This is a genomic window from Verrucomicrobiota bacterium, from assembly GCA_037139415.1.
Lineage (GTDB): Bacteria > Verrucomicrobiota > Verrucomicrobiia > Limisphaerales > Fontisphaeraceae > JBAXGN01.
This window is the reverse complement of sequence record JBAXGN010000012.1, coordinates 1-57,671: the sequence shown is the minus strand read 5'-3', so window position 1 is coordinate 57,671 and position 57,671 is coordinate 1. Positions and strand designations below refer to the sequence as shown.

General features: G+C 57.4%; 50 protein-coding genes (1 of these 50 running past the window's edge). 23 read left to right on the top strand and 27 right to left on the bottom strand.

Annotated features, from left to right (window positions below):
• The 5 genes from WCO56_03715 to WCO56_03695 all read right to left on the bottom strand — a co-directional run.
• Window positions 1–96, bottom strand: the 5' end (the start) of a protein-coding gene (locus tag WCO56_03715) for a tetratricopeptide repeat protein (protein MEI7728647.1). It extends 1,353 nt beyond the left edge of the window; only the first 96 of its 1,449 coding nucleotides appear in the window; it begins with the start codon at window positions 94–96; its stop codon lies beyond the left edge, outside the window.
• Window positions 93–1,817 carry an exosortase U gene (gene xrtU / locus WCO56_03710; protein MEI7728646.1) on the bottom strand — a complete coding sequence of 575 codons (1,725 nt, stop codon included), beginning with the start codon at window positions 1,815–1,817 and terminating at the stop codon, window positions 93–95. The genes WCO56_03715 and xrtU overlap by 4 nt, the downstream gene beginning before the upstream one ends.
• A 201-nt stretch (window positions 1,818–2,018) precedes the next feature.
• Window positions 2,019–2,372 (bottom strand): prepilin-type N-terminal cleavage/methylation domain-containing protein, encoded by a 354-nt coding sequence (locus WCO56_03705; protein ID MEI7728645.1) that lies wholly within the window; start codon window positions 2,370–2,372, stop codon window positions 2,019–2,021.
• Window positions 2,373–2,450: 78 nt separating this feature from the next.
• Window positions 2,451–2,801 (bottom strand): type II secretion system protein, encoded by a 351-nt coding sequence (locus tag WCO56_03700; GenBank protein ID MEI7728644.1) that lies wholly within the window; start codon window positions 2,799–2,801, stop codon window positions 2,451–2,453.
• 267 nt (window positions 2,802–3,068) lie between these two features.
• Window positions 3,069–3,839: an ATP-binding protein gene (locus WCO56_03695; GenBank protein ID MEI7728643.1), complete on the bottom strand. Its 771-nt coding sequence runs from the start codon at window positions 3,837–3,839 to the stop codon at window positions 3,069–3,071.
• A 647-nt stretch (window positions 3,840–4,486) separates the two neighbouring features.
• On the opposite strand from WCO56_03695, the gene WCO56_03690 reads away from it, so the two are divergent.
• Complete coding sequence (locus WCO56_03690; GenBank protein MEI7728642.1) at window positions 4,487–5,839, top strand: hypothetical protein; 1,353 nt, start codon at window positions 4,487–4,489, stop codon at window positions 5,837–5,839.
• A 129-nt stretch (window positions 5,840–5,968) separates the two neighbouring features.
• Here WCO56_03690 and pheS read toward each other — a convergent pair whose 3' ends face one another.
• The 7 genes from pheS to WCO56_03655 all read right to left on the bottom strand — a co-directional run bounded on the left by pheS (window position 5,969) and on the right by WCO56_03655 (window position 12,061).
• A complete protein-coding gene (gene pheS, locus WCO56_03685; protein MEI7728641.1) occupies window positions 5,969–6,973 on the bottom strand; it encodes a phenylalanine--tRNA ligase subunit alpha in 1,005 nt (334 codons plus the stop codon).
• A gap of 115 nt (window positions 6,974–7,088) precedes the next feature.
• A complete protein-coding gene (rplT, locus tag WCO56_03680) occupies window positions 7,089–7,460 on the bottom strand; it encodes a 50S ribosomal protein L20 (GenBank protein MEI7728640.1) in 372 nt (123 codons plus the stop codon).
• A 44-nt stretch (window positions 7,461–7,504) separates the two neighbouring features.
• Complete coding sequence (gene rpmI, locus WCO56_03675; protein MEI7728639.1) at window positions 7,505–7,720, bottom strand: 50S ribosomal protein L35; 216 nt, start codon at window positions 7,718–7,720, stop codon at window positions 7,505–7,507.
• Window positions 7,721–7,868: 148 nt separating this feature from the next.
• Window positions 7,869–8,999 (bottom strand): Xaa-Pro peptidase family protein, encoded by a 1,131-nt coding sequence (locus WCO56_03670; GenBank protein MEI7728638.1) that lies wholly within the window; start codon window positions 8,997–8,999, stop codon window positions 7,869–7,871.
• 89 nt (window positions 9,000–9,088) lie between these two features.
• Window positions 9,089–10,117 (bottom strand): glycosyltransferase, encoded by a 1,029-nt coding sequence (locus WCO56_03665; protein MEI7728637.1) that lies wholly within the window; start codon window positions 10,115–10,117, stop codon window positions 9,089–9,091.
• Between the two features lie 39 nt (window positions 10,118–10,156).
• On the bottom strand, window positions 10,157–11,221 hold the full coding sequence (gene argC, locus WCO56_03660) for an N-acetyl-gamma-glutamyl-phosphate reductase (protein MEI7728636.1): 1,065 nt from the start codon (window positions 11,219–11,221) through the stop codon (window positions 10,157–10,159).
• Between the two features lie 78 nt (window positions 11,222–11,299).
• Window positions 11,300–12,061, bottom strand: coding sequence for an RluA family pseudouridine synthase (locus tag WCO56_03655; protein ID MEI7728635.1), 762 nt, complete (start codon window positions 12,059–12,061; stop codon window positions 11,300–11,302).
• Window positions 12,062–12,130: 69 nt separating this feature from the next.
• On the opposite strand from WCO56_03655, the gene WCO56_03650 reads away from it, so the two are divergent.
• The 18 genes from WCO56_03650 (at window position 12,131) to WCO56_03565 (ending at window position 33,060) form a co-directional block, all read left to right on the top strand.
• Window positions 12,131–12,778 (top strand): DUF6580 family putative transport protein, encoded by a 648-nt coding sequence (locus WCO56_03650; protein MEI7728634.1) that lies wholly within the window; start codon window positions 12,131–12,133, stop codon window positions 12,776–12,778.
• 152 nt (window positions 12,779–12,930) lie between these two features.
• Window positions 12,931–13,749 carry a tRNA pseudouridine(38-40) synthase TruA gene (truA, locus tag WCO56_03645; GenBank protein MEI7728633.1) on the top strand — a complete coding sequence of 273 codons (819 nt, stop codon included), beginning with the start codon at window positions 12,931–12,933 and terminating at the stop codon, window positions 13,747–13,749.
• 4 nt (window positions 13,750–13,753) lie between these two features.
• Window positions 13,754–14,218: a tRNA (cytidine(34)-2'-O)-methyltransferase gene (locus WCO56_03640; protein ID MEI7728632.1), complete on the top strand. Its 465-nt coding sequence runs from the start codon at window positions 13,754–13,756 to the stop codon at window positions 14,216–14,218.
• 55 nt (window positions 14,219–14,273) lie between these two features.
• Window positions 14,274–14,804, top strand: coding sequence for a Rieske 2Fe-2S domain-containing protein (locus WCO56_03635; GenBank protein MEI7728631.1), 531 nt, complete (start codon window positions 14,274–14,276; stop codon window positions 14,802–14,804).
• Window positions 14,805–14,823: 19 nt separating this feature from the next.
• Complete coding sequence (locus tag WCO56_03630; GenBank protein MEI7728630.1) at window positions 14,824–15,708, top strand: sugar phosphate isomerase/epimerase; 885 nt, start codon at window positions 14,824–14,826, stop codon at window positions 15,706–15,708.
• Between the two features lie 28 nt (window positions 15,709–15,736).
• Complete coding sequence (locus WCO56_03625) at window positions 15,737–17,215, top strand: Wadjet anti-phage system protein JetA family protein (protein ID MEI7728629.1); 1,479 nt, start codon at window positions 15,737–15,739, stop codon at window positions 17,213–17,215.
• Window positions 17,212–17,880 carry a DUF4194 domain-containing protein gene (locus tag WCO56_03620; protein ID MEI7728628.1) on the top strand — a complete coding sequence of 223 codons (669 nt, stop codon included), beginning with the start codon at window positions 17,212–17,214 and terminating at the stop codon, window positions 17,878–17,880. The genes WCO56_03625 and WCO56_03620 overlap by 4 nt, the downstream gene beginning before the upstream one ends.
• Complete coding sequence (locus WCO56_03615) at window positions 17,877–21,218, top strand: SbcC/MukB-like Walker B domain-containing protein (GenBank protein ID MEI7728627.1); 3,342 nt, start codon at window positions 17,877–17,879, stop codon at window positions 21,216–21,218. The genes WCO56_03620 and WCO56_03615 overlap by 4 nt, the downstream gene beginning before the upstream one ends.
• 21 nt (window positions 21,219–21,239) lie before the next feature.
• Window positions 21,240–22,475, top strand: a complete 1,236-nt coding sequence (locus WCO56_03610) for a Wadjet anti-phage system protein JetD domain-containing protein (protein ID MEI7728626.1) — start codon at window positions 21,240–21,242, stop codon at window positions 22,473–22,475.
• Window positions 22,472–24,733 (top strand): FAD-dependent oxidoreductase, encoded by a 2,262-nt coding sequence (locus WCO56_03605; GenBank protein MEI7728625.1) that lies wholly within the window; start codon window positions 22,472–22,474, stop codon window positions 24,731–24,733. The genes WCO56_03610 and WCO56_03605 overlap by 4 nt, the downstream gene beginning before the upstream one ends.
• Window positions 24,734–24,787: 54 nt before the next feature.
• A complete protein-coding gene (gene xseB, locus WCO56_03600; GenBank protein MEI7728624.1) occupies window positions 24,788–25,072 on the top strand; it encodes an exodeoxyribonuclease VII small subunit in 285 nt (94 codons plus the stop codon).
• A 24-nt stretch (window positions 25,073–25,096) separates the two neighbouring features.
• A complete protein-coding gene (dxs, locus tag WCO56_03595) occupies window positions 25,097–27,085 on the top strand; it encodes a 1-deoxy-D-xylulose-5-phosphate synthase (protein MEI7728623.1) in 1,989 nt (662 codons plus the stop codon).
• A 40-nt stretch (window positions 27,086–27,125) separates the two neighbouring features.
• Window positions 27,126–28,478: an NADP-dependent isocitrate dehydrogenase gene (gene icd, locus WCO56_03590; protein MEI7728622.1), complete on the top strand. Its 1,353-nt coding sequence runs from the start codon at window positions 27,126–27,128 to the stop codon at window positions 28,476–28,478.
• Between the two features lie 469 nt (window positions 28,479–28,947).
• Entirely contained in the window at window positions 28,948–29,358 is a 411-nt protein-coding gene (locus WCO56_03585; GenBank protein MEI7728621.1) for a hypothetical protein, read from the top strand.
• A 419-nt stretch (window positions 29,359–29,777) separates the two neighbouring features.
• Window positions 29,778–30,245 carry a hypothetical protein gene (locus tag WCO56_03580; protein MEI7728620.1) on the top strand — a complete coding sequence of 156 codons (468 nt, stop codon included), beginning with the start codon at window positions 29,778–29,780 and terminating at the stop codon, window positions 30,243–30,245.
• A gap of 249 nt (window positions 30,246–30,494) precedes the next feature.
• On the top strand, window positions 30,495–31,550 hold the full coding sequence (locus WCO56_03575; protein MEI7728619.1) for a virulence RhuM family protein: 1,056 nt from the start codon (window positions 30,495–30,497) through the stop codon (window positions 31,548–31,550).
• Between the two features lie 190 nt (window positions 31,551–31,740).
• Window positions 31,741–32,787 (top strand): Fic family protein, encoded by a 1,047-nt coding sequence (locus WCO56_03570; GenBank protein ID MEI7728618.1) that lies wholly within the window; start codon window positions 31,741–31,743, stop codon window positions 32,785–32,787.
• 81 nt (window positions 32,788–32,868) lie between these two features.
• Window positions 32,869–33,060 (top strand): hypothetical protein, encoded by a 192-nt coding sequence (locus WCO56_03565; GenBank protein MEI7728617.1) that lies wholly within the window; start codon window positions 32,869–32,871, stop codon window positions 33,058–33,060.
• Between the two features lie 156 nt (window positions 33,061–33,216).
• Here WCO56_03565 and WCO56_03560 read toward each other — a convergent pair whose 3' ends face one another.
• The 11 genes from WCO56_03560 to WCO56_03510 form a co-directional block, all read right to left on the bottom strand.
• Window positions 33,217–34,956 carry a hypothetical protein gene (locus tag WCO56_03560; protein ID MEI7728616.1) on the bottom strand — a complete coding sequence of 580 codons (1,740 nt, stop codon included), beginning with the start codon at window positions 34,954–34,956 and terminating at the stop codon, window positions 33,217–33,219.
• 494 nt (window positions 34,957–35,450) lie between these two features.
• Window positions 35,451–39,257 (bottom strand): SUMF1/EgtB/PvdO family nonheme iron enzyme, encoded by a 3,807-nt coding sequence (locus WCO56_03555; GenBank protein ID MEI7728615.1) that lies wholly within the window; start codon window positions 39,255–39,257, stop codon window positions 35,451–35,453.
• A 251-nt stretch (window positions 39,258–39,508) separates the two neighbouring features.
• Window positions 39,509–40,279: a type II secretion system protein gene (locus WCO56_03550; protein ID MEI7728614.1), complete on the bottom strand. Its 771-nt coding sequence runs from the start codon at window positions 40,277–40,279 to the stop codon at window positions 39,509–39,511.
• A 127-nt stretch (window positions 40,280–40,406) separates the two neighbouring features.
• A complete protein-coding gene (locus tag WCO56_03545) occupies window positions 40,407–41,753 on the bottom strand; it encodes a Gfo/Idh/MocA family oxidoreductase (protein MEI7728613.1) in 1,347 nt (448 codons plus the stop codon).
• Window positions 41,754–41,794: 41 nt separating this feature from the next.
• On the bottom strand, window positions 41,795–42,535 hold the full coding sequence (locus WCO56_03540) for a type II secretion system protein (GenBank protein MEI7728612.1): 741 nt from the start codon (window positions 42,533–42,535) through the stop codon (window positions 41,795–41,797).
• Window positions 42,536–42,597: 62 nt separating this feature from the next.
• The gene (gene dapF, locus WCO56_03535) at window positions 42,598–43,407 is read right to left on the bottom strand and encodes a diaminopimelate epimerase (GenBank protein MEI7728611.1); all 810 of its coding nucleotides are present in this window, start codon (window positions 43,405–43,407) and stop codon (window positions 42,598–42,600) included.
• A gap of 86 nt (window positions 43,408–43,493) precedes the next feature.
• Complete coding sequence (locus tag WCO56_03530) at window positions 43,494–44,894, bottom strand: ATP-binding protein (protein ID MEI7728610.1); 1,401 nt, start codon at window positions 44,892–44,894, stop codon at window positions 43,494–43,496.
• On the bottom strand, window positions 44,875–45,549 hold the full coding sequence (locus tag WCO56_03525; GenBank protein ID MEI7728609.1) for a response regulator transcription factor: 675 nt from the start codon (window positions 45,547–45,549) through the stop codon (window positions 44,875–44,877). The genes WCO56_03530 and WCO56_03525 overlap by 20 nt, the downstream gene beginning before the upstream one ends.
• 213 nt (window positions 45,550–45,762) lie before the next feature.
• The gene (gene ribD, locus WCO56_03520; protein MEI7728608.1) at window positions 45,763–46,902 is read right to left on the bottom strand and encodes a bifunctional diaminohydroxyphosphoribosylaminopyrimidine deaminase/5-amino-6-(5-phosphoribosylamino)uracil reductase RibD; all 1,140 of its coding nucleotides are present in this window, start codon (window positions 46,900–46,902) and stop codon (window positions 45,763–45,765) included.
• Between the two features lie 57 nt (window positions 46,903–46,959).
• On the bottom strand, window positions 46,960–48,183 hold the full coding sequence (locus tag WCO56_03515) for a hypothetical protein (protein ID MEI7728607.1): 1,224 nt from the start codon (window positions 48,181–48,183) through the stop codon (window positions 46,960–46,962).
• A gap of 54 nt (window positions 48,184–48,237) precedes the next feature.
• Entirely contained in the window at window positions 48,238–49,158 is a 921-nt protein-coding gene (locus WCO56_03510) for a hypothetical protein (protein MEI7728606.1), read from the bottom strand.
• Between the two features lie 159 nt (window positions 49,159–49,317).
• On the opposite strand from WCO56_03510, the gene WCO56_03505 reads away from it, so the two are divergent.
• Window positions 49,318–50,973 carry a sulfatase gene (locus tag WCO56_03505; protein ID MEI7728605.1) on the top strand — a complete coding sequence of 552 codons (1,656 nt, stop codon included), beginning with the start codon at window positions 49,318–49,320 and terminating at the stop codon, window positions 50,971–50,973.
• A gap of 15 nt (window positions 50,974–50,988) precedes the next feature.
• Here the strand turns inward: WCO56_03505 and WCO56_03500 are convergent, their stop codons facing one another.
• The 3 genes from WCO56_03500 to WCO56_03490 all read right to left on the bottom strand — a co-directional run bounded on the left by WCO56_03500 (window position 50,989) and on the right by WCO56_03490 (window position 53,244).
• Window positions 50,989–51,243: a hypothetical protein gene (locus WCO56_03500; GenBank protein ID MEI7728604.1), complete on the bottom strand. Its 255-nt coding sequence runs from the start codon at window positions 51,241–51,243 to the stop codon at window positions 50,989–50,991.
• Window positions 51,244–51,509: 266 nt separating this feature from the next.
• Entirely contained in the window at window positions 51,510–52,394 is an 885-nt protein-coding gene (locus WCO56_03495) for a HEAT repeat domain-containing protein (GenBank protein MEI7728603.1), read from the bottom strand.
• 418 nt (window positions 52,395–52,812) lie between these two features.
• Window positions 52,813–53,244 (bottom strand): hypothetical protein, encoded by a 432-nt coding sequence (locus WCO56_03490; protein ID MEI7728602.1) that lies wholly within the window; start codon window positions 53,242–53,244, stop codon window positions 52,813–52,815.
• A 138-nt stretch (window positions 53,245–53,382) separates the two neighbouring features.
• Between WCO56_03490 and nrdR the strand changes: the two genes are divergently transcribed.
• Genes nrdR through WCO56_03475 form a run of 3 tightly spaced genes read left to right on the top strand, consistent with a single transcriptional unit; the run spans window position 53,383 to window position 54,773 of the window.
• Window positions 53,383–53,868: a transcriptional regulator NrdR gene (gene nrdR / locus WCO56_03485; protein MEI7728601.1), complete on the top strand. Its 486-nt coding sequence runs from the start codon at window positions 53,383–53,385 to the stop codon at window positions 53,866–53,868.
• A complete protein-coding gene (locus WCO56_03480) occupies window positions 53,834–54,388 on the top strand; it encodes a hypothetical protein (protein MEI7728600.1) in 555 nt (184 codons plus the stop codon). Before nrdR ends, WCO56_03480 begins: the two co-directional genes overlap by 35 nt.
• 40 nt (window positions 54,389–54,428) lie before the next feature.
• Complete coding sequence (locus WCO56_03475; GenBank protein ID MEI7728599.1) at window positions 54,429–54,773, top strand: histidine triad nucleotide-binding protein; 345 nt, start codon at window positions 54,429–54,431, stop codon at window positions 54,771–54,773.
• 12 nt (window positions 54,774–54,785) lie between these two features.
• Here the strand turns inward: WCO56_03475 and WCO56_03470 are convergent, their stop codons facing one another.
• A complete protein-coding gene (locus WCO56_03470; GenBank protein MEI7728598.1) occupies window positions 54,786–57,329 on the bottom strand; it encodes a hypothetical protein in 2,544 nt (847 codons plus the stop codon).
• Window positions 57,330–57,671 lie beyond the last annotated feature (342 nt).

The window sequence follows — 57,671 nt, the reverse complement described above, 5'->3', positions numbered from 1 at the left end:
CATCGCTGGAAATAGTTGCAACCAAAAACCCACCCGCCAGGTTCGGCACCAAGCCGTTAGCCGTTCCATGAACTCATCGGTGAAAAATAGAATCATGGGCGGCGCGCGGTGGATGGTTCGGGGAGCACGCTGGACTTGGCCGCCGGTGGCCGCCTCAACTGAGTCAGCACTTGCTGAAGCAGGAGTTGTCGCGTTCCCAAAAAGAGCTTGAGCGCCTGCGCCTTCTCGGAGGGACTAAGCGTATGATAGTTGATGCATAAAAGTTGCACCTGATACGTCATCGCTTGGGCATGTCCGCTCAACGAGATTCCCAACCTGGTCAGCAAGCGTTGGGTCAGATCAGGGGGATGCCAGTGGCCATCCTCGGAAAAGGCTCCATAGAGCAAAAAGGCGCTGGTAACCGGCTTTTTGGTCATATCGAATTCGATGATCGTTTTTTCAGCGGACGTTCCTTCGGTTCGATATACCGGTTCGCTAAGTTCCCATCCGCGGCCCGCATAACAAACGCCCAAATCATGAAAACCCGGGTAGGGATAACTCAATGCCACCACACATACCATCCGATCTTTGTAAAAAGTCCACAACTTGGAGTTCATCGCCGCGATTTCCATCAAGCCCGGACGCGACTGTGTCTCCGGGTCATCGGTTAATTGTTTCCAACCAGCAAGGGTTACCGGCAACACCAAAGGCGCATCCGGTTTCAGACTGGGGCCAAATACCGCCAGCGGGGTGGCGTAGCGTGGCCACGCGTCCGTCACCAACAAAGCAAATTGAATCAGCCCTACTCCCGCATAAACCAGCATCATTCTGAAAAACCATCGCTCCGAAAACGCGTGAATGGCGGCTTGTGACAACTGGTGAGATATTTGGTGCATGTTGAATTGCGATTCCCAGGCGTCCATGGCTTTCTCCGTCTCCTGGCGCGTGTCGCGCTGCCCGCAAAGCAATAGGCGGTCCACACTAAGAATCGCGGCCAGGTAAAACCCAAACATAAGCAGCCCGAGAATTTCATGCGCCCATCCTGAAAGCAAATTCACATCGCAACGCAGCGTCAAATACGCACCCAAACTGATCCGAAAAACATTACCCAACACCACCAGGCTCATTGCCGTTATCACCACGAGGGCGATATGCACGGGATGCCGTTTCTTCCACAAACCATGGAATAACGCCATGGCCATGACCGTGAAAATCGAAGTGATGCCACTGCACGCTTCCTCGACCAACATGCTGAATCCAGGAATTTCAATAACCGTGCCCGAAACATAGTGCGACACCTGCATGGTATCCAGCAGGCAACTGCTGAAGCGGATCGCCACACCCCGCAACCAAAGTGCAAATTCCCGATCCAAGTTGAGCGGTGGGTGAATCAAGATGGCCAGCAGCAACAAAGGCGGCATGAGTTTCCTCAGCAAAGCACCACCACCCACCATGATCAGGATCGCGGCGCTTGTGACCAAGGCCGCTATGTATCCAAGCCAGGGCGACCACCAAACCGTCCCCACCACCAATAGCAACAATGCACCGGCAAAAAATGTTTTCGCCATGCCGGGTGAAGTTGGCTGCAGCGCCGGCTTATCCTCCATTTCAATCAATTGGCGGCGTGCCAATAGCAACGCACCAGCGATGGCAGCGGGAAAAAACTGATAATGGCTGCGATTCCACAAGTCACGGCCATAGGTCATCAATGCTGGCCCAAAAGCCAGCAATAAAAGCAGCCCGTTCAGCAGTACCCAACGGTACTGGTGCGCCCCCCCCTCACCAGTTGGCCCATCTTCATCCCCGTTTGCGACCACACTTTTTGGTAAAACAGCCATCAACAGGAACTTATCAGATATTTCTCCAAAGAAAACAACGAAAATGCGTATCTCTTTGCCTCACTCTGTAAATAATGAAGCCGGTGCCTCATCAGAACGCACCGGTCATGATCGCTGCCAAATAAAAAAGTCTGGTTGCTATGAACCAGACAAAACAACGACTATCAAAGCTATTTATGATCTACCCAGCCAATGCCATGGTCAGGGAGTCAAAGTATGTCCAATTTCTGTACACGTCGAAGGCACCCCTACAGCGTTAAACTGGTACGTCCCTCCTGCCGGACAACTAGGCCACTTCCGCAAATAGAGCGTAGCGCCAATCAGATCACTTTCAGTCGGCACGTCCGCCGAGCTTTTCCCATTTTCCATTCCCCACATCTGTTTCGCGGCATCCATTTGTTTCAAGTTATTCCCGCACGCACGGGTTTGCGCGCTAACACGCGCATGCATAAAGGACGGCAAGGCGGTCGTCACCAGCACGCCGATAATGGCCACGACGATCATTATCTCAATCAAAGTGAACGCTTGACTGGACCAATAACGCTTAGCGATCATAAGTCATCGCGGTTGAACTGGAAAAGGCTTGGAGGGAGGAGGAAGCCCCCCCTCCAAGCTTTGAAGTCAACCCTACAATTACAGGGTATGATCGCTGGTTGCGGCACTGCAGGTCGGCTTGGTCCCGACGGCATTGAACGAATACGTGCCGGCACCCGGGCAGGACGGTGCCTGTTTGATATACGTGGTGGCCCCGATCAGATCGCTGTCCACAGGGGTGTCGGACGAGGTTTTCTTGTTTTCGAGCGCCCACTGTTCCTTGGCACCATCAATCTGCCGCAAGTTGTTGATGCAGGCATTCTTCTGGGCCGTGGTGCGGGCTTTCACGAAGTTCGGAATGGCGATGGCGGCCAATAAGCCGATGATCGCCACAACGATCATGATTTCTACCAATGTGAAGGCGCTCTGGCGCGAGGTTTGCAGTTTCATGTGCTTTGTTCTTTCTATGTTTTTTGTTTTACCGTACACGGCGTGAACAAGGCATACAGTCCAATTATTAGTACAATCTTCGTTCACTGATTACCGTATGCCAACCGTTATGATTAACCTACCATAATTGCTGTAAAACGCAACGGATCAATGAGACTATTTCATTCAGCCGCAGTGTAATGCTGCCCAACCGGTTTAATCACAGGTTCCAATGTAGCATGTTATATGCCATACTGGAAAAAAAGTGAGTGCCAGTTAACCCATGTTTTAACTTGGCATGGGAATATGGATCGTAATTTGCGTACCTTGACCCAAAATGGATTGAATCCAGAATCTGCCGCCCAACCGTTTGGTAACCCAATATGCCTTGGTCAGTCCAAAACCGCCACCTTTGGTCGGGATGTCCCTGACATTTGAAGCACGATAGCCAAAATCCACCACTTTATCCAATTCTGTTTCGGGTATTCCGCGTCCATTGTCACTCACGACCAAGCGCAATGCTGGATCATCCTGAATCAAATGAACCTGAATTGTACCACCTGGCGGAGTGTACTTGCGGGCATTCGCCAGCAGATCACGGGTTACGTCCTGCATAATCGGAGGCAAGGTGATGCGGGAACCATGTGTGCTGCGAATTTCCAAAGCCACCCGATAATCCCCAGCCAGTTTATTCTCACTTTCAAGAACAACGCGATAACGTCCTTTGGCATTACGCTGCATGGCATCCAGAAATTCCACTAGGCTCCGTCGAACCTCCTCAATGGTTGGCGATTCCCATATCTCCGCAGCCTGCTTTCGATGTTCAAATTCAGCCACGCGACACCAAATCACGCGAATCAAGGAAGTAATATTGGCTAGGGATGCGACCATGTCCGGATGTTTGTCCATCCCCAGGTAGCGAGCTTCCAACCTGGCCAATTCAGTCTTGAACTCGAATTCAAGCCGTTCAATTTCTGTGGTGAGTTTCCCCTGTGAATTGGGATCCTCCAATCCACAGGCAATTTGTTTCAAATGCCCTTTGGTCAGCGGCAAGGCCATCGGTTCCTTTACCAGCGCCGAAATGAAATCCAATTCCGCGTAAAAAACATTCAGCAAATTCAGAAAGCTATGCGTATCAAGCCACGCCAACTGATTGATGTTCAACGACAATGGTTTTGTTATTTCGATTTCCATTTAGCAACGCGAGCATACTATCCCGCCCGCAGTTGAAAAGCAGAATAATCAGTCCATTGCAAGGTTGAAGGTGGATAAATACCGGTCGCTCACACACTTGCTTCACCTGCGCCAAAAAACAAAAAAAGGCTTGAAAGTCACTACGGCCCATAGAATATTACCGGCGTGAAGAGTGTTAAGCAGGTGGAGCCGCCCGGTGCCAATTGGCGATGGGTGTCGGCAAGGGCCTGTTTACCATCAGTTTGACCGAGAGTTGATGCGCCAGTGAACGAAAAAATACTCACCACCCCAAGCGTTACAGAGCAAACCAGACGACCCAAGTTTGGTGTGGTGATGCCGTTGGCCAACGAGGAAAGGACCATCCGCGACTTGCTCCAGCGCGTGTTGGTTCATTTCTTGTTACAATTTGCTCCTCGTTCACTTCCTTTTTTCAGGCTTTGGTTTTGTGTTGGTCGGCATTATGTGCCTTTTCCGCTGCGTTATGCGACGTCGCGAGACCAAATCTGTTTAGTATGAGACATCATCCATTATTAATCTCACTTTCCAAAAGCTTTGCCTGGCAAAGGATGCTGGTGGTGTTTCTGGTGGTATTAGCGGGTTTGGTGGTAATTCGCTGGCACAAGGTCATGCCCGTGGCCCTTGACTATAGGCACTTGGACCTGCCTTTTCCGGCGGCGATTGATAGCGAGTCATACCTTGCCATGGCCTCGGGAAGAATTGCCGAGGTTGCTTCACCGTTTTCCAAACGTTTGCTCTATCCTTTGCTGGCAAAGGGTCTGGCTGACGCAGCTCACATTGAGTTGCCGACCGCGTTTCTCATCTTAAGCATCCTTTCACTCGCAGTGCTTTCGTATTGTCTGGCGAACTGCTTGGAAATCACGGTCGGGCATCCACTGTTGGCAATCCCACTCCTGATCACGCCGTTTTCGATGGAGGGGCTTGAAATGGGCTATATCCCGGACCTGTTTCACGTCGCTTTAATTTCGCTCTTTTTCCTTTTGCTCCTGAAAGAACGGATTGGTTGGAGTCTCATAGTGCTCCTCATCGCCTTCCTGGCGCGCGAAAACACACTGGTGCTGTGCCTCTTAGGAGCAGGCGTTGGATATTTGCGTCGCCATAAACTCTTATTCTGGGGCTGCTTGGGCGTGTTGTTCCTTGGGGTAGTGAGTACTTCACTGTTTGCGAAGCTGGGGCAGCCGAATATCCATAAAATCCCCGATTTTCTCTATCTGGCCGCCAAAGTGCCTTATAACTTCCTAGGTAATGTTTTGGGCATTGTGGTCTGGTCGGATGTGCGCACGGATGTTGGCGAGCCGATCATAAAGTGGCTCCTGCCAACTTATCTGAGAATCGGGGCTGACAAGGAAGTTGGAGTTCTTCTGCGATGGCAAATGCCTTTGAATACGTTTGTTCTCCTGTTAACATTGTTCGGTATCGGTCCGCTCCTGCTGATTCGATTTTTGCGACGCTGGCGGGAGTTGTTCGTTGAACTGCCACTTGCGATTCAATTGGCATTTCTATATGGACTGGTATCCTGGCTTCTGGGGCCAGTCTTGGGAAATTGGGTCGAACGACTCATTGGCTACGGTTGGCCAGTATTCTGGATTGCCCTGCCGTATCTCATTTGCAGGGCTGGCTGGAAGCTGAGCCGAAGCGATGTGATCATGCTCTTGGGTTGTCACGTTCTGCTTTGCTGGTTACCACAGCTGACTGGCCATACCAGGTGGGCACCCAACTTCTTTCTTTTGCTCCTCATTATCCCATACTATCTTACGCTTTCCCGGCTGGCTATGGCCGTTCCAAAACCGCGACCTCAGAATAATCCCGTTAGTGATGAGGCAAGGCTGGAACCACATGGAAGGTAGCGGGCATTTTCCAGTCCCGGCTTGCCACGTTATCACCGCGTTTCTGTCGCGGAAGGAGGCGGATCAAACGATTCTTGCCAAATTCGCCTCTGTGCCTGACGGTTTACCAACGTTGGCGAAAAATACGAGCTAGAACTGCCGTAGAAAACGGGTGTCGTTTTCGTAAAAGAGACGGATGTCGTTGATGCCGTAACGAATCATGGCAATGCGTTCGATGCCGAAGCCAAACGCCCAGCCGGTCCACTGTTCCGGATCGTAACCCACATTGGTGAACACCTGTGGATGCACCATACCACAGCCGGCAATCTCCAGCCATTCCTTGCCCATCTTTTTGACTAGCGCGCTGCTAAAATCAATCTCGAAACTCGGCTCGGTATAGCTGAAATAATGCGGACGGAATCGAATCTTCACATCCTGCCCTAACAGTTCCTTGAAGACAAATTCCACCGTCCCTTTGAGATCCCCCACCGTGACGTTTTTATCCACATACAAGCCTTCAATCTGATGGAACGTTGGATTGTGCGTGGCATCCGCGTTGTCCCGCCGATACACGCGTCCGGGCACCACAATGCGAATCGGCGGCGGCATTTTCTCCATCACGCGAATCTGGACCGAGGAAGTGTGCGTGCGCAACAAAGGGCGATTTGCCGCCTCCAGGTAGAAGGTGTCCTGTGAATCGCGGGCCGGGTGATCCGCCGGGGTGTTCAGCGCGTCAAAGCAATGATACTCGCCCTCAACCTCCGGCCCATCAGCAACGACAAAGCCGATTTTGCGAAAGCTTTTGACAATATCCTCGGTGACCTGGGTCAGCGGATGCAAACGTCCAAAAGCGCGACGGCGCCCCGGCAGGGTGAAATCCGTCGGTTCCTTGGGCAGGGCGGCCTTTAATTCAAGTTCACTGCGACGCGCGGCCAGCGCAGCTTCCAATTCCGTCTTGGCCAGATTGACAGCTTTTCCGGCGGCAGGCTTTTCCTCCTTGGGCAACGCGCCCAGAAGTTTCATTAGTGCCGTGAACTTTCCGCCACCGCCCAGATAGGCGCCTTTGATTTGTTCGAGCAGCGCAAGGTCAGTGGCGTTTGCGAATTCCGCCATGGCCGCCTGTTTAACCGGTTCAATTTGATCCAGAAAACTCATAGGGGGGCAAGTGTCCATTTACGATTCAAGCTTGGCAATCCCAAACACCACGTTTTAAACCAAAAAAACGGGCGTCCATTGCTGGCCGCCCGTTGGCAATAAAATGAAGACTGTCCTAGGCCTTGACGCCCTTGGTCTTGAGCGCATTCTGAGCGATCTTAACCAGTTCGCCAAACGCCCCGGCATCCGTGGCGGCAAGGTCGGAAATGATCTTGCGGTCCAGCGCCACCTTGGCGGCCTTCAGCCCCTCGATGAAACGGCTATAGGTGATGCCAGCGGCACGGGCAGCCGCATTGATGCGGGCCTGCCAGAGATAACGGAATTCGCGTTTTTTACGGCGGCGATCCCGATACGCGTACTGGCGGCCATGATCCACGGCATCTGAGGCGTAACGATACAGTTTGGAGCGGCGCATCCGGAAGCCTTTGGCGGCCTTAATCATCCGGATACGGCGTTTACGAGAGGCGGGTGCGTTGGTAACTCGCATGGTGTGTTATTCTCGGTTAAGTAAAATGAAGTATGACAGTGAGCCTAGCCTCGGTGACTAAACGGCAGCGCCTTCAGGATACGTTGAGTATCCGTCGAGTCCACCACCGCTCGCTTGCCTAAATTCCGGCGACGGCCTGGGCCTTTGGTCTGCAGTAAGTGACGACGTCCGGCACGCGTACGCAGCACTTTACCCGTGGCCGTTATTTTAAAACGCTTGGCCACTGACTTATTCGTTTTGATTCCTTTCGGACGACGCATATAATAATACAGTTTCTCTTAAAAGAGCGCGAAATATAGGGTGATAACCGGATTGAATCAAGCGGTATTTGAACTTTTTTTTGATACCCTGGCCGTCCGAGGCCCTGAAACGGTCACCGTCCCCCCGCGCCATGCGCCCTAATCCGCCTCAAATTTCCAATACTTTTTCAAATTTCGTCAGGTTTTTTGGGCCGTTGCCCGTGACCAAAGCAACATCCTCCAACCGGACACCGCCCAGTTCCGGATAATAAAGCCCCGGTTCGACTGTGACCACATGGCCGGGCCGCAAAACATCTCGGCTCTGCACGCCAATCCGCGGGGCTTCGTGTATTTCCAATCCCACCCCATGCCCGGTGGCGTGAAAAAATCCATGCATCATGCCATTTTTTCGCCCGGTCTTGTAACCCTGGTTGTCAAAAAAGGACACCACCGCCTCGTGTGCCGTCGCGCAGACCGTTTTATTGCGCAAGTGTTTGAAGGCGAGTTCTTGGGCGGCCGCCACTGATTGGTACATACCCCGGATTCTCTCACTGGCCCGCCCCTTGACCACCGTGCGGGTGATATCTCCAAAGTAACCGGTTTTCTGCGAGCGCGGAAACACATCCACCACGATCGGTTCGTGGGCGCGGAGTGTTCCATGCCCCTCCTCATGCGGATCGCACCCCTGACGCCCGCCCGCCACAATTGTGTGACAGGGCGTACCGCCCGCCTGAAACACGGCAGTATGAATGATGGCGCGCAGCCGCTCCGCAGTCAGGGGCGCATGGCGATACATCAATTGACGGTTGCGCCCAATCTTGCTATTGCGCAACGCCTGCATCGCCTCGGCCAACCCCACTTCCGCCATGACCAGGGCGGCGCTGATTTTCTTCACCTCATCGGCCCGTTTAAACGCGCGCTCGGGGAAACACAGTCCATCCTTGATTTTCACCTTCACCCCAAGCCGCCGCAACTCGCGTGCCAACCCAAATGGGAAGCTCTCGGGCACAAACACCTTCTTGATGCGGCGCTCCCGCATAACCATGCAAATGACCTGGGCCAGGCTGGGGCGTCCGTCCCCATTACGCAACGCTGCCTGCTGATAGCGGCTGAGTGATAACACGCGGTTCTGGCGCGATTCTTTCCGCGCGCGCTCAATTTCTAGGTCGTTCATCACCACGTACCCCTGATCCTTCAGACGCATGTAAATAAACGGGTCCGGCACGAACATGTCCACCGCGTAGAGCATGTTCGCATCGCGTTCGCTATCGGCCACCATTAATAAATTTTCCCGTTTCATGCCAATGGGTTGGTTAATCCAAAACCCAAACCGCCCGAGTGTCAAACCAAGAAAGAAAATCTTTTTCGCCCCATTAGCGTTCCTGCCAACTACGCCGCCATCAAAAAATCCCGGCCTTCCACAAAACCGCGCGCGCACAACTGTGCGCGAATCAATTCCCGCGCGCCACGTTTGGCGACATAGCCGGCCACAAACGCCGTTTCCCGCGCGGGAATGTCCGGCGGCAACACCGTCACGCGACCTTGAAATCTTCGCCCCGCCTTCCTGGGGTCAATATCAATATATCCGCTAATCCGCATCCCGTGTCCCGTCAGTTGTTCCGCCCGCACCCGCGTGGGACGCCCCGCCCCCCAAATCCACAGATCCCGCCCGGATAGCAAACGCTGGACTTCCCGGGCCAGGTAATGGGCTTTAAGCGCGTAAAACGCCTCGTAACCATAACGCGCATCCGTGCGTGAAAGCCGCTGTGCGCCATCCTGCCAAGTCAGCAGTATTTCCGGCACCTTGGCCATACCCACCCCCGCCTCCAGCCAGCGGAGCCACAACTCGTAATCCTCGGGGAAATCTCCTGCGGCATAACCGCCGTGCTGCGCGAGCAGGTCGCGACGAAACATGACCGAAGGATGCGCCAGCGGGGATTCCACAAAGCGGTTCAGGCGAATCGCCGCCGGAGTACAAACCGTGTTGAGCCAATCCACATGCAACGCGTATCCCTCGTTCGCCGCCCGTTCCCCACCATACGCCACCAGGCAACTCACCAGGCCGATCTCGGCATGGGCCTGGAGAAAGGCCGCCTGCGTTTGCAACCGGTTCGGATGCGAGACATCGTCCGCATCCATGCGCGCGATGAATGTTCCGCGCGCTTCGCTCATGCCGCGCTGCAGCGCCGCGACAATGCCCCCATGCGCCTGTGGCAGGACCCGAATCCGCGAATCGCAGCGCGCCAAGCCCATGGCAATTCCCAGGGTGCCATCTACGGAACCATCCTCCACCACCAACAACTCCCAGTCCGCCAGCGTCTGCCGCTGGATGCTGGCGACGGCGGCCGGCAGCGTCCCCGCCGCATTGAACACGGGCAACACCACCGATACCAACGGCATGGTAGTGACACCTGACATTCTCATCCGGAACCTGTCGCCGCCGGTTCCAGTTTCACGCTACAGCAGCCCCGCCGTTTCGGGGAAGCCACACAGGATATTCAGGCATTGCACCGCCTGTCCGCTCGCGCCTTTCACCAGATTATCCTCGGCGCTGAACAGTAGGAGCCGCCCGGTGCGCGGATCGAGCCGCCACGCGATTTCGATCACATTGGTGCCCACGACATTCTTGGTGTCCGGCAGCGCCTTGCCTTCGAGCAGGCGCACAAACGGCTCCTGGGCATAGGCTGCCTGATAGCTGGCCGCCACCTGTTCACCAAGCGTTTTAAGCTCGCTGGCCGTGCCACCGGCCACTGGAGTGGCGCAGATGGTGGTGCAAATCCCGCGGTTCACCGGGATCAAGTGGGGGGTGAATTGCAGCACGACCTTGCGGTTCGCCGCCAACGACAGTTCCTGCTCAATCTCCGAGAGATGCCGGTGCTTGGGCACGCCATACGCCCGCACACTTTCGTTGCACTCGCAGAAAAGATAATCCAATTCCGCCTTGCGTCCCGCGCCGCTGACGCCGCTCAATGAATTCGCAATGAGACTGCCCGGATCAATCAACTTCGCGCGCAACAGCGGGATCAGCGGCAGCAGAATGCTCGTGGGATAACACCCGGCGCACGCCACCAGCATCGCGCCGTGAATCGCCTCGCGATACACCTCCGGCAACCCGTAAACCGCCTTGTCGAGCAAGTCGGGAGCGGGATGTTCATGCGCGTAAAACTCCTGGTACACGGCGGCGCTGCGCAGGCGGAAGTCAGCGCTGAGATCAATCACCTGGCATCCCGCCTGCAATAAAGGCACCGCGAACTCCGCCGCCACTCCGTGCGGCAGCGCCAGGAACACCACCTCCGCCTGTTTGGCCAATAGCGCCGCGTTAGGTTCGGTAAACCGCAACGCCCGCGCCTTGGGATGACTCGCATATTTGGGAAACACCTGCGCCAGCGTCTGCCCGGCATATTGCCGCGACGTCACGGCGGTAAGTTCTGCCTGCGGATGCGACAGCAACAGATGAACCAGTTCCTCGCCGGAATAACCGGAGGCGCCGACAATAGCAACTTTAACGGATGTACGTTTCATAAATGCACGTGGGGATGTTTTAAAGGCCGCGACGGCGAACTGCAACGTCCGAATGCATCGTTTTATTGGCCGGACGGCCTATTCCCCTGCCGGCTCCGCCAAAAATTGTCCAAACCAGGCCTCGGGGGAGGCCGCAAACTCCCAGTCCTTACCCCGCCACGTAAAACGCAGACGCCCGGAGTGCAAGGCGTGGTTGGGCAGGATCAGTTTGCGCCATTGCGCCGCGCTCAACCGGCCCACCACAAAATCCAGGTACAACTGTTCGTCGCCGCCGTAGATTTTATCGCCCACAATGGGATGCCCAGCATGGGCAAAGTGAATGCGGATTTGATGTTTGCGCCCGGTATGCAGCCGGATCCGCACCAGCGTGAACGGCCGGCGGCCCTGCTGCGCCGCATCCTCGGGCACCGGCACCGCGCGGAGAAACCGCTTTTCCACCCAATACTCCGTAAGGGCGGGGGCGCCGTCGGGGCGCACTCCATCCTTGATCGCCACCATGCTCTCCAGGTCGCGCCCCAGCGGGGCATCCAAGATGCCGTGGTCATGGGCCACCTGCCCGTGAACGATCGCCAGGTATTCCTTGGCAACCTCCCGCCCCTCCCATAACTGGCGCAATTCGCGGGCGGCCTCGGGCGTCTTGGCGACCAAGGTCAACCCGGTCGTTTCGCGATCCAGCCGGTTCACCAACTGCGGATGGCTCGCCGCCCCCAAATGCAGGCGCACACGGCTGATCAGGCTGGAATACACGTCCCCTTTGGTGGGATGACATACCAAATCCGCCGGTTTGTTGACCACCAACAACTCGGCATCTTCATAAATGACATCCAGCATCGGGTCCATCAGGGCGGATAAATTCTTGTACGCTTGTACACTTGTATTTTGGCGGCCGATTCCTTACCATAGCCGGCGTTGAAAGAAAAGCAGAACCATTGGTGGCCCGTGATTTGCCTCATGCTGGTGGCCGCGATCACCCGCATTCCCGGCTTGTTACCGCCGAACTTCAGCGCTGTTTACGCGCTGGCGTTCTGCGCGGGGGTCTATTTCCCCGGTCGCATGGCCTGGTGGCTCCCGTTCGTCACCTTTGCCGCCACGGACCTCCTGCTCAACCTCTATTATAAGTACGTTCAGGGCATTGACACCTTCAACCCGGCCACGCTGATTTTCCTGCTGGCCAATTACCTCGCGTATCCCGTGCTCATCTGGCTGGGTAAACGATTTTCCCGGAAAACCGCCTTTCATGCCCTCCTGGGGGGCGGCATTCTGGGGGCCATTCTGTTCTACCTGGTCACCAATACCGCTTCCTGGCTCTTTGATCCGGCCTATCCGAAAACCCTCGCGGGCTGGATCCAGGCGCTCTCGCGCGGCACGCCCGGCTACCCACCCACTTGGGAGTTTTTCATCAACACGCTCACCAGCGGCGGATTATTCACCGGGCTGTTTGCCGGCGCGATGAAACTGAGCGAAGCCGCCGAAAGCGAGGCGGAGGAACCCGAGGAAGCCGAGGAAGAATCGCCCGTGGCCGATGGCGAAAAGGAACCCCAGGAAACCAAGGCGTAGCCTCCCCGCTGTCTGGCAGAAATCGGGCGGGAAAATATTTGGAAGCGCGGGACTCTCCTTTTGCTTTCCATCCCTTGGGTTGCGTGGCGGAGTTTTGCCATGGACGAGCGGCACCTGTTCCGCGCTCGCCGGAAAGTCGCGGCTTGACCGCTGTGGGCGGCCGCGTTCATGCTGCGGCGGTGGATGCCGTACGTTTTAAATTGACCATTGCTTATGATGGCACTTGTTACCAAGGGTGGCAGGTGCAGAAGGTTGGTTTGGGCGTGCAGCAGAAGGTCGAGGAGGCGCTGGTCAAATTGTTTCCCAGCGTCCAGCGCATTCACAGTTCCAGCCGCACGGATACCGGGGTCCACGCCCTTGGCATGGTGGCCCACGTGGATATTCCCCTCGCCGAACTTCGCATGCCGGCGACCAAATTAAGGTTGGCCATCAACGCGCATTTGCCGGAGGACGTGCGGGTGATGGCTGCCACGCGTTGTCCGGGGGATTTTCACGCCCGATTTAACGCCTCTGGCAAGCAATACCGGTATCTGGTCTGGAATCAGCCGGCGCATAACCCGCTGTTGCGTCTGATCGTGTGGCATGTGCCGCAAAAATTGGACCTGACAGCGATGCGTGCCGCCGCCCATGCCTTGCTGGGCACCCATGATTTTAAGTCGTTCGCCGCCAGTCGTAATTACGCGGCCCCCAACACGGTGCGAACGCTCCGGCGTCTGGATATCCGCCGCAGTGGTCCGCTGCTCACCTTTATTGTGGAGGGGGATGGGTTTCTCTATAAGATGTGTCGCGGGTTGGTCGGGACGCTGGTGCAGGTGGGGCAGGGGAAGCTGCGCGCGGAGGATTTGCAGGCCATCCTGACCACGCGTGATCGGCGGGTGGCGGGCATGACTGCCCCGGCGCATGGGTTGGTTTTGTGGAAGGTTTTTTATGAACCCGGCTTGGCGGCGCCCGCCCCGGAATCCGAGGAATGACCCCATGAATGTCGTGCTGCTTGAACCAGAAATCCCGCCGAACACCGGCAACGTGGCGCGGCTCTGCGCCGCCACCCGTTCCTGCCTGCACTTGGTGGAACCGTTCGGATTTAAATTGGAGGATCGCAATCTTAAGCGCGCCGGCATGGACTATTGGCAGCACGTGACCTGGCATCGCTGGAAAAACTGGTCGGCGTTTCACGCCGCGCTCCCCGCTCAGGCCCGACTCTGGTTCATTGAGTCCGGGGGGCCGCACCACTACGCGGAAGTGCAGTATGCGCCTGACGATTTTCTGGTGTTCGGGCGGGAAACCGCTGGTTTGCCCAAATCCATTCTGGAAACGAATCGCGATAATTGGCTGCGGATTCCCATGTTCAATCCAGAAGCCCGGTCGTTGAACCTTTCCAATTGCGTGGCCTTGGTCTTGTTTGAGGCGCTTCGGCAGCACAGTTTCCAACGTGAGGTGTAAGCCATGAGCTTGAATTCCCGTTTGACATCACTGTTGGTCGGCATAGTCTTTTCGTATGACCAGTATGGATAACAACTCTGAAAGTTCTGGCCCCATTCAAGCCGGGGGGCTGACACCGCAGCTACGCGATGCCAAACCGGCGATGAGTCGGCGGAAGTTTGTGGTCGTCACTTCCGGTTGTCTGTTTTGTGGCACCGGCGGCGCTTCCCGCGCCTTTGCCGGCATTGGCAAGCCGGTAGATGTCGGACTTCTCAAAGAGTACGCCAAGGATGGTATTTCGGAGAAGTTTGTGGATCGCAACTTTTTTGTCATCCGGTATCAAGGACGTCTCTTTGCCACGATTGCCACCTGTCCCCACAAGGGCAACTTTCTCGTGCGCGATTCGCGCAATGCCAACCGGATTGTATGCACTGGTCACGATGCGGTGTTCACGCCTGGTGGCGTGCCGACGGGCGGCCCGGTAAAGCGCGGCTTGCCGCGTTTCGCCATCGCGCTGAACGATCAGGGGCATGTGTTGGTGAATCCCAACCAGGAATTTCCGCAGAACGAGTGGAACGACAAACGCAGTTATCTCGCGGTTCAGTAACGAAGAGGGAGCAACTATTATGATGACGATTGGTTTCCATACAGATGCGTTTAACTCCGCATACTGGTCGTTTGAGAAATGCCTGCAATGGGCGCAACGCAACGGGGTGCATCAGATCGAATGTGGTTTGATTGACGGGGTGAGCTGGATTCACGGGCTGGGGTACCAACCGCACGTCGCCCTGTATGAGGATCCAGCTTTGCTCCGGCAAAAAATGGAGACGTTTGGGGTGCGGTTCTCCCAGGTGGATGCCGCCTATCCGCTTTCCAACGAGGACGGTCCGTTGCGCGGCGTGCCGTACGTGATGAAATCCATCGCTTGGGCGGCGCAGATTGGGTGCCCCTGCGTGGACACCACGGATGGGTTGCACAAACCGGATGGCATCAGCGAAGTGGACGCCATGGCCCAGATGAAGAAAAGCTATCAGTTGATTCTGCGGGTGGCGGAGGCGCATAATATCATTGTCAACATCGAGCCGCACGGCTATTTCACCACCAAACCCGAGCGCATGGCGGAGATGCTGGCGTTTGTGGATAGTTCGCTGCTGCGCCTGAATATGGATACCGGCAACACGTTTATCGCCGGACAGGATCCGGTGGCGTTCTTGAAGCGGTTCATCACCAAGGTGAGCCACGTGCATGTCAAAGATGTCTCAGAGTCTTTGGCGCGTGCCGTGCGGGGTGGGCAAACGGGCATCGCGGTCAGCCAATGTCCGTTGGGCGGTGGGGTCAATGCGGATAACATCCGGGAATGCCTCAAATTGCTGCGCGACCATAAGTTTAATGGTAATCTGAGCATCGAGTGCGAAGGCATGGGTGGCCCTATGATTGAGGATTCACTGGCTTGGTTGCGTTTGACGCTGGCGGATTTGGATATCCGGTACGATGGTCTGCATGCCGCTTGATTCGGACGCGCATTCATAATTGGATTCCATGGCACTCGTTACCCAGGATGGTGGGCAGGGCCGGACAGCATCGCTTGCCGCAGAACTGTTCCGCGAGGTGCGCCCGGATTTCTTCCGGGTGCTGAGCGGGGCGAATGCGGGAGTGTATCTGGATATTCTGAATGCGTTGGAGACGGAGGCGTCGTGCTGCAATGAGGGCATGGCCCGGGAAGAAGCCTTGGCGATGGTCATGCGCGTGCTGGCGAATCACCCGGATTTCCAAATTGAAGCCACCGCCGAATTGCCACCGGAGGCGACGGTTTCGCTACCGGTCCGGGAAAAGGCTCGCTACGTTTTGGACCATCTGATCCGCGCTGGCTGGTTGGAGATGGAAACCGCCGCTGACTGGCGGCGCACGGTGTATTTCGATCCCCATGGCGCTACCTTATTGGCGGGCATTCGCAAGATCGCGTATCCGGACGCGGCCGTGTTCACGGATAAATTGGTTGGCGTGTGTGCGGCGTTAGCGAACCAGGCTGAACTGGTCAAACAACCGTGGGAACATATTCAGGCCTCGCGCGACAGCGCCCAGCAAGGCCTCGCGGAACTGCGAGCCATGCGCAAGAGCGTCGAGCGGTTCATCCGTCGGCAACTCGAGGCGCAAACGCTTGGCGACAACCTGAATATTGTCTTTGATCAATACGCCGAACAATTCGGGCATACCTGTTACGCGGAATTGGTGCGCTCACAATTGCACAATCGGTTGAGTGATGCGCGGGATCGCCTGGAGGCGCTGTTGGAAGACGCTGATCTGCTGCACAAAATGCAGGCCGAAGTGATGCGCCGCAATCCCAGTCTGGATGCCAGCGCCGCCATGGCACGGGTGCGCAATCAGTTGGACGATTTGGAGCGCGCCTTGGATAGCGTTGCGCCGATGGCGGATCGCATTGACGCGCGCACCGCGGAATTTACGCGGCGGTCGCTCGCCCGGTTCCGGTATTTACAGGAGGTTGTGGGCGAACGGCGCGGCCAGATCAAGGAATTGTTCGAGAAACTCAATCAGGCCTTTGCCGGTCATCGCTACAACGAACTGGAGGACTCGCCCGCGTTGCCACAATTGCTGCTGCCCGAGGCGCGGCTGCTCGCTGGTCGCGACTCCCTGTATGAACCGCCCCGCCGTCGTACTCTGGAAGAAAACGCGCCGGTGGAGGGAGACGTGGATGAATCGCTGCGCGAGCGCACCCGCCGCCAGATGGAGAATGCGTTGCGTGATTCCCTGAATGTGGCGCGGGCAAATCATTTCGTTTCCCGTTTGCCAGGTGGCAAGGGGGCGCGCATCGCCAGCTTGGATTTCCCGATGGGCAATGAGGACGACCTGGCGGACGTCATCGCGCTGTTGTTGCACGCGGAATCCGCCGAGGCGCGCTATCGGGTGGAAGTGCCGCGCGTTGTGAATGACGCTGAGCAGGCGGAACACGACCGCCATGCCGCGTGCGCGATTGAACGATTTTTTGTCATTAAGAAATGAGTGCTGATTTGAATCAACCCGCCCCGACGCCACTGCTGGCCCGTCTCAATGAACCGGATCGCGTGCGCATGGGCGAGGCGTTGCAGGCCTTGCTGGCCCGTGGCTCCATTCTCGGGCTGGAACCGGGCCAATCCGAACTTTACAACTGGTGCCGGCAAAACCTCGAATGGCTGCGTGAACTGGCCGCGCTCTCCGGTTTGCAGGTGGTGAATGAACACGAAAATCGGTTGATTCAGGCGGTGCCGCAAAAGCCGGCGTTGACCCTGCGGCTGCGCCAGGATGCCACCATCGTTTTGCTGGCGCTGTGGTATGAGTGTGACACGCAGATCCGCGAGCAGGGCGCCACCGAAGTTTTTTTGACCGTCGAGCAATTGAACCAGTTGTTGCAGGAAAAATTGTTGCCTGACCTCAAGGAGCCGCCCAGCCGTGGCCGGTTGGTGGAGATTTTGCGGCAGGCGCAACGCTTCAACCTCATTCGTTTTGAAGTCGCCGCTCCGTTTGAGCAATCGCGCATTGAAGTGTTGCCCACCCTCAAGCGGATTATTCCCTTCCAGAATTTTGCGGATTGGACTCGTACGGCAGATTTGCACAAACGCCCAAATGCCGAGGCCGAGGAGGTCTCCAATGAGCCGGCAGCCCCTGAGCTGGGAGGTCAAACCGTATGAGTCGCGCCATTAAATTGACCCATATTCACGCCATCAACTGGTATGGATACAATGACTCGCTCGCCGTGGATGGCCATCTCCTGCTGGCTGGCGTCACCGGTTCGGGCAAGAGCGTCTTGATGGACCTGATCCAGCTCGTGCTGGTTGGGAGTGATCGCGCTTTATTTAACCGTTCTGCCACTGGAGCCCCCGGAAGCCGCACGCTGAAAAGCTATGCGCTCTGCGATACCAAGCGCGAGGAGAACGGGCAGCCGCAATACGTCCGTGAACGGGGTGCCATCACCTATGTGGCGCTTGAATTCACCTGGCCGGATGGCAACCGCGTCGAAACCTGGGGACTGCGCCTGGAGTTTCGTAACGCCGCTGAAAATCAGGGACGCATCGCCCCGTTCTTTTGTGATAGCGCGCTGGAGCGCAAGGACTTTCTGGATGCGGAGCGGCGGCCGCTGGAAATGTCGGCCTTCCGGCATTTGATCGAGAAGCAGCATGACGGCCACGTCTTTGAAACGCAGGAGCAGTACCTGCGCGACATGTCCAATCCGGCGCATTTGAATTTTAATCGCGGCGTGCTTTCTGTTCTACTGCCGTCGGCAATGTCCTTCAACAACCTCAAGAGTTTCGATGAATTCTGCCGCCGCTTCATCCTGCCGGGGGATAAGCTGAATGTTTCCGACGTCATTGCCAGTTATAGGAACTTCCAGGCCTACGAGCGGGATCTACGGGAGTTGCGTGATCAGTTGGATCGGCTCACCGCGATCGGTAATCATTTTTTGAAACACCAGGCAGCAGTACGCGATCGGGCGGTATGCCGCTGGCTTTCTGGAGAAGTATCGCAGACCCATTCTGCTAATCTGGTGAGGGAGGGTGAAAAGCAACTCGCCGAACTCAAAGATGCGTTTGCCAAAGACGAGGCACGCATAGGCGAGTTGGATGATTTTATTGGGAAACGTAAAGAGCAATTGACACAGCTCCAGGCTATGATTTCCCAGACTAGCGAAGGCCAACTCTATCTTTACTTGAAGTCAAAGAATCCGGGTTTAGTCAGTAAGATCGATCAGTTGCGTGGCGTGGGGAATCGCCTGGATGAAGCCTTGCGCCAGCGGGTGCGGAATGCCCGGGCGTGGCTGGAAGAAGTTGAAGGCGCTCCGCTGCCGGAGGCGTTGGACATCACCGCCTTTGAGACTGCCATCAAGAATCTGGAAAGCTGTGAGTCCAGCCGCAGTGAAATCGCACTCGCGGACTTGGCGGTGGAAGTGGAACGGTTAAAAATTGCGCTCAGTAGCGGCATCCGCCCCTTGCGCGGACGGCTGGAGGAAGTGCGCGCGGAAGCGGGCGCTTTGCGGGATGAGGTCGCCGCCTTGCAGCTTGGGCATTTGCCGTATCCCGCCAAATTGTTATCCGCGTTGAACGAAGCGTTGCCCCCGGAGGGGCGCGCGCCCGCCGCGCAGCCGCTGTGCAAATTGTGCGAGATCACGGATGAGAAATGGCGGCCCGCCATCGAAGTGGTCTTCACGCGCAAATTTGCGGTGGTGGTGAGCGAGGGGAATTTCGAGCGGGCGCTGAAGCTGTATCAGGAATTGCGGGCCGATTCACCGCAGGAATCCCTCATTAATTCGCGCAAGGCCAAAGCGCGGACCATCCAGCCGGGTTCTCTGGCGGAGAAAATCAAGACGGAACACCCGGTGGCACGGGCGATTATCAGCCAGCTTTTTGGCGAGGTGATCTGTGTGGAGCGTCCCGAGGATATGGCTAAGCACGACAAGGCCATCCTGCCGGATGGTTTTATGTCCGTGGGTTCGTTTGTCGAGCGCCGCCGCCATTACGATAATCTTCCGTTCATTGGCCGCACGGGGCTGCAAAAGCAGCTTGAGGTTAAACGCATGCTGCTAGCACCACTGGAGGCCGAGGAGCGCCAGTTGCGCCCGCGGGTGGAGGAAACAGAGCGCATCAGTCGGCGCGCTGCTGAGTTGATTCCCGAGCACAACTCGCTTACCCGCGATCTCATCGAAGCACAGCAGTTGCCCAAGCTGGAAGCGGAACTCAAGGGGAACCTGGAGCAGTTAAACCGCATCAACCGCGCCAGCTTTGAGGAGCGGGAGCGGGACCTCTCCCGCAAGGAAGAAGAATCGCGCCAATGGGAGCAGGAACGGCGCATACTGTTGCAGAGTCAGAAGAAGGGCAAAATCGAAGATGGCGAACAGTCGCTGGCAGAGCTACGCGCGGACCTGGAATTCTCCATCCGCGCGTTCGACCGCATTAAGGCGGACTCGGGGGATATTTCCATCTACGCCTCCCGCATCCATGAGCTGCGGCAGCAGGTGCTGACGGAGATACCGGCGCTGGATGCCGCAGCAAAGCGTTTGGTCACTATGGAGAACGACGCGCGCGTTACCATTGCCGAGGAATGGCAAAAAGTAGTGGCCACCCGCCATGAACTAGCTCACGCCTATCGCAAATACGAGGAACTGGTGCCGGAGAATCCAGTCAACCAACCCTGGGAGAAGTTAAGGGAACAAATTGCCGCCGCCAATATCCCGGATTATCAGGCTAAATCCGAGGCAGCACGCATACAGTGGGAGAATCTTTTCCGCACGCAGGTGTTATCCAAGTTGGATCGCGCCTTGCGGGATGTGCGCGATCATATTCGGCTACTCAATAGTCACCTGAAATCTCCAATTGGTAATGATCGTTATGAAATTGATTCTCAGCCCAATCCGGATTTCAAGATGTATCGTGACTTGATCAGCTTGAACGCCACCTGCCGCGAGGATGATCTGTTTTATGCATCGGTGAACGGGGAGCTTCGGGCGGCGCTGGACCATTTCCTCTCCGTGCTGGTTGAGCATCCGGATAGCGAGGAGGCGGCGAGGCTGCTTGATTATCGGCATTACTTGGATTACGACCTACTGGTCTGGGATGCGCGCGACCCACAAGCACGCGCGGTCAGCGTGGACCGGCAGAGCGGCAAGTTCAGCGGTGGCGAGAATCAATCGCCGTACTTCGTCGCCATTCTAGCCAGCTACCTGCGCGCGTACCACCGGCATGAGACGCGTTGGCATGATCCGGCGCTGGCGGTGGTGCCCATTGACGAAGCCTTCTCCAAACTCTCCCCGGAGCGGATCGAGGATTGCGTGCGTGCCCTCAAACAGTTGGACCTGCAAGGCGTGTTATCCATGTCGGCGGGCAACATTCCGTTTGCGTTCAGTCAGTGCGACCAATTGATCATCGTCTCCAAACATGAGGAGCGGATCGGCGCAAAGACGCGCATTCGCAATGTGCCGGTCAGCATCCTGCGAAGCACGCCCGAGGGCCGCGAATGGATGGAGAAACACGGATAACCCCAGCGAGGATTCCGCCCCATGTACTCTCCGGTATTGCAGACCCTGGTTGCTCAATATACCCGCTCCAAAGCCGGACGCACCGGGGCAGTGGATCGCGATTGGCTGATGGACTTTCGCGCGCTGTTGCGCTTGGCGGGATGTGAGGATGGCGAGGCGCGGGTTCAAGCGGTGTGCGATCTTGAAATGGCCGAGCGCAAGGGGGTGATCCAGGTGGAACGGCATCGACGCGACCGTGAGTTGATCGAACGCATTCGCCTGCCGCTGGCTCAGGAGGCGGCCTTGTTCACGTTGCTTGGCCTGCTATCGCCGACCCATCGCCGCCAGGAATTTTCCCGGCAATTTGCGCTGGCCCGGTATGCCGCTGTGCCGGAGCCGTGGCGTGAGCGCTGGCAGACCTTTTGCCGGGAATACGAACTCGCTGCGTTGCAAGGAACGGTCACTACCCCGTTTTCCTGCGATGACCCTGCCGGCAATGCCGAGTTATTGGAGTTGCTGCCCAAACTTCTGGCATGGCCGGGAGAATCGTTACTGCGGTTTGCCAGTTGTGTGTTGTGCCAGGACTCGAAACGCCTTGAACAATTATCCGGACGTTTGGCCGCGGCCTTGCAGCAACTAAGTCACGGGGAGATCGCTTCCCTGGATGATTTGGGCTTGGTCGAAAATCCCCGGACTGTTTTATTGCATGGCCCCTTGCGTCTGGATTTGCGTGGGCAGTGGCTGGACTTGGGCCGGTTGCGTGGCGCGTCCCGGATTTCGCAGATGGACATTGAAGCGGCGGCACTCGTCGAAATCAACGCTCGCCGATGCATCACCATCGAAAACGAAACGTCCTTCCACGAATTGGCCAAGTTGCAGTGTGGCGACCTGCTCATTCAAACCAGCTATCCGGGTTCCGGCACCCGGGCCTTGCTGCAACGTCTGCCGGACGTCTTGGAATATTGGCACTTTGGTGATGCCGATGCCGATGGGTTTGCCATCTTGAATCAGTTGCGGACCATCACGGGGAAACCGTTTCGCAGTCTGCACATGCGTTTCCGCGCTGAACCGTGTGGACCAAAGTTGCTGCCGGACGATCTTCGCAAGCTCCAAAAGATGATAAAAAGTGATTCCCTTGGTCCAGAGCGGGTGGAACTTGAAGCCATGCTCGCTGCCGGACACAAGGGCGCTTTTGAACAGGAAAGTTTAGGCCGGCCAGTATTGGCGCAGTTTCCGTTTTACGCGGTCGCCGAAGTCCACCTTCGTGAATTGATATGAAACTCAAAGTTATCCATTTTCATGGAATAGTTGCTGCCGCATTTTTATTTGCGGGTCGTCCGGTGTTTCCGGCTGCCTCCAACCAGATTGATGGTGCTGCGGTGCGCGCGGAAGTAATCGTGTATGGCGGCACCCCTGGTGGGGTGATGACCGCTGTGGCCGCCGCCCGGCACGGGCATACGGTCGCGCTGGTGGATATCAACCAGCACGTCGGCGGCGTCGTCAGCGGCGGCTTGGTGTCCACGGACATTGGCGACCGCAAAACGGTCGGCGGCTTGGCGGATGAATTCTTCAAGCGAGTGGGGAAGTACTACGGAGACAAGTACGGCACCACTTCCCCGCAGTTCAAGGCCTGCCGGGATGGAATCATCTTTGAACCGCATGTGGCCGAACTGGTGTTTGAACAGATGCTCAAGGAAACAGGCAAAGTGACGCTCTGGCGGAATCACCGGTACCGGGCCGTCGAACATGACGCAGGGCGCATTACTGCATTGGTGGCAGAAATTCCCGGCCAGACCGGCTCCAATGTCACGCGCACGTTCAATGGGGATGTGTTTGTAGATGCCAGTTATGAGGGGGATCTGATGGCTGGCGCGCATGTGCCGTGCCGGGTCGGGCGCGAGAGCCGCGCGGAGTTTGGCGAATACCTTGCCGGTATTAGCGCCGGCCCCAGGGAGTTGCGCGGCTTGGGGGATCATCGCACGATGGCCTACAATTATCGCGTCTGTGTCACCTCCAACACCGCCAACCGCGTATTGTTTCCGAAACCGGAGAATTACGATCCAGAGCCGTTTCGCCGAACTGACGGCGAGCGCGCCCGGAAAGGCACCGCCACCGGTTTTGGCAGTTTCTTCACGACCGTCGAAAAAGCCGGGCCCAATGGAACCTATGACGCCAATTGGTGTGATTTTCCCGGCAACAGCGAGGGCTATGCCGAGGGCAGTTGGGAAACCCGCGCGCGCCTCGCCGCACGCGAGCGGGACTATTTTCTCAGTCGGCTTTATTATCTGCAAAATGGCGAGGATTTGCCGGAAGCCTTTCGCACGGCAACCCGCACCTGGGGATTGTCCAAAGATGAGTTTGCCGATAACGGTCACTTTCCGTTTCAGCTATATGTGCGCGAGGCGCGTCGCATGGTCGGTCGGTATGTGCTGCGCGAGAACGATCTCACTCAGGACCGCTTCAAGCCGGACGGCATCTGCGCCGGCAGTTACGGGGTGGATTGCCACACGATCCAATACCTGATGCATGACGGGAAGCTCGATCTGGACCATACTCGCCATGTGGCGGTGCATAATTACGCCATCCCTTATGCGAGTCTCACCCCGTTTGAACCAGGCAACCTGTTGGTGCCGGTATGCCTCTCCGCCACCCATGTGGCCTATTGTTCATTGCGGATGGAGCCGGTGTTCATGATGCTCGGCCATGCTGCCGGTGACGCGGCCCACCTGTCCATCGTTGGAAAAACCACCGTGCAAGCTGTGCCCGTGGAACAATTGCGCGAACTGTTGCGCCAAGAACAGGCGATCCTGGATTCCAACTATCAGCCACCCGTAACCATCGTGTGGACCCCGGCTCATCCCAAAGTGGGTGAATTGGTGAAATTTTCCGTGCAGACGGGAGTGCTGAAAGAAGCGCTCAAGCGCGTCTGGTGGGATTTCGCCGGCAATGGAACCGTCTCTGCTCAAGGGAACCAGGTGGAACACCGGTTCACCCTCGATAAAGTGTATAGTGTGAGCCTGCTGGTGGAAGACGCTGCTGGCAACCGCCGCCTGATCCCAGCAGAGGTGCCGGTGGGGTTGGCCACTGCGCGTGACCTGACGATGGACGACTTTGACGCGGAACTGTTTGGCCGCTGGAATGCGGCGTACCCGGAAATCATCCTCGGGCCCGGCCAACGTCTGCCGGATGTTTTCTTCGGCCCGGGCGTCAATTACGACGTGGTTTACAAAGGGAAAAAGGCTCCGGCACGCGCACGGTTCCAACCGGCAATACCTCGCTCCGGACGCTATGAAGTCTGCCTCGGCTTTCGTACGGCACGCAATCAGGCCACCAATGTGCCCGTTCTGGTTCGTTGCGGCAGTGGCTCCAAAAAATTAACGGTGGATCAACGCAAGGAAACCACGCCATTCAATTTCAACTCCTTGGGCGAGTTTCAGTGGCAGGCGGGCGACAGCGGCTTTGTGGAAGTCACCAATGGCAACACCGACGGACGGGTGGCCATTGATGGGGTGCGTTGGGTTTGGATCGGGGAATAACCCTCAAAAAAACCTGACTGGACGTTCCGGGCAACTTCCATTAGTCTTCTGCAAATGTCGAAACCTGCTAAAAACAACGACACCGCGAAGTTGGCTCCGGATCAACTTCCGTATGAAGAGGCGCTGCGGCGTCTGGAGACCATCGTTGAGGCGATGGAAGCGGAAGATTTGCCGTTGGAGAGTTTGGTCGCCCGCTACGAGGAAGGGGTGCGCCTGGCGCAATCGTGCCAGCGCACGCTGGCCGACGCGGAGTTGAAAATCAAACAACTGGAGCAGAATGCCGCCGGAGAATTGCAGCTCAAGCCGGTCGTGCTGGCGGAAAACCCCTCGGGGGACTGAGTTGAATAACTCGTTTGTCAACCTATGAGCCGTTATCTTGAAATGGTGAACAGCCCTGCCCACGTGAAAAAGTTGACGCCGGAACAACGGCTGCAACTGGCCGATGAAATTCGGCAGGAATTAATCAACGGCCTGGCCAAGCATGGCGGCCATTTGGGACCCAACCTGGGCGTGGTCGAGTTGACCGTGGCCATGCATACCGTCTTTTCCACACCCAAGGATAAGTTTCTCTGGGATGTCAGCCACCAGGTCTATGTCCATAAATTGCTCACCGGCCGCCGCGACCGGTTTGACACCATTCGCACCACCAATGGGCTGTGCGGGTTTGCCAGCCGGGCGGAGAGTGAACACGATTGTTACGGTGCGGGTCATGCCGGCACCGCGCTCTCTGCGGGGTTGGGCATGTGCGCGGCGCGGGATAAACGCGGCAGTGACGAGCATGTGGTCTGCGTGTTTGGCGACGCGGCGTTGACCAACGGCGTCTCCTATGAGGCGTTGAACAACATCGCCCACACCACCAAGCGCTTCATCGGCATTCTCAATGATAATGAATGGAGCATTGCCAAGAATGTCGGTGCCATCGCCGGCTACTTGAACACCTTGATCACGCATCCGCGCTACAACCAGTTGCAGCGTGACTTTGCGGCTTGGGTCAAGCGGTTGCCCAAAGGGCAAATCGCCCTGAAGATCGGCCAAAAGGCCGAGGAAGCCTTGAAGGGCGTGGTGAGCGGGGTGACGTTGGATAAGAATACGAGTTTATTGATCGCCGATTCGGATGGTCGCGGCGGTTTCGGCAGCAGCCTGATTTTTGAAGAGCTGGGTATCCGGTACCTGGGCCCGATTGACGGGCATAATCTGCCGTTGTTGATCAGCACCCTGGAGTTTGCCAAGACGTGTGATCACCCGATTGTGTTGCATGTCCTGACCCAAAAGGGCAGGGGATACGAAGCGGCCATCAAGTTCCCGGAAAAATTTCACGGCACGGGCCCGTACGATGTCGCCACCGGCAATGCGGTGGGCGGCAAGACGGGCGGCCCACTCAATTATCACGAGGTGTTCGGGCAGTCGCTCGTCAAAATGTGCCAGAAGGATAACACCCTGGTGGGCATCACGGCGGCCATGCCCAGCGGCACCGGGCTCAAGATGCTCGAAAAGGTCATGCCCGATCGGTATTACGATGTCGGCATCGCCGAAGAGCACGCCGTGATTTTTGCGGCGGGCATGGCCACCATGGGTTTTCATCCCTTTGTCGCCATTTATTCCACCTTCTTGCAGCGCGCCTTTGATTGCATTCATCACGATGTCTGCCTCCAGGATTTGCCGGTCACCTTTTGCATGGACCGCGCCGGGCTCTCTTGCAACGATGGCCCAACCCATCACGGGCTGTTTGATATTGCGTATTTGCGCTGTCTGCCCAATGTCATCGCCATGGCGCCGAAGGATGAGGATGAATTCGCCGATATGCTGTTCACCGCCTCCCACGAGAAGCACCCCACCTTTATCCGCTATCCGCGCGGGGCGGGCGAGGGAGTCCCAATCAAAAATCAGCCGAAATTGTTGGAGATCGGCAAGGCGGAAGTCATTCAAAACTATGCCAACAACGGCGGGCGCAAGGTCGCCTTGTTTGGTTTGGGGAACCTCTTGAGCATGGCGCGGCAGGCGGCTCAACTACTGGCTCGGGAGGGGTATGACTGTGCCATCATCAATCCCCGTTTCACCAAGCCGCTCGATGCCGGGATCACCGAGTTCTTTGGCCGTGCCGCCGAGGTGGTCGTCACCTTGGAGGATCACACCATCGTGGGTGGGTACGGCAGCGCGGTGCTGGAGGCACTCTCGGAGAAAGGCGTCCCGACGCCTGTGGTGCGCATTGGTTGGCCGGATGTTTTTGTGGAACATGCCAGCACGGTGGAGTACCTGCGCGAGAAATACGGCCTGACCGCGCTCCAAACCGTGGCCCGGGTCAAGGAAGCCCTGGCCCAAAATCATAAAACGCGAATAACTGTTGCAGTTTGAGCATTAGTAGTACACCTTACCGCGAACTTAATTTGACTTTATGGCATACAAAGACATTACTCCGCCTGCGGGTGGAAAAATCAGTATCATTAACGGACAACTCAACGTGCCCGATCAACCCGTCATTCCGTTCATTCGCGGTGACGGCACGGGGGCCGATATTTGGGCGGCCAGCGTGCGCGTGTTCGACGCCGCCGTGGAAAAGGCCTATGGCGGCAAACGCAAGATCGCTTGGTTTGAAGTCTTTGCCGGCGAGGAATCCTTTAAACGCTTTAACAACTGGCTTCCCGATGACACCGTTGCGGCGTTCCGGGAATACCTCGTCGGGATCAAGGGTCCGCTGACCACCCCGGTGGGCGGCGGCATCCGCTCGCTGAATGTCGCGCTGCGGCAAATGCTCGATCTCTACGTCTGTTTGCGCCCCGTGCAGTATTTTTCCGGCGTGCCCAGCCCGGTGAAACATCCGGAGAAGGTCAACATGGTCATCTTCCGCGAAAACACCGAGGATATTTATGCCGGCATTGAATTCGTCGGCGGTTCGCCGGAAGCCCAGAAGATGCTGGACTTCATCGCCAAGGAATTTCCGAAGGATTTCAACAAGATTCGTTTCGGCACCGCCGCCAAGGCGGAGGAATACATCAAGCTGGAAGGTGCGGGCGGAGATGCCAAAGTGTGCGTCGGCATTGGCATCAAGGCCGTTTCCCAGTTGGGCACCGTGCGCCTCGTCAAAGCCGCCATCGAATATGCCCTGCGCGAAAAACGCCGCAGTGTGACCTTTGTTCACAAAGGCAACATCATGAAATACACGGAAGGGGCCTTCCGTGATTGGGGGTATGCCGCCGCGGAAAAACTCTTTGGCAACCGGGTTTATACCTGGGCTCAGTATGACATTACCAAAAAGGAAAAGGGTGAAGCCGCCGCCAACGAAGAGCAAAAGCAGGCGTTGGCCTCGGGCCGGCTGTTGGTCAAGGACGCCATCGCAGACATCACCTTGCAGCAGGTCCTCACCCGTCCCGATGATTTCGATGTGATTGCCACGCTGAACCTCAATGGTGATTACCTCAGTGACGCCTTGGCGGCCCAGGTGGGTGGCATTGGCATCGCCCCTGGCGGCAATATTAATTACGTCACCGGCCACGCCATCTTTGAAGCCACGCACGGCACCGCTCCCAAGTACGCCAACAAAGACCTCGTCAATCCCGGTTCGGTGATTCTCTCCGGCGAAATGATGTTCCGCCACCTGGGCTGGAACGAAGCCGCCGACTTGATTCTCAAGGGCCTCAATGGCGCGATTGTCAGCAAAAAGGTGACCTATGATTTCGCCCGCCAGATGCAAGGCGCTTCCGAAATCAAGTGCTCCCAATTCGGCGATAACATCATTGCCCACATGTAATCCGGTGCCGCTGATTCACGGTGGCCATTTTGCACGGGCTTGTCGGATAGTAATTCTCGCTACCGGCAAGCCCGAATATTCACTGTGGTTTTAATTCCTTTGGGTTTTCCAGGCAGGTGATGGAATGGCGCGGGCTCCCAAAATAGTTTCAGTCTCTTCATTGGTCTCATTCCCTGTGCTCTCTTCGTAATTTTTTCGCCCCCTTCATTTTTCTGAAAAATCAGTGTTTTTCCATTTTGTAAATCCTGTCTTGTCACGATCCTCTTTGCCTGTCGGTTCCCGTTGTTTTTGCCATTGTTCCGCATTCCGCATTTGAATAATTCTCCTCCCGGAGGGAACCACCTTTCCAAAACACCGGTTATCCTCTCCCTCGTGACGGTTGGCCGGACCGTGTGGTTCGGCTCCGCACCATGGTTGGTTGTGAACCGCCATGAAACATTAACCGATAATCGTTAGCCATTGAATAACTATGAAAGATCAGGAAACTCAATACCGGTTCGTCGAACTCCGCGCCAAAGGCTGGAGCTTTGCCCGCATCGCCGCCGAACTCAACGTGGATAAAAATACCCTCGTCGTCTGGAGCCGCAAACTCCACTTCCAGATTCAAAACCTCAAGACCATCGAAGCCGAGGCTTTCCAGGAAAAATGTTTTGCCGCCGCCGAGGCCCGCTGGGAAACCCTGGCCGCCCGCTTGCGTGGTGTTCAAGCCGAACTCGAAAAACGCGACCTCAGCGAACTTTCCACCCAGCGGCTCTTCACCCTCGAAGCCGCTCTCCGCGCCGAAATCAAACGCGAAACTTCCCTCTCGCAATTTTCCACGCCTGTCACGGAGATTCCCCCCGGGGAACTCCAGGACAAAGCGCTGGATTGGACTCCTTGAACCCGTTCATCCACCTCCAGGATTATGTATCGCCTCCGTAACCTTGTCCGGTGTGCCTCCCGCACCCTTGTGCGTAGCGGCCTCTCCCGGCCCGCTCGGGGCACACCCTCATCGCCTTCCTCCCTGCGGTCGCCCGATCCGCTCGCCCGGCAGCGCGCCATACTCCGCCTGCTGATTCCCCACGATGACCCCATGCAGGTTGCCGCCCGCCTGCTCGGCACCCCAACTGGCCCATGAAAATTGCGGGGCGTACTGGTTTTGTACTGGTTTTGATCCCGATCAACGATGCCAATGAATACGCCCCGCCTTTTCCAAAAATTTCACCCCGTACTACTTTTGTACTGGTTTTGATAAAAATTGGTTTTGATTTTTGTGCCATCGCCGATTCCATCTTGATGCCAAATCACCGTGTTTGCGCCATGCAACTCTCACCCCAAATTCGTCAACAACTCATCACCTGGCTCCTGGCCGACCTGAGCTGGCCGGCTATCCAGGAAAACGCCCGCCAACAGTTCGGCTTGGAACTCGAACTCCCTTTCTTTTCCCAATGCCTGGCCGATGAAATCACCCGGTATCTCGCAATGCGTTTGGACCACCTCGCTGCCACCGTCGAGACCCTCGCCGGAAAACCGTTACCTCCCGCTTTTGACGCCGTGTTCGTGAAACTCCTCAAATTGCATCTCTTTGAATTGGTCGCCCGTCCCGCGCTCAGCCCGGAACAGATCGCTCTGCTCGTTGCCTGGCATGTCAAACTTCAGACCCTCGAAATCGAGCGCGCCAAAGCGGGCCGTCGTGCCTTCAATCCCTCCGGCCATCCACCCAACCACAACCTGGGCATCCCTCCGGCAACCCTCGCCGCCATTGAAAAACAACTCAAACTCAGATGATTCAGTTGCTCAAATGAAGCCTGACAACACTTTATCCTTCCCATTTCGACACCAATCGCTAAAGTCACTGGCAAGTAAACCCACCCAGCGCAGATCGTTCGTTGGTTGGTGGCTGGAGGGTGAAATGGTATGCAAATATATTGGTTAACGGTTAAGGCATCGGCAGTGGGATTGTCCGGAAGATCACACCGCCCGAAAGGGAATAATATTACTCATGCAATGGATCGCCCCATCTGAAAAGGTCACCCGATGAGCAATTCGGAACAACCCACCCCACCGGCAAAGGGACAGTTCCTCGTCTATGCCACGGAAGACGGACAGGTGAAAATTGACGTCCGGCTGGAAGGGGAGACCGCGTGGCTGACCCAAGCCCACATGGCCGATCTCTTCCAGACCACCCAGCAGAACGTCAGCCTGCACCTGCAGAACATCTATGCGGAGGGCGAATTGCATTTCGCCGCAACTCACAAGGATTTCTTGTTAGTTCGCCGGGAAGGGAGCCGGGACGTCCAGCGGCGGGTGGAATTCTACAATCTCGACGCCATTATCTCAGTCGGGTACCGGGTGAAAAGCGCGGTGGCCACCCGCTTTCGCATCTGGGCTACGCAAAAGCTCAAAGAATTCATTGTCAAAGGCTTTGTGCTCGACGACGAACGCCTGAAAAATCCCAATCAGCCGTTCGATTACTTCGACGAACTGCTCCGGCGCATCCAGGACATCCGCACCTCCGAGCGGCGGTTTTACCAAAAGATTACCGATATTTACGCCACCAGCATTGATTACGATCCCACCCAGCCAGAGAGCATTGCGTTCTTCCAGACGGTGCAAAACAAGATGCACTGGGCCATCACTGGCCAGACAGCGGCGGAGATTATCCATACCCGCGCCGACAGCGCCAAGCCCAACATGGGCCTGACCAACTGGCGCGGCGCGAAGGTGCGCAAGGAAGACGTGGTCATCGCCAAAAACTACCTCAATGAGCCGGAATTGGCCGCCCTGAACAACCTCGTCGAGCAATACCTTGTCTTTGCCGAAGGCCAGGCCATGCGCCGTGTGCCCATGCACATGAAGGACTGGATCACCAAGCTCCACGGCTTCCTCACCATCAACGACCGTAATATACTCACCCACGCTGGCAAAATCTCCCATGAGATGGCCAGGGAACTGGCCGAGGCGGAATATGATAAATTCAACCGCCAGCGCATCCAGCAGGCCGATGCGGCCGACGGGGAATTTGAAAAAGCCATCAAACAACTCCCGCCGCCACCCAAACGGAACAAGGGCGGTAAGAAGGAAATGAGATGAAAGCCGCCACACTAAACCAAATAACCTGAAATGTCTGTTCTACACCAAATCCATTTCTTCCTCCGGACGCGAGACCTTCTGCTGCCGCGTCTGCTGTCGAGGCCGGTCAACCTTGGTGGGGACAAGCGCAACGCACCCTCAGATGTCCCCCAGAGGGGAGAGGTATAGGCAAACGAATTAAACCGAAGCCATGAACTCTTTTCGCAACCATCGTCTGCGTGACCTCGCCGTGCCGATGAGCACCGCCTGGCTGCTCAATGACATCGCCGAGGCGAAGGGTAGGCAGGAGCTTTACACCCGCCAGTCGCCGCAAGTGTTGAAGGCACTGCGCGAGATGGCGCTCATCCAAAGCACCGAATCCTCCAACCGCATCGAGGGTGTCACGGTTGCCGCCGACCGCCTGCGTCCGCTGGTTCTGGGCAACACCAAGCCGCGTGACCGCTCGGAACAGGAAGTGCAGGGCTACCGACTGGCGTTGAACGAAATCCACACCCGGCACGAGAGAATGTCCATTACCCCGGAAACCCTTAAACGCCTCCACGCACTTTGCCAGTCTGCCAGCGGCGACGCCGGACAGTTCAAACGCATTGATAACGAGGTGGTCGAACTCCGGGCTGGCGCTGCGCCGGTCATCCGTTTCAAATGCGTTTCGGCGAAGCAAACGCCCGCCGCCGTGGATGAACTCTGCCTGCTCTATCGCCACGCGCTGGACCAGGACAACATTCCGCCGCTCATTGCCATCACCGCGCTGATTCTCGACTTTCTCTGCATTCACCCATTTCGCGACGGCAACGGTCGCGTCTCGCGTCTGCTCACGCTGCTGGCGCTTTACCAGCACGGCTACGAAGTCGGGCGTTACATCAGCCTCGAACGTCTCGTCGAGCAGTCCAAAGAGGATTACTACGAAGTCCTCAACCGCAGTTCCCATCGCTGGCATGAAGGCAAACACGAGTTGACGCCGTGGATGAACTTGCTGCTCGCCGTCATCCGCCGTGGCTACGCCGAGTTCGAGCAGCGCGCCGGGCAGGTCAAAGCGCCACGCGGCGCGAAGACGGGTCTGGTTCAGGCTGCGATTGAGGCGCAATCCGGTCCGTTCCGCGTCAGCGACATTCAGCACGCGTGTCCGGGTGTCAGCCTCGACATGATCCGTCAGGTCTTGAAGAACCTTCGCGGTTCAAAGGTCGAGTGCCTCGGACGCGGTCAGAACGCGCAATGGCGAAAGTTGGCAAATGGGTAACAACCCAATTCAATGGGTAATGAATTAGGTATTAACTCGAAATCAGGTGTTAAACTACGTAGCAAACAAGTTTGACCATCCATGTTCTGCGCCTGCACCGAAGACCAGCCTGTTGAGCAGCCCGCCATCGGGTTGTTCGCGGAGTTTGGCTGGAGCACGGTGTCGGCGTTGGAGGAAAGATTCGGCCTGTCGCATTCTCATCCACCCAACCGCAACCTTGGCATCACCCCGGAAACCCTCGCCTCCATTGAAAAACAACTCAAACTCAGATGATTCAGTAGTTCAAATCGAGACTGACGTCAGTATGGCGCAGAACGGTTCTTTCCCATCTCGTACTATTCGTAACGCACCAAGCGACGTCAGCAAAATGGTTATTCTCGGCACAGGCAGCCAGCGTGGGGTGGATACCTCATGTTCACCCGCTACGCCTTATGGCAAGAGCAACACCGCATTCACCGAGGAACCTTGCGGGTTCAATTTATCCACCGGATTTGGCAGTTTCTGCCAATGTGCCTCTCCGCCTCGGCTTGTGCTTACCAGACTCACGTAACCCATCCACATCCCCTTGCCGCCATACAACGTCTGGTACAGAATAACTTCGTTCTGCGTGGTGAGTGGAAACGATCCGGTCAGTTTGGTTTTATCGGATAACGTTCCGATTAAGGTTGCGATTCCTGAAAGCTGAACTGACAACGTACACTTGCCAATATTGGTACCATCTGGCTCGATCACCACCGCGACCAAATAATTTGTCTTCGCCGCCTTTTTCAAAGCCAGATCCGCCCACAGATTGGACAACCAATTCGTGCCTTGCTTGACCGTTCCGGTCACTCCGCCTCCTCCGCTCAGGTCCAGGTTCACCAATACCTGTAACGCCGGGTCTTTACCGCGAGCGATTGAATTGGAGTAAAATCCACCAAGGTTAAACGCACCTGCCGTAAACGGGTACACCTTGCCTTGATGCGTCAGTTGTCCCGTAAAGGTGCCTTTATCCGTTACCGTCAGTTTCACAGCTCCGCTATTGGTCCAGTCCGCCAGGAATACGTCATTGCTTGGACAGAACAGCCCGACATAATCCCCTTTTCGCGATAGAAACGCATTGGTGACGAAGTTCACCGTCAATACCAGGTTGGATTCCATGGTAAATTTAAGGTCCGGCCGGTTCGTGGTCCAGAGCACCGGGCCGTTGAGACCACGGGTGGCGATGCAGTTCGAGAAGAGATTCCCTGCAACTGGTACTGCCTTCATCATGTAACTCTTGTTAACATCCAGCGCCTTGCCACTCCAATTCGGTGTAAAAGTACCATTGCCCAAGTGGATTATATTCAAGGTGTCGGTCGCCAGTTTCACGATCTTAACGCTGGCGGCTTTCGAGTAATTACCCTCGGTATCCACCGCATAGGCGGTCAGGATGTTTGTACCCATCGGAGGCACAAGTTGGATGTTCCATTTTTTGGTGCCATTGGCCAGTACCCAGGCGTCGAAGTTAAGCCGACACCACACTTCGGACACGCCTTTGGCATCCGCTGCCGTGCCGGTGACCATCACCAAGTTTGAATAGGTGGGGCTGCGCGGTGGGGTGATCGTCAACGAGGGTATTCCAGGCCCCGTGGGCAGGAAATTGACTTGGAAAAGATTGGTAGTGCAATTACCGACGGCATCTGCTGCACTGATGAAGATTGGATTCATCCCTGGTTGCAAGGTTACAATCTGGCTCCACGGTACACTCTCATCTCCGGCACCACTCACATTGGTAAGCAATAGGCCGTTCACCCAGACATTTTGCACCCCATGATTTCCCTGCCCGGCATCGGTTACCATTCCGTTGAGTGTATAGCGGCGTTGAGTGACCGTCTGTCGGGTGCTGTTGCTGACAATGATGGCCGGTCCTTGGTTATCTAATACCGTCAAATTTGCCACTGTACTTGTTACCGTGCCAGCGCTGTTGGTGATCACCACCTGGTAATTACCAGCATCGCTGAATTTGATGCCGCTGAGTTTGAGTTGTGGCCCGGTTGCGCCGGTAATGCGTTCATTATTCTGAAGGGTCACGCCATCTTTTTGCCATTGATACGCCTGCACGCAACAGGCAGTAACTGCGAAATTTGCCTCAAGGCCAAAGGCGACCTGCTGATTGTCGGGATTTGAAGAGATGGTAGGGGGCGGCAATTCTGGAAAATCAAAACCTACTTGAACGGTAGTACTGGGGTCAGTGGTTTCGATAATTATTTCCCCATTTGTGGCCCCTGGTGTTTGCAATACCACATAGTCGAATATCACTAATGCCCCAGGTGACGGGACGACGGATGGGGAAATATGCGAGGACAAGATGGTGCAGCCCGTGGCTGTGATGTTGGTAAAACTCAGCGGAGTTGCATAATTATTACCCGATTTAGGCACGAATATTATAGCTGAGAATATCCGAACCAAAGCAACGTTGGTGACATATTCCGCAGCTCCAGCATCACAACCGCGAGTCAGAACTGGCGGGCTGGCATAAAGCGTGAACTGGCCACGGGCGTCCCAAGTCAGTAGGCATAAACACAGTATGCATGCTACCAATAGCTGGTAAATCGATCGTGATGAAATCCGCATACACGGAATGTTCCGCAGCCCTGCGTGAAAAGTCAATGAATGGATTGTTACAGTCCCATGAGTCCGGTTTACCGTCCCAGAGCCACGGCGCGGTCGCCGGTTTCGCAGATGACGCGGAAGCCGACGTTATAGACGCGTTGGTGGGGGAGATAGCTTGCTCGGAAACTGGAAGTGGCGCGTTTGGGAACGTCGTGCCAGGAACCGCCCCGGGCGACTTTGCGGCCTTGGGTTTCTTCGCGGTCACGGTCATCGTTGGCGGCCGGGTAGGGGAGGTAGGTGGAGCGGGTCCATTCGGCGGCGTTGCCGTGCATGTCGTGGAGACCCCAGGCGTTCGGTTGGTATTGACCCGAGGCCACGGTGATCAACGCGCCGTCGTTGAAGCGGGAATCCTTGGGCAGCCAGTCGTCATATTTGGTGGGATTCTTTAATGGTACATCCACCGTGTAAGGATCGCTGGCGAACTCGGATAGTTTTTTATCCGCCAGGTTGGCGTATTTGGAAAAATCGGTATCGAAGCCGCCATAATAAAACGGGTCGGCGGAACCGGCGCGGCAGGCGTATTCCCATTGCGCTTCGGTGGGGAGGTTGAAACGCAGACCGGTGTGACCGGAGAGCCAGCGGCAAAAGGCCATGGCCTCCTGCCAGGAGACACGCACCACGGGTTGTTCCGGTTTATTGGCGGGATACCCATGCACGCCGAACTGGTAGGTGTTTTTGTCTTCGATGCGGCTGTCGTGCGAAGAATCAAATTTGGCGTAGGTGCGGTTGTTGATCTCGCAGGTGGCCATCCAGAACGGTTGATCAATGCGGGCGCGGAAAGCGGGGCGTTGGTCCAGTTCGCCGGAGGGATCGCCCATGACAAAGTCGCCAGCGGGAATCAATGCGAGTTCAAAGGTGATGCCATCGCCCAGGTCAATGGTTTTACGGGTTTGGGCTCCGGCGGTTTGCTGGCGTTGTACCGCCTCTTTGGCATCGAAGGGCCAGCCAGCCACTTTGGGAGCAGGCACGACGGCAGGCATCGGCTCGGGAATGACCGGTGGCACCGGTTTGGCGTCCATGGTCGGCACGGCTTCGGGGTGGCTATCCACGCCGCCGTAGAGCAGCAACAGGTCGTGGCGGCGATCCACTTGGGTGCCGGGTTTGGCCAGTTCTTCGCTCCAGGTGGCGTGGTACGGGCAATTCATGTCAATCCAAGTGATCAGCCGATCCCAGGCTTCGCTGTCCAGTTTGACGTTGTAATGCCCGGCTTTGAGCAGTTGAACGAGGTCGGTGGTGTCGGCGTGGAATTCCATCGGTTCAAGCACATGATAATCGCTCTCAATGCCCGGACGGCGGACATAGCGATGCAGTTCGGCGTAGCCCACGGAAAACTTGCCCGCGTGTGTACCGCCATTGCCGGGAGTGACGGAGCGGTAATCCGTAATTTTGACAGTGCCGCGCAGGTCAGGAACCTGCTTCCCATCGGCGCGGGCCTGACCGTCGTGACAGCTCACGCAGTATTTATCCATGACCGGCTGAACTTCACGCGGGTAGCTGAAGCCGCGCACCGGGCCGTGCCACGGCTGGATGTCCACGGGCGGCTGGCTCAGGGCCAGGGTGCGCTGTTGCATTGGCGCGGTGCTTTGTTTTTCATGGCAACCCGCGCATTGCAGCACTTCGCCGGGCATGGCGGTCATCCAACTGCGCATCAATTGGACGGCCTTGCCTTCGGCATCCAGCGGCTGAACTGAAATTGGCGTATTAGCCGGCACGCGGAATTGAACGGAACCATCCGCCTGTACCGGCACGGTGCCCAGCACGCGGCGAATGTCCCAAGGGCCGTCCAAGCCCAACACGCCCAGAAGGCCGCCCATGCCGTGATAGGCAAAGTGGTAGGTGAACACGCGCAGGCTTTTGATGGTTCCCCGGGGCAATCCTTTGGTGCCGCTGCCGGCATAGATATCCTGAATGTACACCACGGCGTCCTTGGTGTTGGGATTCACCTTGTCGGGGATGACCGGGGGGCGCGTGGTGGCGCGGAAGGGCACTGGTTCCAGCAAGGCGAACCCGGGCAGTTGCTTCAGGGGAACCATGTTGTCGTAAATATCCACCAGGTAGAGTCCCCATAACGCATCAGCGGCTGGTTTGCATGACACCAGGAAATGTTTTTCACTGAGCGGATAGGGGTGAAGGAACTTTGGCCAGACGCCGACGGTGAGCTGATCCTTGAATACCATCTCCACCTTTTTGCCATAGCCGGGGATTTTCTGCACCGCGCCTTCGGCTTCAAAGCGGCCTTTGGCCGGATCGAAGATGACCAGTTCTCCCATGCGGCGATCACCATGATGGCCGCTGATGACGGCGACCACTTTGGTGGGATGCCCCGGAATCGGGCGCGCATAGAAGAACGAGTTGGGCCAATAGGAATTGCTGCCCATGAATTCCATTTGCTCGGTGCCATCGGGATTCATGTGGAACAACAGGCGGGTGTTGGAGTGCGGGGTATCCGTGTATTCCCAGCGGGTGTAAAGGATGCGCCCGTTGTTCAGCACGGTGGGGCACCAGTCGTGTTCTTGGTCAAAGCACAACTGCCGGATGTTTTTGCCATCCGCGTTCATGAGGTACAGGTTGGCGACGTGCGAACTGCCATAGACGCACGGCACCCCAACAAAGCAAGCGGTAGAGCCGAAGATGATCCGGCCATCGGGCAGATAGCAGGCGTCGTAGTAATCCACATCCGGCTGTTCCCCGGTAAGCTGGCGCAGAGAGCGAACCGTGGGGATGGCAGATGGCCTGACGGCTTTGGATTTCCTGGAGGTGGACGTCTTCGGGGTGTTCAGTGACGCTTCAAACACCTGCCAGTGCTTGTTGGTGCCGGGCATGGAGAGCAGCAACCGGTTCGCGTCGAAATGCAAATCCACATCGCCGATGAAACGCCCATCGCCCGGTGCGAACAGGTTCGTTTCCCCAGCTTCCAGATTATCCAGTGCCAGCATACATAACACGTCGTCGTAGCCGGTGAGGGGCAGGGAAGAGTTGCTTTGCCAGTTGGCGGGGAGGCCCAGCGAAGGTGCGTTGGCGCGGCGCTTGATGAAGAGCAGACGGTTGAAGTCGAGCAGGGGATTCGCCAGCAACGCTTCCCGCTGCAAGGCGACCAGTTGCGCTTTGATCTGGCTGGCATCGGCGGCGGCAGGCGGCGAGTTGGTCTGTTGCAATTTGGCTTCCAATTGATCTAGGCGATCCAGGTAGTTTTGCCCCTGCGCATAGCGGCTACCGTAGGTGTTAATCAAATCGTGGATGGCCAGCCGCAAGGACGCTGGACTGACCTCCGGCGTGAACGGCTTTTCCGGTGGCGCGCTGCGCTTGGTCTTGGCGGCGACGATGGTTTTGGGGGTGACTTGGCGCTTCAGCGTCCAACCGCTGGGAAAAGGTTGGTCCGACTCGAACCGCAACGCAGTCACATGGGGAAACGAGCCTTCCCGTTCCAGTTTGATGGTGTGTTTGCCCGCCGTCAGCTTGATGGCGACGGCGCGTTCCCATTGCGCTCCGGAGGTGTTCCATGAGCCGGTCACCACGCGGCAGCATTGGCCCAACTCTTTGCCATCCACGGCCAGTTCAGCGGGACGTGATTGTAGGGCGGCGAATTGCAGGAAGAGCGTGTATTCGGCGGCGACTGGAAACTCGAGGTCATATTCGACCACGATGGGTGATTGCCCGCCGTAGGCTACCATCGGCACGTCTTTTCCCCAGCCGGACGTGTGGATCTTGACGTTGCCGCGATCAAACTCGGTGGCGGGGATCAGAAATGAGTTACTGCTGGATTGTGCGCTCGCAAAAACCGCGCCGCCAACCAGTGTCAATCCGGCCAGAACAAATGGCAATAAACAGGTCCGCATAATATGACTTCCGCAAAGCTATGCATTTAGACGTAATACGTCACTGAGATATTTCAGAAAAATAGAGGACGGACGGTTGCAGAAAAACAGGAAACTGACATGGCAAAAAAATAAGCTGGCAAAAAAATCAAGAACGGAAGACAGAAGTGACAAGAACCGGATTTAGCAGAAAAATAAACCGGCAGAAAAATGGAGCACCGCTGCGAAGCCAGTCCGGCACTGTAATTGACGCGACCGTGCAGCCAGCCAAGCTAATTTTGATAGGGCGCTGGCCAGGTCTGGTTCACGGGTTCGGTGGAGTGCTGCATGGTCCAGAGCCAGTCGAGGTTTAGGGCACCCCCGGTGGTGAGCTTGATCGTGCGGTCGTCCTTCCACCGGTGCATGCCAGCATGGCCATCGGCAAAGGTCATACCCGCCGAGCCGCCATGATAGGAGGCCGGCCAGTCGGGGACGCCTCCTCCCCAAGTGCTGCTGCCATAAGTGAGGGTGGGGTTGATGCGGAATACGGCGTCATTGATGCCAGTTTCCGATTCATCAATAAAGACAAAGAAATCCGATGGTTTGGTGATGGTGGTGTTCTTGGTGAAAACGTAAAAGTTGACCGTATCCGTACCCGTTTTGGTGCCGTCACCCATGCGGTAGTTCATGGAGATGCCGCGCACCATATTTAAAGTGTTGCCGGGGCACTTGTAAACCGCGATGGAGTTCACGTAGCGAAACAATAATGCATTGATTATCATGTTCGCATTGGTGCGATCACTCGTATTCTGCATGTCGCCCGCCGCCCAAGCCAGGTTGGTGAGGGTGGTCCCCCAATTCGAGACCAATCGGCCGTCATTATCATCAGCGTACATCAACCAAGCCAAGCCCAGTTGCTTGCCGTTGTTCATGCACATCGTGCCTTGGGCTTTCTGTTTGGCCTTGGCCAGCGCCGGCAACAGTAACCCGGCCAGGATGGCGATGATGGCGATGACAACCAGTAGTTCGATCAGGGTAAAACCGTGAGTTTTTCGCGCTTTCATAAGTCACACGTTGAATGCGAGTGTTTCAAGTTGGTTCGATTATTTTACGTCGTACCATAACCACACCATCGCCCGTTACCTTTGCCCCGTCAATCCCAGAAATGCGTAAATTTTGAATGCTCCCCAGTTACAAACTCCATCCAGAACGGAACTCTGGCTTGAGGTATTGGTTGGCGGCAGCCATGTTTTTGAACTGGCCGGCTTGGCCGTCCCATTCCAGTTTCTGGCCCGGGAAATTTAGCGCGATAATCCCCAATAACGCGATCTCCGTCAGGGGGCCGCTGTAGTTGAAGTTTGAGCCCGCTGGTTTGCCGGTCTTGCAGGAATCCACCCAATCCTGATAATGCCCATCCGATGTCATGACGGTGGATTGCTTTTCGACCTTCCGGTATTGCAGCATTTTTGCATCCGGGATGATGCGGCAACTGGTCGCGCCGTGGGAACCGTAGATGATCTTGCCTTGATCCCCGACGACGACCACGCCGATGCGCGGAAATTCCTCGCCTTCCAGCTCCGGCACTTCGGGCGCGGGTTTCTTGCCGTCATTCCAGATCAATTTCAAAGCGGGGCGTTTGCCTTTGGCGGGAAATTCAAACCGGTACGTGTTGGCGGTGGCAAAGGTATCCGCGTGCGCCACCGGGTCGTAATCCACCGGTCCGGCGACCACCGAGGAGGGTGCGCCCAAATCCAAAGCCCAGTACACCGGGTCAACCAGATGACAAATCCAGTCCCCCAGGCCGCCGCCGCCAAACGCCCGCCAGTTGCGCCAATTGCCGGGCACATAACAGGAACTATAAGGACGGTTTTGGGCGGGTCCCAACCAGAGGTCCCAATCCAAGCCGGGTGGAACGGGTTCGCCTTGATGCGCTTTTTCCAGCAGGCTGATACCGCTGTGTACCCGCTCCATGCGGGTGTGGATTTCCTGGACATTGCCAATGGCACCGCTCCAGATCATCTCGCAGAATCGCCGGACGGACGCAAAGGAATGCCCTTGGTTGCCGAGTTGGGTGATGACTTTGTTTTCCTGCGCGGCAGCCATCAGGCTGCGCACTTCATAAATCGAATGCGCGAGGGGCTTTTCGCAATAGACATGCTTTTTCAGCTTGATGGCGTGCATGGCTGCCACGGAATGTGCGTGGTCGGGAATGGCCACCACCACGCCGTCAATCTGCTTTTCGATTTCATCCAGCATTTTCCGGAAATCGCGAAAGCGCTTGGTGGAGGCATAATGCTTCAAGGTGTCGGCGCAGCGCCGGTCATCCAGATCGCAAAGTGCTACCACGTTGCAGGTCTTGGCCAACTCATCCAGGTTGGTGCGGCCACGTCCTCCTACGCCGATGAAGGCCAGATTCAGTTTTTCACTGGGGGGTGTGGCGCCATTCAGACCCAATAGGTGGCCGGGCACAATTGAAACGGTCGCCAGGCTGACGGCGGTGCCACGCAGAAAATGACGTCGGGAAATTATGTGTTTCATAGCAGGTGAGGATTGGATGCGTTGTTGTGTTGGTAGTTAATTTATGGGCGCAAGATGCAATTGCTCAGATTGGAATCACCCGTGTTCCACATGAAATCCACCAACTTGGGGTAGTTCAGTTGGACCACGCTACCGTCCACGCCGACGATGTTACCCGCTCCGAGATGCAAATTGGTGGCACCCCAGTCGCAGGTGTCAGGATACAAGGTGGTGATGTTGTTGCTGATTTGTGCCACGCCACAGGTGCCACCGTCCTTGCCATACACATTGCGGTCGCCAGCCAGGTGGTATCTCGGCAGATCATCACTGGCTTCCGCCCCCAAAAAATAACTCAACGCCAGGTTGCCGATGCCGGCAAACCCGTAGGTGGGATCGGTGGAAAAATTGGAAGCCACCTTGACTCTGTTATCGCTCGGGCAGACCAGGATTTTTGGAGTACTGAATTCGTTGGAGACGACCACATAGTGTTGCCATGCCTGATCCAGATGAAGGGCGCCTCCATCAGCTTGGTCCGTCAACCATGGAAAATGTTCGTCGTGATCCATGCCCCAGACGCGAAAGGCGATCCCGATTTGGTGCAGATTGTTGACACAGGCAATCCGCTGCGCTTTCGCTTTGGCCTTGGCCAAGGCTGGCAAGAGCATGCCCGCCAGGATGGCAATTATGGCAATCACCACCAGCAGTTCAATCAAGGTAAACGCCAAGGGGGATGGCACTTGGCCGCGACGGCACAGGGTGTTTCCAGCCGGGCTGGATTCCAAAGTTAAAAACGACTCGGGCATCTATAGGTGTGACGCCACAAAGTCTTTACCTATTCAAATTACCAACGGTTCCATCGGATTGGTCAAACCTCAATCCTCCCCGTGAAAGCAAAGTCAGCCGGGCCGGTCAATTGCACGTCGGTGAATTGGCTGTTCAGTTCCTTGAAGCTGACTTCCATGGTATCGCCACCGAGTACGGTGACCTGGATGGGGGAGGGGAAATTAAAGACACGCGCGGCGATCAAGGCCGACGCCGTCACTCCTGTGCCGCAGGCCAGGGTCTCGCCTTCCACCCCGCGCTCGTACGTGCGTACGCGGATGGCGTTCGGGCCGAGTTTCTGCACGAAATTGACGTTGGTCCCTTTGGGCGAAAAGTGTGGGTGATAGCGCACTTCAGCGCCGATCTTCTGCACCATGGCCTGGTCGGCATCCGACACGATGATGACGGCGTGTGGGACTCCGGTATTCAGGGAATGGCAGGTCAACGGACCGCTAGCCAAGGGTACCGTTTCGTTCATTCGCAAGTCCTTGGGCTGGGTGAGATTCACGGTCACCCGTTCCCCGGCAAACCGGGCAGTGATCACGCCGGCGATCGTTTCAAAGGTGACCTGGCTTTCCACGCCCGTAAGCTTTTGGATATAACGGGCAAAACAGCGCGCGCCATTGCCGCACATTTCCGCCGAACTGCCATCGCTATTATAAAACGTCCAGGCCCAATCTGCTTTCCCGCTCTGGCAGGGCACGAGCAACATCACCCCATCGGCACCAACGCCGCGCTGGCGGTGGCACAGGCGGGTGACTTGTGCGGGTGTCAAGGACAACTGACCCGGCCGGTTATCCAACAGGACAAAGTCATTGCCCGCTCCGTTCATTTTCGTGAACTCTAAAATCATGTAAGCTAAACTACTCGCCTTCCTCAATCTTGCAATGACTTTTGAACCAGAAATCCCAGGATGCGCGCGGCAATCTGGTATTCGCGCTAAGCGGGCAGAATAATGACAAACTCGGAGCCTTGGCCCACCTGGCTGCGGACTTCCGTCTGGCCATGGTGCGCCTGCACGATGGCACGGACGAGGCTCAAGCCCAGGCCCAGTCCTTTTTCGTGCCGGCTCTTGTCGCCGCGATACAGCCGGTCCCAGATGCGTGGCATCTCCTCAGCGGGAATACCCATGCCGGTGTCCTGGACGCGCAGGGAAACGCCACCGTCGCTGGTCGGGGCGGCGGTGATATCCACCTTACCGCCTTTTGAGGTGTATTTGATGGCGTTATCCACCAGGTTGGCTAGGCATTGCTGGATGCGGGTGCGGTCGGCTTTGACGGTGAGCGTCGCAGGCAGGTTGGACACGGTGAGTTGGATGCCTTTTTCCTCCGCGATGATTTCGTAAAGCTCATGCACCTGGCGGATGAGTGAGCCCACTTCCACCTCGGAGAGTTCCAGCCGCATCGTGCCGGTTTCCGCCTCCGAAATATCCATCAGAGCCTTGAGCATGGTCAGCACGCGCTCGGATTCTTCCATGTTTTCAGCCAGCGCGGCCCGCATCGTTTCCGGGTTGCCGGATTGCAGCGCCACTTCAATTTCCGCGCGCAACCGGGTCATGGGCGTCCGCAGGTCATGCGCCACATTATCCAACGCCTCGCGCATCCCGCGGATCAGGCCCTCGTTTTTCTCGATCATCCGGTTGAACAGGCTGACCAATTCGTCCAATTCATCCCGGCTGGGCGTGCGGGACGGGACGCGTGCGCTCATGTTGCCGGTGTCAATGATGTTGCGCACGGCGCTGATCAGATCCCGGATGGGACGCAACGCCCGTCCTGTGAAAAGCGCGCCGCCGATGAATCCCAGCACGACGACTCCGGCCATCGAGAAGCCGAAGATCAGGCGGAACTGGTTCAGCAGCGCCTCTGTTTGCTCGGTGTTTTTGCCGACCTGCAAGAGCAGCCCGCCGCGCAAGGGCGCCGTGGCGATCAACCAGGTTTGCCGGGAAGTGTCGCCGGAGAGAGTGAGCCAGGGTTGCGCCTGGGAGGGGGCCACCACTTCGATCTTCCGTTGGTCAAAGCCCTGCCATGTTTCCGGCACGTTCAGGAATAATACCTGGTTGAAGGGGCTGACCACCCGCACGAAGAACGCGTTCCGTGCGCTGGTGGGATCGTTCAGGAATTTTGCCTTCAAGATGTTGATGCCGCCGCCTTCATACCACGCGCGGTATTCTTCCAAGCGCGCTTGCAACAATTCCCGGTCCTTCTGTTGAATGGCGGAGGCGAGCAGAAAATAGGCCAGCAGGAAGATGCCGCAGGCGGTGGCGATGAACGCCGCCGAATACCACAGGTTCAAGCGCAAGCCGAAGCTGCCGCGCGCGGGTTTAATCGGGTTTGAGAACATAGCCGACGCCGCGGAGGGTTTGGATGCGCTTGGGTTCGAAATCGCGGTCCACTTTGTTGCGCAATCGGCAGACGACGACGTCCACCACGTTGGTCTGGGGATCGAAACTATAATCCCAAACGTGCTCCAGAATCACCGCTTTGGTCACCACTTTCCCCACGTTGCGCATCAGGAACTCCAGCAGGGAAAATTCTTTGGCCTGCAACTCGATCAACTGACCGGCGCGCCGCACTTCGCGATTTACCAGGTTCACCGACAAGTCGCCCACGGTCAGCGTGGTCGCCTCGACGCTCTGGGTGGAGCGCCGGATCAGCGCCTGCACGCGGGCCAGCAATTCGCTGAATGAAAACGGTTTCACCAGATAATCATCCCCGCCCATCTGCAAGCCTTTGATCCGATCATCCACGGAGGAGCGCGCGCTGAGGAAGAGTACCGGCACCCGGATCTTCTGGCGGCGTAATTCCTGCACCACGCTGAGGCCGTCCCGTTTGGGCAGCATGATGTCCGCGACGATGGTGTCGTACGGAGTGGTCAACGCCAGGTCCAGTCCGGTGTCGCCATCAGGCGCGTGGTCCACGGCAAAACCGTTTTGCCGGAGCCCCTTGACGATGAACGAGGCGATCTTCTTATCATCTTCGATGACCAGGATGCGCATGGGCCGTTATCGGTTGGCAATGACCAGCAACTCAAACCACGTGAAGGCCTGCAGAACTTCGCTCCGCTGCCACTGCCGCCGCGCCTGAATTGAATGGTTCACCACAGTGTTGTTAATTTACCGGGCTGGGCTTATTGAAGCCAGCTTTGTTCGATGCAGCCCGCTCGTCAAGATTGCATTTTCTCCGTCGTCCCGCAAGCAGTTTACCCGCCGTTACCGGGCAATTCGCGCAGTGAGGAAAAGGTCTTCGCCGAGTTGCCGCCAGACCAGGTCGCGCAGGCGCAGGGTTTCTTTCAGGGAACGCGCGCCCAAGCCGGCGACCGCCGGTTTGGAATTGCGCCCCCCCAACACTTTTGGGGCATAAAAGAATGCCACCCGGTGTGCTAGCGAATTCAGCAGGAAGGCGGCGTTCACCTCTCCGCCGCCCTCGACGAGCAGGTTGGTGATTTCTTCTTTGCCAAGCCGGCGCAAGAGCCAGCGCAGGTCCACTCTGCCATTGCGCGTCGGGGCCACCCAGACTTGGCAGTGGCGGGCGAGGGCTTTGCGGCGTGTTGCCGGAGCCGCTGCCGTGGTCACCAGGGTGGTTTGTGCGGCACAGGCATCCGTTATGACGCGGGCGGCAAGCGGGGTGCGGGCGCGGCTATCCAGGATGATGCGGCGCAGGGGGCGCGCTTTGGTAACGCCATCCGGCAAGCGAAGGGTCAGGGAGGGATCGTCCGCCAGGATGGTGTTGATGCCGGTCAGGATGGCGTCCGCGCCCAGGCGCAGGTTCATGCCCTCAGCGCGGGCGGCTTCACCGGTGATCCATTTGGATTCGCCGGAGGCGGTGGCGATTTTTCCGTCCAGGGTCATGGCGGCTTTGACCGTGATCCAGGGAGTACGGTGGACGATCCAATGGTTAAAGGCTTCATTCAGAAGCTCTGCCTCGGTGGCCAGTTCGCCATGCTGTACCTGTACGCCCGCCTTTTCCAGCAGCGCAAATCCGCGCCCGGCATGTTGCGGGTTGGGGTCGGTGGCGGCCACGACGACGCGCCGGATGCCCGCTTCGATGATGGCGGTGGTGCAAGGCGGGGTGCGCCCCTGTGTGCAACAAGGTTCAAGGGTAATGTACAGCGTTGCGCCCCGGGGATCGCGGCCACGCTTGGCGGCGTCACGCAAGGCCTCGATTTCCGCATGGGGTTGGCCGGCCTGATGATGCCAGCCGCGCCCGATGATTTGACCGCCGTTGACCAGCACCGCGCCGACCATGGGGTTGGGCGCGGTCTGTCCGTAAGCGCGCCGGGCCAACCGCAGCGCCGTTTGCAAGTGACGGCGGTCGAGCGCGTTGCTTGAATTTATTTTCGATGCAGTCATCGTAACTGGGAGACAACGTAACCCGTATTGTTCCGCCGCGAAAGGGGAATCACTGGGTTAAAACATGCGTTGCAGGAAGTTGTTCAGGAAGCGCGAGCGCAGGGGATTATTGGCGGGGTCGAGGAGCGCGGGCCGGGCCTTTTCCAGATCCCACTGCGCGAGCACGCAGACACTGTGCCCGCCGTGCTGGCCGTGCCGGATGGCGTTGATGCCGTAGCCATAACTGACAATGACTTGGAAACCGTGGGAGGCGGATTCGTAGGCCAGACCGCCGCCGACGCCCGAGTTCCAATGACCGTTCTGCGCCTGGCCGGGCGCGTAGTCAATGACGGCGCTATCCACCGAGCCCAGCACGCTCCAGCGCCGGGATTCGCATAAGGGCACCATCACCATCGCCCCCAGGTTTGCAAAGTTGCGGGCGCTCAGTTCCTGGAAGTTGTAGCCGGGAATCGAGAGCGGAAATTCCGAGGTAAACGGGAGATAGCTGCCCAGCCGGTAGGCGCTGAAACGATCCGGGTTCAGGCAGGTGCCCACGGTGACGTGGACGTTAAAGTGCAGGCCGTCATCGAAGGTGTTGGCCAGCAGGGCGCGCCCCCAAAAGCGGTGGCTGTTCGCTTCAATGCGGCGGTCCTGGTTGTACCCGTAGTTCTGGCCGTGATCCCGGAAGTACCCCTCATGCCAGACGCTCAACTCCAGGCCCGCGTTAGGCACCAGCACGGGCTCATTGCCGCCCCAGCGCAGCCCGGCGCGGGTCACCAGCGTGTCGCGGTCGGTGGGAATCTTAAACCCGGGGGCGGTCGCGTTATCCCGCCCGTAGAAGGCGCGGTGGACGCTGGCGCGCAGCAAGCCGTAGAGCGGAATTTGTTGTGCCGGATTAAAGAGGTGATAGACACTCAGGCTGCCGTCTATCTCGTGGCCGGTGAACGATTCCTCGTGGATATAGTTGCCGTTGCGCATTTCGGAGTACGTTTCGGCAAAACCGCCCCCGGCGACGCCAATCCCCACATCGGTGTTCGCCCCGAGGGCCTCGCGGATGCCCAGTTCCGCATCCAGGTAAACCGGCGCAATGGCCACGCGCATCGTCAGGTTGGTGCGGAGGAAGCCCGGCTTGTTCCAATAATAAAAGGCGTAGCCGGCCATCGGCGCGGAGCCGCGCAGGGGTTGATTGTAGCCAAGCTGGATCAAATTCCTGGTGGTGGGGTCCAATTGTGCGCTGGCCTGCCAGTGGTTGAGGAACCACGCGACCATCACGAGAGCCCGGATTACCCGCCATGTTTGCATGGCCCTGTTCATAGTCAAAAACAGCCGCTGGCGCAAGCCCAATATATCCGCCACTCAGCTCTTCTGAATCCGGCTGCGCACGCCCTCCACCAATTGTTTGGCGATGGCGGCCACCAGGGAATCCGGGACTCCGTTCGCGGGGCTGATGGATTGGCTGAGCAGGTGGCACTGGTCGTTCACATAATCAATGGCGACAAATTTCCGGTCCTCCGTGAACGCAAATTCGGTGGAGAAAAAGTTCATGCCGGTCAGCGCGGCGATCCGGCGCACTTTGGCTTCCGCGCGGTCCAGTTGCCAGGCCCCATGATCGGCGGTGGACATCAGGCGGTAGCGGTCGTTGTGGCAATTCCACCAACAACTCCACACCGCGCCGAAGACGTAAAAGACGCGGAAGTAGGCGGGCTCTTCGCCGACCAGGGCGGGGACGATCCGCTTTTGCAGGAGGTAATGCGAGTCGGGCCATTGCGCCATCGAGGCGGCTAAATCCGCTTCACTCTCCGCCTTGAGGAGGACGCCGCGCCGCCCGTAACCCCGGCACGGCTTGATGACAAACGGGCTGCCCAATCGCTCCCGGTCCGCCGCGGAAAGTTGGAAGGCCGCCGCGGCCTCGGCTGGCACAATCACTGTGGGCGGCACCGGAATGCCCGCCGCCTCCAACTGGGGATGCAGCCGCGCCTTGTCAAATGCCGCCAGCGCCACCGCCGGCGGGTCCACGAGCAGGATATTGCGTTCCGCGGCGAGCAGAATCAACTGATGATAAATGTCCTCGGGCTGATGATGCTCGCTATGCATGTTAATCAGCGCCCGCGCCCAGACGCGGTTGGCCCGCAATGCTTCCTGGAATTCCCGCACCCACAGCGGCTCGATGAGAAAGAAGTTCAGCCCGGCGGCAGCGCAATGCCACTGGACGCGCTGGATGAAATAATCATCCGCGTCCAAGTGGTGAGTCATTACCAAATCGTATGTACGTGTCATGAGGGAGCCGCGATCATCCGGCCTCGCAATCGGCCACACGTTTCATACGCCTTACCGGGCGTGAGTCAAGCGCGTAAGCGGGGCCGCAGCGCGGGCGCGGGCCGCATGGCCGCCGCTTGCAGGCTTGTATTTTCCGCGGCGGAGTGGCTTCATGCCCCGATGAAGCGCATTGCAAGTCTTGGCTGGCTGATCGGTCTGGTGCTCATTGGCGGCAGCGCCGTTGCGGCGGTGAAACCCGCGCGGCCCAATATTCTTTTCCTCTTTGCGGATGATTGGGGCCGCTATGCGGGCGTCTATGCCGCCACGGAGACCCGCCCCTCCATCAACCAGGTCATCAAGACCCCGAATATTGACCGCATCGCCCGCGAGGGGGCGCTGTTCAAGAACGCGTACGTCACCGCCCCCAGTTGCACACCCTGCCGCAGCTCACTGCTCTCCGGCCAATACTTCTTCCGCACCGGGCGCGGCGCGATTCTGCAAGGCGCGATGTGGGATGAGAAGATTCCCAGCTACCCGCTGCTGCTGCGCGACGCCGGCTACCACATCGGCAAGAGCTACAAAGTCTGGAGCCCCGGCACGCCGGCGGATGCCCCGTACGGCGGCGCCCAGCACGCCTATGAAAAGGCCGGGCGCGAGTTCAACCGCTTTTCCGCCAACGCCACCCGGATGGTCCGCGAGGGCATGACCTTCGAGGCCGCCAAGGGCAAGATGCTCGGCCAAGTCCGCGACAACTTCAAAGCTTTCCTCGACGACCGCAAGCCCGGCCAGCCGTTCTGCTTCTGGTTCGGCCCCACGCTCACCCATCGCGAATTTGAGAAAGGTTCCGGCAAAGCCCTTTGGGGGATCGAGCCGGAGTCCGTCCAAGGCAAACTCCCCAAGTTCATGCCCGACGTGCCGGAAGTCCGCGAGGATTACACCGATTACATGGGCGAAATCCAGGCTTGGGATGCCAGCGTCGGGCTGCTCGTCAAAATGGTTGCGGACGCCGGCGAACTCGATAACACCATCATCGTCATCAGCGGCGACCACGGCATGCCCGGTGTGCCCGGCGGCAAATGCAACCTGTACGACTTCGGCGTCGGCGTGGCCCTCATCGCCCGCGTGCCGGGCGTCCAGGGCGGGCGCGTGCTGGAAGATTTCGTCAACCTGATGGACCTCGCCCCCACGTTCCTGGAAATCGGCGGTGTCAAGCCTCCCGCCACCATGATTGCCAAAAGCTTTTGGGACGTCCTCCAAACCAATAAATCCGGCCAGGTGGATCCCGCCCGCACTTGGGTTGTCACCGGCCGCGAGCGCCACGTCGCCGCCGCGCGTCCGGGGAATTTACCCTATCCCCACCGCGCCATTCGCACCCCGGACTTCCTCTACGTCCGCAATTTCATGCCGGACCGCTGGCCAATGGGCAGCCCCGGCCTGGTTACGGACACCGAGGCCCCGCCCGCGAGCGTCCTCGAACACAACACCTTTGCCGCCTTTGCCGATATGGACGCCAGCCCCACCAAAGCCTGGCTCATCGGCCAGCGCCTGACCCCCGAATGGAAGTGGCACTACAATTGGGCCTTTGGCAAGCGCCCCGGCGAAGAACTTTACGACGTCCGCAACGACCCGGACCAAACCAAGAACCTCGCGGGCGATCCCGCCTACGCCAAAGTGAAAGACGAACTCTCCGCGCGCCTCCTCCAAGTCCTCACCGAGGCCAAGGACCCGCGCGTCCTCGGCGAAACCTGCATCTTTGAGAACCCGCCCTTCACCGACGCCGGCGGGGGCAACCAGAAAGCGGGCGGCAAGAATAAAAAGCAGAAAGCCCCGCAGTAGGGCGGGGGGCGGCGCTCACACCTTCCGCCGCAGCGCGTAGCGCAGAAACGCGAGCAACCCGGAAAACCGGTAGCCGGGGTCCACATAATGCTCGATGACATAGAAGGCGAAGTAGTAAGCGCGGCAAAAACTCCAGATCACAATGCCGAGCAGCACCGCCGTCTTCACCGTGGCGGCCTCCAACAGCAACAACAGCGCGGCCACCACGCCGATCAACAGCAGCAACCCGGCCTTGAGCCACATCCAACGCGGATTCGTTAAATCTTTCATAGTATTATGCGGCAGAACTCCAGCGGCGCAGGGCAGAATTACGGGGTTTTGGACGGCGGGGGTAGTGGCGGGGAGCAGTACAACGCCACGACGAGGGCGAGCAGCGCGCTTGCGCCCAGCCATACTTTCGTCGTGGTTTTCATGGGCGGCATTCTGCCTCGGAATCGCCCCGTTGACCATCAAAAAAGCGCCCCGATAAAGGTAGGCGATGAGGTAACGAGTCTCACTCTTTCAGAAATGGACGCGCCTGGCACCCTCTGCTGGCATCATGGTAGAAAAGGGCCGGAAAGACTCCCGATTACCCTATGAATCTCTTCTACTTGAAAATACGTCAGGTTGGTTTTGGTGAGAAGTTCCCTTAGCAAAGGCAGCGCTGGGACGGCAGCCTTTCCATATCCATATAACCCAAACGCCATACTCGCACCCTTGGAAGGATCCGGGTCTGATAATCCTTTAATAAGCGCGGGAACGACAATTTCCGGCTGTTTGTTTATTTTGCCTAACGTATAGGCAGCCGCAGAACGGACTTTTCCATCTGGATCATTTAACATTGCGAGCAGTGCGGGTATGGCAAATTCTCCTTTTCCCCTGTGCTGGGAGATACCTAAAGCTGCGGAGCGTCGAATATTAGTATTCGTATGTTGCAGAGCCTGAAATAGCGCGGGGTATGCTGCGGTTCCGATGCCCACCAAAGCACAAGTAACGGAGACTACTACGGTTTCATCATTTAATAGTGGAACCAGTTGTGGAATGGCCGGTGTGGCAATCGGCCCCAGCATACAGAAACCCTTCGCTGCCTGCCGACGCTTCTGCTCTAGTTCTATTTCTCTTGAAGATTCATCAAAAGGCAGTCTTGGATTGAAATCGAATCCCATTTTTTCAGACATCGATTCTTTTAACTTAATTCTGGCGATCAAATACGGCAGACAATTGGTGCCCATGGCCTGTAATGCAGTGGCAATTTCCTTTTCATCAGGCCTTATTTCACCGATGCCCGCCTCGCTTGAAGAAGGAGATATTTTGTTTACCCAAGTGAGTAATGACTTTCCATTGTAACGGGGGCTAAACAGACCCGTCGGCGGAGTAGAGCATGACACTATAAGGACAATCGCCACCATTGCGCCCAGCCATACTTTCGTCGTGGTTTTCATGAGCGGCATTCTGCCCCGGAATCGCCCCGTTGGCCATCAAAAACGCACAAAAACAAACGTAGGTGACGACGTAAGGAGTCTCAAATATGAAGGCGCGGGGAATTTTGGAGTGCGGTGGCAACCGAAGGGGGAAAAAGGGGCGGCGGGCGACACCGCTTTGGATTTGCCCCGTCCATTGGAGTGAACGCGGGTGTACCTGAGGAGACCTAAATGGAGTGGCGCGGGGAAATTTGACAGCGGGGGAATTCCCAGAGTTTCGTACCCCCTCACCTCTTTCCTCTCCCTCGGGGAGAGGAGGTCCGTTCTGCGGCTGAGGGAGCGAATGATGGGTTGCTGGTGAGTCTTTGGCGTCCGGCGCAGAATCCGTCCACGGCGGGAGCGCACGCATGGCCTTTGGAATATCAAAACGCGGCGAGCGTCATTCCCTCTCCTCAAGGGAGAGGGTTAGGGTGAGGGGGGACGGAACTCTCAAATTCGGAATGCGGATTTCGGAATGCGGAATGGAGGGCCGACGACTATTCGGGCGGTAAATCATGGTTGGCGGGTTGAAATCCAAAACGGTGTCGCGGCCCCTTTGTCCCACCTTGCCGCCGTACTCCAAAAATGTCGGCGCGTGCATTTGCTCTGCGCGGCAGGCCGGGTGAGGGGTGGTTCCCCGGTGAGCCTCCGCAACCCTCGATTTGTCCTTTGCATAACGCTTTGTGCGGACCGCAAATTGCGTTTTGCAACGGACAAATCTGGCCCTGCGCGGCGCAAAACGGGCGTATTTAATAAGATTGATGACAACCCCCCCGGCACTTTCCCTTTTCCCCAGCGTCCCGCCCGTTATTTCCAGATTATCGGCGAACATGGATGGGGCTTACGCTCTGGTGGCGCGTATTTCAAGGAGCAAGGGGCGGGAATTCGAAAAAACGCAGAATACCGTGTTGACTTACCTATATGCAGTGTGGTACTAAATCGCGCATACTATACTTTGTGGTATTAACTTATGCGCTGTCCTAAATGCGGTGGCCAGGATGATAAAGTGATTGACTCACGGACTTCCAGTGAGGGCTCGACCATTCGCCGGCGCCGCGAATGTCTCCAGTGCCAGCATCGCTTCACTACGTACGAGCAGATCGAGCGTGGCACGCTGATGATTGTGAAGCGCGACGGCCGGCGCGAGGCGTTTAACCGGGATAAACTTCTCAATGGCATTCAAAAGGCGTGCCAAAAGCGCCCGGTCAGCAATGAGGTCATCCAGGAACTGGTCAACCGCATCGCCGACCAGGCGGCGGCGGAATTCGATTCGGAAGTGCCCGGTCCGGTGCTTGGCGAGAAGGTGATGAATGGGTTGCGGGAGGTGGATGAGGTGGCGTACGTGCGGTATGCCAGCGTGTATCGGCGTTTTCAGGAGGCGACCGATTTTGTGCATGCGGTCAAGAAGCTGGAGGTGAGAAATGATACAACTACGCTGCGATTGCCTGGTGTTTGAGACCGAGGCGGGCGAACTGCTGCCGATGAGCGCCGCCGACTTGGCCGGCAAGCTGCTCGCGGAGTTTCCGGGCCGCGTGGACCGGGAGTTGGTGGATAACGCCTTGGAGGCGGTGGTGTATTTCTTTCGTCAGGAGCAGGGACGGGACAGCATCACGGTGGCAGAATTCACGCGGGTGTTTGAAACGGTGTTGCGCGGGCTGGGCGTCTCGTTGGTGAACGCCGGCGAATCGCCGGCTGCGTCCGTGGCGGATTCGGATTTGGAACGCCTGGCGTCCGCTTCGGGGGAAGGTTTTGAATTGATGTTCTTCCGCCTGTTGCGCGAGGAGATGCAACGGCAACTGGCGATCGCACCCGCGCTGGTGCGGTTTCGCGGGTTGCGCGGTTGCGTCAAACAATTGCTGGGCACCCGCCGCTGGAACAATCAATGCCAGCGGTTGCAGGATCAGATCGTGGAGTTTTTGCGCGATTGCCTCAAGCAGCGCGAAGGCTCGACGGATTGCGGGTTGATGGTGACTTGACCCGGCGGGATTTAACCTGAGGTTCAACGACTGAATATTTATGAGCAAGACCCTCTTCCAAAAAATTTGCGACAAGGATATCGCGGCCCAGATCGTTTATGAAGATGAGCTGGTCGTGGCGTTTCGGGACATCACGCCGCAGGCGCCGACGCATGTCTTGATCGTGCCGCGCAAGGCCATTTCGCGGATTGGGGCGGCGAGCGCGGAGGATCAGGCGTTGTTGGGGCATCTGCTGCTCAAGGCGGCGGCGGTGGCCGTGCATTTGGGCGTGGATAAGACCGGGTACCGGCTGGTGATTAACCAGGGACCACATGCCGGGGAGTCCGTGCCGCATCTGCACGTGCATTTACTCGGCGGACGCCCGATGGCCTGGCCGCCGGGCTGATCCGGTTGCGGATTACTCCGCCGTCAATTCGTACCACAGCGTCTTGAATTCCGGCCCAATGGCAAGGCGGCTTTGCGCGCCGTCCGCTTGCACTGGCACGGTTCCCTGACGTTCCCCTTTGGGGTTCAATGCGTGTACGCTCTGCACCCGGAACGGCAAAGTCAGCTCCACTGGGATGCCGTTGACCATGGTGGGGCCGGTCCCCCAGTTCTTGTTCACGGACGTGCGCTGCTCATTCCAGATCATCCCTTGATTCTGCGCTGAGCCCACGACGGTTAGCAGAATGCGTTTGGATTTTTCCAATGGCTGCCCATCCTGGCTGGTGAGCACCAGGGCGGCGTAGTTGCGTTCAATCGGGCCAAACTTGAGTTGCACGCCGCCGAGGTTGTAGCTGCCCTCGGCTACCAAGCCCCAAATGGCGCGGGTCGCGGGCGTGTTGACTTGCACCACGGCGCGGTTGGTATCGGTGGCATCCCAGAGCACGCCGGGGCCGGTGAGTAGCTTGGGATTGGCCACCGCTGGGAGTTCCGCCGCCTTTTCGGCCTTCGGGTCCATGCCCAAACGATGGGATAAGGCCAGCGTGGCGGGCATCATGGTTTTCAGGGAGCCGGCGGCCACTTGGGGCAAGGGCGCGAGATCGCCCCGGCGATACATATTGGCACACGCGGTGAGCATGGCCAGCTTGACGGGTTGTCCGCCGAAGGAGAAATAACCATTCATGCGGTCCCCAAACCATTCGCCGCCCCCATTGCTGTATTGGAAGAAAAAGACGCCATCCCAATCCTGCAACGCCGCCACCATGGCGGCAAACGGAACAACGCTTGCGGCGTAATCATTCGGGTCGGGGATATTCCACTCGGAAATGGTGAACGGACGATCCAGCAAACGCCACGGGGCGCAGGCCAGCAGGCGGTCGCTGTTGGGCACGGTTTCCATCGGGGTGTTGCTGATGGTCCAGTTTTGCGGATCCCACGGCCTGCCAGGGAAGCGGGGATGCTGCCAATAGGCGTGAATATCGGTATAATCGCAGGTCTGCGCGACGATGTCCGCGCCATGGTACGTGATTTGCGAGGCGGTGATGGGCACCCGCACGCCGAGGTCTTTCTTCAAGTATTCGGTGAGTTCGCGAATGAAACCGATTTCCGTATCTTCCATGAAATGCTTCACGTCACGCACGGCTACCTCGCTCCAGCCATCCACGGGAATCTCAATCGTATCCTCTTCCAACGATTGGCCCATGGGGATGACGATGTATTCGCCGCCTTTGCGCAGGCGCACGCCGCCGATGTAAAAGTTACCCTCCTGCCCGCCGAACTTGAGGCAGAAACGGACTTTGCCGGGAATGTCGGCGGTGGTGCGGAAGACACGATGCACTTGCTGCCACTTCGCGACCGCTTGCACCTGCTCGCGGAAGCCGACGCTGCTCCAGTTGCCGGGCCCCTGATTCGAGATGTCCGCATGGACCGCGCATCGCGTATCCGATTTGATCCAGAAGGACACGGTGTAGAGCTGGTTGGTTTCCAGGGTAAGGTTGCTGAGGATCAATTCCTGTTGCATGACCTCCAGCGCTTTCTTGACGATGCGCACCTGCATGGCCGGGGTCTTGGGTTCCGGCCCGGCTTGGTTGAAGCGGGTTTCAAATGGGAAACCCTGCGTCTGATGCGCGCGCCAGGCCCCCAGGTTGGTCTTCCACGCCGAGCTATCCGCCACCATGGGGCCGAGGGGTTCGCTCTCACTGCCCCAGGCTTTGGTGAGGGCGGCGGTGTCGGCGTAATGTTTTGAGAGCCACTCATTCCATTGTTTCTTAAATTCGCCGCGATACGGCTCGGGTAAACTGGCCGCCGTGCGCGCGCCATCCCGGCTGAACGAGTTTTCGTTGACGATTTCCACCACCGCCACGCCGGGATCCTCCGAGCGTTTCAGTTTGCGGTAAGGGTTCACATGTGTGAGGTAATCCCGGCAGAACTCCTTGAAGCGGGCGCGCATCCTGGGCTCGAAATAAAGCAGATATTTGTCGTAATGCACCGCGTACGGCAAATCTTTGCCGGTGAAGCCCTCCGCTTCCGTGAACGCGCGGCCCACGTGCAGGTTCAAGTTGGCATAAACGCCGTGCTGATTCAATTGGTCCAGGAAATAATCCTGGCGATCCAATTGCTGCGGGTCCAGCGTGCGCTGGCCGTTGACGATCGGCCCCCACACGCCGCGCGGCGAGTTGGCGGTATCATGATGATGCATGCGCACCGCGTTAATGCCCAGCTTGGCAAAGTGCGCGGCCACCTTCTCCGCCTCCTCGTGCGTGGGAAAGTTGGCGCTGAAACAGGTGTTCACGCCCCAGAGCTTGAGCCGGCTGGAATCGGTGTAGAAATGCCCGTCCCGAATGCGCACAAAACCATCCGCTCCGGCGGGCTTGGGGGAGAGCCCGGCCAGATCGGTGATCGTGGGCGAGGCATCGTCCCCTGGAATCACGAATGGAAAGCGTTCGGCTGCCAGGAGCGTTCCCGCGCCCAGACTCAAGGTTAACCAATACACGGATCGAAACGGAATGAAACATTTCATAATAGGTTGGCAAGCTGCCAATACCACTAATGTATCCTGCATTGTGAAAATATAAAGCGAATTGTTTTTGTCCGAACTTTGGCCCTGGCCCCAAGGAAGCGCGGGAGCCGCTTTGGAATTCGGATTGCGGATTGCGGATTGCGGAATTGCCGCCGTCGCGTTAAGGGTTGTGGAGGCTCACCGGGGAACCATCCCTCAACCGACCTGCGGCGCAGAGCAAATGCACGCGCCGACATTTTTGGAGTTCCGCATTCCGAAATCCGCATTCCGAATTTGAGAGTTCCGTACCCCCTCACCCTAACCCTCTCCCTTATATGTTCCCTGCGATGAATTTGATCACAA

Bases quoted from the DNA above. Each gene is read 5' to 3' on its own strand.
- WCO56_03490 (MEI7728602.1), bottom strand. From the start codon at position 53,244: ATGTTCGCCGATAATCTGGAAATAACGGGCGGGACGCTGGGGAAAAGG.
- WCO56_03570 (MEI7728618.1), top strand. From the start codon at position 31,741: ATGAACTCTTTTCGCAACCATCGTCTGCGTGACCTCGCCGTGCCGATG.
- nrdR (MEI7728601.1), top strand. From the start codon at position 53,383: ATGCGCTGTCCTAAATGCGGTGGCCAGGATGATAAAGTGATTGACTCA.
- WCO56_03580 (MEI7728620.1), top strand. From the start codon at position 29,778: ATGCAACTCTCACCCCAAATTCGTCAACAACTCATCACCTGGCTCCTG.
- WCO56_03575 (MEI7728619.1), top strand. From the start codon at position 30,495: ATGAGCAATTCGGAACAACCCACCCCACCGGCAAAGGGACAGTTCCTC.
- WCO56_03480 (MEI7728600.1), top strand. From the start codon at position 53,834: ATGATACAACTACGCTGCGATTGCCTGGTGTTTGAGACCGAGGCGGGC.
- dxs (MEI7728623.1), top strand. From the start codon at position 25,097: ATGAGCCGTTATCTTGAAATGGTGAACAGCCCTGCCCACGTGAAAAAG.
- WCO56_03515 (MEI7728607.1), bottom strand. From the start codon at position 48,183: ATGCAAACATGGCGGGTAATCCGGGCTCTCGTGATGGTCGCGTGGTTC.
- icd (MEI7728622.1), top strand. From the start codon at position 27,126: ATGGCATACAAAGACATTACTCCGCCTGCGGGTGGAAAAATCAGTATC.
- WCO56_03640 (MEI7728632.1), top strand. From the start codon at position 13,754: ATGAATGTCGTGCTGCTTGAACCAGAAATCCCGCCGAACACCGGCAAC.
- WCO56_03635 (MEI7728631.1), top strand. From the start codon at position 14,274: ATGACCAGTATGGATAACAACTCTGAAAGTTCTGGCCCCATTCAAGCC.
- WCO56_03495 (MEI7728603.1), bottom strand. From the start codon at position 52,394: ATGAAAACCACGACGAAAGTATGGCTGGGCGCAATGGTGGCGATTGTC.
- WCO56_03510 (MEI7728606.1), bottom strand. From the start codon at position 49,158: ATGACACGTACATACGATTTGGTAATGACTCACCACTTGGACGCGGAT.
- argC (MEI7728636.1), bottom strand. From the start codon at position 11,221: ATGAAACGTACATCCGTTAAAGTTGCTATTGTCGGCGCCTCCGGTTAT.
- WCO56_03615 (MEI7728627.1), top strand. From the start codon at position 17,877: ATGAGTCGCGCCATTAAATTGACCCATATTCACGCCATCAACTGGTAT.
- WCO56_03565 (MEI7728617.1), top strand. From the start codon at position 32,869: ATGTTCTGCGCCTGCACCGAAGACCAGCCTGTTGAGCAGCCCGCCATC.
- WCO56_03605 (MEI7728625.1), top strand. From the start codon at position 22,472: ATGAAACTCAAAGTTATCCATTTTCATGGAATAGTTGCTGCCGCATTT.
- WCO56_03620 (MEI7728628.1), top strand. From the start codon at position 17,212: ATGAGTGCTGATTTGAATCAACCCGCCCCGACGCCACTGCTGGCCCGT.
- WCO56_03655 (MEI7728635.1), bottom strand. From the start codon at position 12,061: ATGGACCCGATGCTGGATGTCATTTATGAAGATGCCGAGTTGTTGGTG.
- WCO56_03665 (MEI7728637.1), bottom strand. From the start codon at position 10,117: ATGTCAGGTGTCACTACCATGCCGTTGGTATCGGTGGTGTTGCCCGTG.
- WCO56_03540 (MEI7728612.1), bottom strand. From the start codon at position 42,535: ATGCCCGAGTCGTTTTTAACTTTGGAATCCAGCCCGGCTGGAAACACC.
- xrtU (MEI7728646.1), bottom strand. From the start codon at position 1,817: ATGGCTGTTTTACCAAAAAGTGTGGTCGCAAACGGGGATGAAGATGGG.
- WCO56_03625 (MEI7728629.1), top strand. From the start codon at position 15,737: ATGGCACTCGTTACCCAGGATGGTGGGCAGGGCCGGACAGCATCGCTT.
- rplT (MEI7728640.1), bottom strand. From the start codon at position 7,460: ATGCGAGTTACCAACGCACCCGCCTCTCGTAAACGCCGTATCCGGATG.
- WCO56_03610 (MEI7728626.1), top strand. From the start codon at position 21,240: ATGTACTCTCCGGTATTGCAGACCCTGGTTGCTCAATATACCCGCTCC.
- WCO56_03670 (MEI7728638.1), bottom strand. From the start codon at position 8,999: ATGAAACGGGAAAATTTATTAATGGTGGCCGATAGCGAACGCGATGCG.
- pheS (MEI7728641.1), bottom strand. From the start codon at position 6,973: ATGAGTTTTCTGGATCAAATTGAACCGGTTAAACAGGCGGCCATGGCG.
- WCO56_03525 (MEI7728609.1), bottom strand. From the start codon at position 45,549: ATGCGCATCCTGGTCATCGAAGATGATAAGAAGATCGCCTCGTTCATC.
- rpmI (MEI7728639.1), bottom strand. From the start codon at position 7,720: ATGCGTCGTCCGAAAGGAATCAAAACGAATAAGTCAGTGGCCAAGCGT.
- WCO56_03470 (MEI7728598.1), bottom strand. From the start codon at position 57,329: ATGAAATGTTTCATTCCGTTTCGATCCGTGTATTGGTTAACCTTGAGT.
- WCO56_03500 (MEI7728604.1), bottom strand. From the start codon at position 51,243: ATGAAAGATTTAACGAATCCGCGTTGGATGTGGCTCAAGGCCGGGTTG.
- WCO56_03690 (MEI7728642.1), top strand. From the start codon at position 4,487: ATGAGACATCATCCATTATTAATCTCACTTTCCAAAAGCTTTGCCTGG.
- WCO56_03505 (MEI7728605.1), top strand. From the start codon at position 49,318: ATGAAGCGCATTGCAAGTCTTGGCTGGCTGATCGGTCTGGTGCTCATT.
- WCO56_03475 (MEI7728599.1), top strand. From the start codon at position 54,429: ATGAGCAAGACCCTCTTCCAAAAAATTTGCGACAAGGATATCGCGGCC.
- WCO56_03700 (MEI7728644.1), bottom strand. From the start codon at position 2,801: ATGAAACTGCAAACCTCGCGCCAGAGCGCCTTCACATTGGTAGAAATC.
- WCO56_03695 (MEI7728643.1), bottom strand. From the start codon at position 3,839: ATGGCCTTGCCGCTGACCAAAGGGCATTTGAAACAAATTGCCTGTGGA.
- WCO56_03530 (MEI7728610.1), bottom strand. From the start codon at position 44,894: ATGTTCTCAAACCCGATTAAACCCGCGCGCGGCAGCTTCGGCTTGCGC.
- WCO56_03555 (MEI7728615.1), bottom strand. From the start codon at position 39,257: ATGCGGACCTGTTTATTGCCATTTGTTCTGGCCGGATTGACACTGGTT.
- WCO56_03585 (MEI7728621.1), top strand. From the start codon at position 28,948: ATGAAAGATCAGGAAACTCAATACCGGTTCGTCGAACTCCGCGCCAAA.
- WCO56_03550 (MEI7728614.1), bottom strand. From the start codon at position 40,279: ATGAAAGCGCGAAAAACTCACGGTTTTACCCTGATCGAACTACTGGTT.
- xseB (MEI7728624.1), top strand. From the start codon at position 24,788: ATGTCGAAACCTGCTAAAAACAACGACACCGCGAAGTTGGCTCCGGAT.
- WCO56_03545 (MEI7728613.1), bottom strand. From the start codon at position 41,753: ATGAAACACATAATTTCCCGACGTCATTTTCTGCGTGGCACCGCCGTC.
- dapF (MEI7728611.1), bottom strand. From the start codon at position 43,407: ATGATTTTAGAGTTCACGAAAATGAACGGAGCGGGCAATGACTTTGTC.
- ribD (MEI7728608.1), bottom strand. From the start codon at position 46,902: ATGACTGCATCGAAAATAAATTCAAGCAACGCGCTCGACCGCCGTCAC.
- WCO56_03705 (MEI7728645.1), bottom strand. From the start codon at position 2,372: ATGATCGCTAAGCGTTATTGGTCCAGTCAAGCGTTCACTTTGATTGAG.
- WCO56_03630 (MEI7728630.1), top strand. From the start codon at position 14,824: ATGATGACGATTGGTTTCCATACAGATGCGTTTAACTCCGCATACTGG.